We start from the raw sequence: 56,596 nt of genomic DNA on the forward strand, positions 1-56,596 counted from the left end.
GCCCCAACCAACCACAAACAAGCAGCCAGCCAGAACCCAATAGTCAGTACAACAGTCCAGAAAACCAGACCAGGCCCAACCCAACCCCACAACAAAAAGAGAGCCAGGCAAACCAAAACAAAACAAAACCCCAAAAACCACACACAACCAAAACCATGCGCAGCCCCCAGGGCCATGGCATAAAAAACATGACACACTATCGAGTTCTCAAACAACACACCCACCGAGAACTTGTCGTAAGGCATTTTGCCTTTCGCTTTGCTCTCAGAAGCACCTGAGAAACTTTAGCGAGCCGGATTTTCTGAGTCAAACGAATGGGCGGTGACCCTCGTCTCTCTTCGGCTCTCTTCAGTTCTCAGTCCCCGGCCGGTCTGAGGAAATTCATCCTCCCCGTTTCGGGCCGGAGAGAACATTACGCACCGACCACCAACCCGTCAAACTGATGAGCGGTGACGGTGCCCACAAGGCATCGTCACCGCTCAACAACCGTGTTCGCAAGGTAAGGATTTCCCTTGACGGTGGAGCCTAAACCGCACGTCCGACGGCCAGGTTCCGCCGTCCCTTGCGCACCAGCACCACTCCCCCGGCGAGCAGGTGCTCGGAACCGATGACCGCGGTCTCGTCGGCCACCTTGACGTTGTTGATGTAGGCCCCGCCTCCGGCAATGGTCTTGCGGGCCGCATTGCGCCCGCGCTCCAGCCCCGTACCCACGAGCAGGTCCACGATCGTGGTCTGTCCGACTGCCACGTCACCGGAGGCGAGATCAGCCGTGGCCGCCAGGATCGTCGCCTCATCGATGTCGGCGAGGTCGCCGCGGCCCCACAGTGCGGAGGTCGCCGCTTCGGCCTGGGCAGTCGCGTCGGCTCCGTGGACCCACGTGCAGACTTCGTGCGCCAGAACCCGCTGCGCCTCACGTGCCTTCGGGTTCTCGGCCGTCACCGCCTCCAGGCGCTCAATCTCCTCGCGTTCCAGGAAGGTGAAGACCTTGAGGAAGCGCACGACGTCGGCGTCGTCGACCTGGAGCCAGAACTGGTAGAAGGCGTAGGGGCTGAGCATCTCGGGGTTGAGCCAGATCGCCCCGCCCTCAGACTTACCGAACTTGGTGCCGTCGGCCTTGGTGATGAGGGGGTTGGTCATGACGTGGACCGAGGCGCCCTCGACCTTGTGGATGAGGTCCATCCCGCCCACGAGGTTGCCCCACTGGTCATTGCCGCCGACCTCCAGGGTGCAGCCGTAGCGTCGGTAGAGCTCGAGGTAGTCGTTGGCCTGGAGGACCTGGTAGCTGAACTCGGTGTAGGAGATGCCCTCCTCGCTGGCCAGGCGCCGGGCGACGATGTCCTTGGAGAGCATGGTGCCCATGCGGAAGTGCTTACCCAGGTCCCGCAGGAAGTCAATGGCGCTCATCGCCTGGGTCCAGTCCAGGTTGTTGACGATCTGCGCCGGGTTGTCCCCGCTGAAGTCGAGAAGGTTCTCGAGCTGTTCCTGCAGGCTGGCCGCCCAGCCGGCAACGACGTCCTTGGTGTTGAGGCTGCGCTCCCCCTTGGCGCGCGGGTCGCCGATGAGGCCGGTCGCCCCACCCACCAGCGCCAGCGGACGGTGCCCGGCCAACTGAAGATGGCGCATGACCTTGACGGCTACGAGGTGCCCGTGGTGAAGGCTCGGCGCCGTGGGGTCGAACCCGCAATAGAAGGTGACGGCCCCGTCGCTGAGCGCCGCTCGCAGCGCGTCAATGTCGGTGTGCTGGGCGATGAGCCCGCGCCACTGCAGTTCGTCCAGGATGTCCGTCACTGTCCAGTCGCCTTCCGTGGGTTGTCGTGCTTGCCGCACGCATGATCCCGGCGCGTCACGCTCGGGTCCGGCTGATACCTCCGGCGCAGATAGTCTGCCATGCTCCGGCTCGGCTTCCACGAAGAGGCCAGGCCACGGAGCCGTGAGCCGGATACGGGAAGCCTTCACGAGCCCTCAGTCGGGCGATCCCATATGAGGGTGTATCGGTAGTAGAAACGCCGTCGAGTCCTGGCCCCGGGAAGCAGCCGGACTGCCGCCCTACGAATCTCGGCCAGGGACTCTCGTGGAACACGAGTGACCACACCGATGTCTGAGCTCTCCCGTCGCAGGGCGCCGACCACGCGCAGAGGCAGGACGGCCAGTGCGGACAGCGTCCAGTCCCACAGGCTCTTGTTGGCGGCCAAGCCGATGACGATCAGACGCCCGCCGGGTGCCACCAGCTGACTCAGCCTCACCAGGGCGGGTTCCAGTGGGAGGTGGTGCAGCGTGGCCACGCAGGTGACCGTCTCAAAGGTGCCGATGCGCTGAGGAAGGTCCAGATCCATGACGCCGTCGAGCAGCACTTCGGCCTGCGGAGTCCGTTCGAGACGTCTGCGCGCTCGAGCAGCTGCCTGTCCGTCGGTTTCAAGTCCGACGGCGCGCCGGCACACCGCCGCCAGGCGTGCGAGCAGGAGCCCGTCACCGCATCCGACATCGAGCGCGCTTCCACCGCGCAGCGCCGCGTCCCGCACGATGCGCCGGTGAAAGGCGACGTTGTGGTTCCAGTAGTCACTGGCCACTGCGGGAGCCTGGTGGAGCAGCCGCCGTGGTCGGACCGGCTGTGTCGCTCGAGGTCTTGGGGCTCTCAGCCCGCTCGGTAGACGCAGCGGTCTCCTCGTTGGGCTGCGTCGCTGATCCGCGCGCTACGACGCCGGCTTCACGCAGCAGTGCCTCGCGCAGGTGGGGCACGGCAGCGAAGTACGCCTCATCGGCGTCCTCCACCAAACACGTTGCCCGGGCCCCGACATCTCTCCCTGCCGCTGTCATGGTCACGATCCGGGCACGGGCGTCCTTGGGATCCGGCTGCCGCGACACCAGACCGGCCCGCTCCAGCCGGCGCAGCACCTGGCTGGTGGTCTTCACGTCCATTCCCGCCTGGGTCGCGACCATCACCTGGCTGGCCCCGTCCCCGTGCTCCTCGAGCCACTGCGTGCAGGCCAGGAGGACGAACTGGGAGTGTGTCAGTCCAACTGGCTCCAGGGCGGCAGCGATGTCTCGCTGCCAGGCCAGCGCGGCCCTCCACATGAGGAAGCCGGGGCTCGCCTCAGGACCCTGGAACCTTGTCTTCACATATCGACCCTAGCAGCCTCAACGAGCGAGTCGATGGCCTGCGGAAAGTCCTCGGCGATTCCCGGACCGATCGTCGGGCCTACATCGTCGGCACCGGGGCCGTCGATGTCGAGGCGGGTGGTCACAACGCTCTTCCCTTGTGTCTGCGCGGGCATGAAGGAGTGGGTAAAGGTCAGCTCCACTCCCCCGTAGGAGACCCGGTCCGCCTGGACATGAGGGGGTTCCCAGCGGATCACCGTGATCTCGATACTGTCCTGCCCCTCCGGAGTCATCGTGATCGAGGCGCCGGGTCCCACGGGCTCGCGCGGCTCGTAGCGATCCCCCTGGGGGAGCTCGATCTCACCGGAGAGAACCTTGATCCAGGTCTCCCACAGGTCCTCCGCCGGGAGATCCACTGTCCGTTGGCACTCAGTCGACCACATGGCCGTCCCCTTCCTCGTCCTCCGCGCTCGGAGGTTCCGCACCACAAATAGTCTTTGCAGCGATAATCTGTGTACCCATTATTAGCGGACAGGAGTGGCATGGGCAAGTGGCGACCCATCGGAGTTGGGCTCGGCGAGGTTCAGCCCTGTGAGCGTCGCCTGGTGACGGCCGGCCGGTATGGCGAGACGGTGGGCTCTCCGTCCAGCCAGAAGCGCCACGGGAAGGCTTCTCCATCACCCCCGGGGCCGGCCACCCCGGTGCGTGGCCCACAGCGGATGCGTCCGGCATCCGGTGCCTGCTGCGGCAGCGTCAGGCTGATGCGTGATCCCGGCCCGCCCAGCAGCGCGCCGTCGTCGGAGCGGTCCAGTCCCAGTGCGGCGCACAGTCTGGCCGGGCCACGGGCCAGGTCGCGGTCAGTGCGGGCTGCGGGGCGGCGTCCCCTGGCCTGCTCGAGCCCTTCGACGACCTCTCCCCCGCGCAGCAGCACCGCGCGTGAGACCCCGGCGGGTCCGGTGACGATGTTGAGGCAGTGGTGCATGCCGTAAGTGAAGTAGACGTAGATGCACCCGCCGGCCTCGAACATGGAGGCGTTGCGCGCTGTGCGTCCCCGGAAGGCGTGGGAGCCCGGGTCCTTCTCGCCGCGGTAGGCCTCCACCTCGGTCAGGCGGATCGCGACGCGCCCGGCCGGGTCTGCAACGGTGATGACGGCACCCAGCAGCGCCGGGGCCGCCTCCAGACTGTCACATCTGAGCAGCGAGGCAGCTTCGGCGCTCAGCTCGATCGCCGTCTCCCTCAGGGAAGCGTCTGACATCGACCTGCCGCCCCGGCTCAGTCCTGGTCCTCCTCGCCCCATTCCTCATCGGTCTGACTGGGGTCGGGCCACTGGGGACCGGCGGGGCCGTCCAGCAAGGATCCCTCCCAGGCGAAGACTCGCAGCTCGGCGCTGCGGGCGATGGCGCGGGCGAGCTGCTCCACCACTCGCACCGGGGCGGTGCCGCCGTGCCCGGTGCGAGCGGCCACCGACCCCTCGGCTGAGAGGACCTCCCGCACCCCCGGGGTGAGCCGCTCATCAATGGCGGCGAAGTCGGCGTCGGTCAGGTCCCACAGCTCAATGCCGCGCTTCTCGCACTCGCGCACGCAGGCACCGGAGATCTCGTGGGCGCTGCGGAAGGGCACGCCGTTCTTGACCAGCCACTCCGCAATATCGGTGGCCAGGGAGAACCCCTGGGGGGCGAGCTCCGCCATGCGCTCGTAGTGGAGGGTCATCGTGCTCACCATGCCGCTGACGGCCGGCAGGAGGACGGCCAGGGTGTCGACGGCGTCGAAGACCGGTTCCTTGTCCTCCTGCAGGTCCCGGTTGTAGGCCAGGGGCAGGGCCTTGAGGGTGGCAAGCAGCCCGGTCAGGTCGCCGATGAGGCGCCCGGCCTTGCCGCGGGCGAGCTCGGCCACGTCCGGGTTCTTCTTCTGCGGCATGATGGACGAGCCCGTGGAGTAGGAGTCGTCCAAGGTGACGAAGTCGAACTCCTTGGTGTTCCAGACGATGATCTCCTCGCTCAGGCGCGAGACGTCGACGGCGGTCATCGTCAGCACGAAGCTGAGCTCGGCAACGACGTCGCGAGCGGCGGTGCCGTCAATGGAGTTCTCCACGGCGGCCTCGAACCCGAGGTCGGCGGCCACGGCATCGGGGTCCATGCCGAGAGTGTTGCCCGCCAGCGCACCGGAGCCGTAGGGGCTCACGGCGGCCCGGGAGTCCCAGTCCTCCAGGCGCTCGACATCGCGCATGAGCGGCCAGGCGTGGGCCAGCAGCTGGTGGGCGACGAGCACCGGCTGGGCGTGCTGCATGTGGGTGCGTCCGGGCATGATGGCGTCAGAGGCCTGGGCGGCCTGGTCGATGAGGGCGTCGACGACGTCGAGGACGAGTCCGGCCACGTGGCGGGCCTGGTCGCGCAGGTACATGCGGATGAGAGTGGCGATCTGGTCGTTGCGGCTGCGCCCGGCGCGCAGACGGCCCCCCAGGTCGGCACCGGCGCGCTCGATGAGGCCTCGCTCCAGGGCGGTGTGGACGTCCTCGTCGGTGGCCTCCGGGACGAAGATGCTGGCAACAACGTCGGCCTCGAGACGGTCCAGGGCCTCCAGCATGCCGGACAGCTGCTCCGCGTCCAGCAGACCGGCCTGCGCCAGGGCGCGGGCGTGGGCCCGGGAGCCGGCAATGTCATAGCGAGCCAGGCGCCAGTCGAAGTGGGTGCTCACCGACAGCGCGGCCAGCGCGTCAGCGGGTCCTCCTGAGAAGCGTCCGCCCCACAGGCTGACGCCGGCGGGGGCCGCGTCCTGCTGAGCTTCTGAGGCGACGGACTGGGCAGCGGATGGCTTTGCGGGCTGGCTGGAGAACTGGCTCATGCCCCCATCATGGCCCATCTGCCCGAGCAGGTTCCTCAACGATCAGTCTGGACAGGCCCTGTCGTGGCTCGCAGACAAAACGATCCCCACTTTCTTGAGGAAGACGCAGTAAGTGGAACCAGGACCGGAGATCCCGACCAACGGGAAGGAAGAAAGGCCTGTATCTCGGATGGCGGGCAATGCCATGATGAGCCAATGCCCGCCGAACAAGATGCACTTTTCCCAGGCAAGCAGTTCATCTCCACCGTGCTCGAGGCCCTCGAGACCAAGACCCGGATGACCGGGGTGATCGCCCACCGCTATCTCATGCGCGCGGCGATGGCCGGCATGATCGTGGCGGCCTTCTATGTCGTGAACTACGCCATCGTCGGTGTCTTCGATGGCCTGCGCCTCGGGGACACCTCGCTCGCGGGGATCGGGAAGATGCTCGGGGCTCTGTCCTTCGGACCCGCTCTCGTCTTCATCTACTACACGAAGTCCGAGCTGCTCACCAGCAACATGATGGTGGTGGCCATCGGCCACTACTACAAGCGGATCTCGACGTGGCGGGCTCTGAGGGTGCTGGTCATGTGCCTGGCCGGCAACTTCGCCGGAGGGCTGGTCTTCGCGGCCATGTACCGCTTCTCCACCCTCGTAGAGGCGGCAACCGGTGAACAGGCCACCCACTCAGTGGCCGCCAAGCTCCTCTACCTGTCGTCGGCCTCGGGGATCGGCGACCTCTTCGTGCGGGCGGTCCTGTGCAACTTCATGATCAACCTGGCGATGCTCCTCATCTACAACGGCTTCATCCGCGAGGACTGGTCCAAGATCTTCGCGATGCTCATCTCCGTGTTCGTCTTCGCCTTCCTCGGCCTTGAGCACTCCGTGGCCAACACGGTCCTGTTCACGGTCGTCGGTCTGACGCATGGGATCGATGTCTTGACGGCGCTGGGGAATGTGGCTGTGGCACTGCTGGGCAACTTCGTGGGCGGCGGGCTGCTGATCGGCGGCTACTACGCCTACGCCAACGACGACTCCCGCTGGCTGCGCCGACAGCCCCAGAAGAACGGGGCACAAGCGGCTGAGTCGACTGGGTGATCGGGACGGCCGGCTCCCTGCCGTGAGCCGGCCGTCCCCGTCGGCGAGGCGCAGCCAGCATGACGAACCGGTTGTCTCCGCTTTTCTGCCTGCGGAGGCAACCGGTTCGTCACGGTCAGTCGGTTTCGGGCATCCCCGCACCGTAGAACCTGAGACGGTTTATGTCCCGGTCAGAACCCCTGACCGTTGCCAGCGCGCACGTCGCGGGCGGCGGCGAGCTTGGACTGCATCCCGTAGATCTCGATGAAGCCCCGCGAGGAGGACTGGTCGAAGGTGTCTCCGCTCTCGTAGGTGGCCAGGTTGAAGTCGTACAGGCCCGTCTCGGAGCGACGCCCGTTGACGGTCGCCCGGCCGCCGTGCAGGACCATTCGGATGTCACCGTTGACATAGCGCTGCGTGTCCTCGATGAAGGCGTCCATGGAGCGCTTGAGCGGGGAGTACCACTGGGCCTCGTATACGAGCTCGGCCCAGGTCTGCTCCATGCTCCGCTTGTAGCGGCGCTGCATGCGCTCCAGGGTGACGGCCTCGAGCGCTCGGTGGGCCTCGATCAGGGCCACGGCACCGGGGGCCTCGTAGATCTCGCGGGACTTGATCCCCACGAGCCGGTCCTCGACCATGTCGATGCGCCCCACGCCCTGGGCGCCTGCCCTACGGTTGAGCTCCTGAATCGCTTCCAGGGGGCTGACGTCGCGGCCGTCGATGGCCACAGGGATTCCTTCCTTGAAGGTGAGGGTCACTTCGTCGGGCAGGGGCGGGTAGGCGGGGTCATCGGTATAGACGTAGACATCCTTGGTGGGAGCGTTCCACAGGTCCTCGAGGTACCCGGTCTCAATGGCACGGCCCCAAACATTCTGGTCGATGGAGAAGGGGTTGTGCTTGGTGGTCTCGATCGGCAGGTTGTGCTTCTCGGCGTAGTCGATGGCCACGTCACGGGTCAGCGCCAGGTCGCGTACCGGGGAGATGCAGTCCATGTCGGGGGCCATGGAGGTGATGGAGACCTCGAAGCGGACCTGGTCGTTGCCCTTGCCGGTGCAGCCGTGGGCCACGGTGTGCGCGCCGAACTCGCGGGCGGCCTTGACCAGGTGGCGGGCGATGACCGGGCGGGACAGGGCCGACACGAGCGGATAGGTCCCCTCGTAGAGGGCGTTGGCCTTGAGCGCCGGCATGCAGTAGTCGTTGGCGAACTCGTCTCGGGCGTCGGCGACATAGGCCTCGACGGCTCCGCAGTCGAGGGCTCGCTGACGGATCACCTCAAGGTCCTCGCCGCCCTGGCCGACGTCAACGGCGACGGCCACAACCTCTCGACCAGTGGCCTCGCCGATCCAGCCAATGGCGACGGACGTGTCCAGGCCTCCGGAGTAGGCCAGGACGACACGGTCCTTGTGGATGCTCAATGGGATCACTCTTCTCTTCGTGATGACGCCGACGCAGCGGCGCTCAGGTGACTGGGGATGTCAAGGGTGGTGGGGAGAGGTCAGGCTCGGGCTGAGGGGTCAGCCAGAGCGAGCAGGTGCCTGGCCACATCGGCTGCGACCTGAGCGCCGCGGGTGATGACCAGGACGGTGTCGTCGCCGGCGATGCACCCCATGACGCCAGGCATCATGGCGTCGTCAACGGCCCCGGCGAGCAGCTGGGCGGCGCCGGCGGGCGTTCGCAGGACCACCTGGGGGCCGGCCCACTCGGCAGTAACGAGTAGCTCTGCGCACCACCGGGACAGACGGGGGGTGGTGTGGGCACGCAAAGAGTCCTCGGTCTCCTCCGGCTCGGAAAGGGCACCGGTATGGACCTGGCCGGGGGCACCGGCCTCGGGCATGGAGTAGATGAGTTCTCCGCCCGGGGCGCGGATCTTCGTGGCCCGCAGCTCCACCAGATCCCGTGAAAGCGTGGCCTGGGTAGTACTGATGCCGCGCTGTGCCAGGGCCTTGCGCAGCTGGGCCTGGGAGCTGATACGTTCCCGCGACAGGATCTGGACGATGCTGGCGTGCCGGGCGGTCTTGGTCCCGGGTACCAGGGGGGCCGTTGCCTCCAGGTCGCGCTGAGAGGCCTCGATGGTGGCGCTCATGAACCGGCTTTCTCTGACAGTGCCCGGTCAAGGACCTCGGACAGCGTGGTGGTGAAGGCCCTGGCGTCATCGTCGGAGAGGATGAAGGGCGGAGCCAGGCGGATCGTGTCGGGGCGCGGCGCATTGACAATGAAACCGCGAGCCGCCAGGGCAGCAGCGATCTCAGCAGCGGGCGGGAGCCCGTCGTCCAGCCCGACGCCGAGCAGCAGGCCCCGGCCGCGCACCTGGTTGACTCCGTCCACGACCGCCAGCTCCCGGGACCAGGCCGAGCCGAGCTGCTGAACCCTCTCCAGCAGGGACTGGCTACGGATAGTCCCGATGACGGCGAGCGCTGCTGCGCAGGCCACCGGGTTGCCGCCGAAGGTGGTGCCGTGCTGCCCCGGCTCGAGAAGAGCGGCGGCCTGCCCACTGGCGACGACTGCGCCGATGGGGACGCCTCCGCCCAGTCCCTTGGCCAGGGTGACGACGTCGGGGACGATGCCCGGTGCCAGCAGATGGTGCGCCATCCAGGCGCCGGTGCGTCCCATTCCGGTCTGAACCTCATCGATGATGAGCAGCGCGCCAGCGGCCTCAGTCAGCTCGCGGGCCGCCTCCAGGTACCCGGCAGGCAGCTCACGCACCCCGGCCTCGCCCTGTATGGGTTCGACGACGAGTGCCGCCACATCCGGCCCCAGCGCGGTGCGCAGTGCTTCGACGTCACCGGCGGGGATGAACTCGACCCCACCGGGCAGCGGCTCGAAGGGCTCCCGGTAGGCGGCCTTGTAGGTCAGGGCCAGGGCACCCATGGTCCTGCCGTGGAAGGCGTCCTGGAGGGCCAGGACCCGGGGGCGTCGGCTACCGCCGTGACGGCGGGCGATCTTGAAAGCGGCCTCATTGGCCTCGGTACCGGAGTTGGCCAGGAAGACGCGGGAGTCGTGAGCGGGGCGACCGGGGATAGTGAGCCGGACGAGCTCCTCGGCGAGGCCGACCTGGGCGGGGGTGGTGAAGAAGTTCGACACGTGCCCCAGCTCGGAGAGCTGCTCGGTGACGGCCCGGATGATCGCGGGGTGCGCATGGCCCAGGCAGTTGACGGCGATGCCTGCCAGCAGGTCGATGTACTCCTGACCGTCGGCGTCCCAGACGTGGGCACCCCTCCCCCGGACCAGGACCCGGCCGGGGGTGCCGAAGGTGTTCATGACGGCGTCGGTGTAGCGCGCCAGCCAGCCGGCGTTGCCGGTGCCGGGTCCCTTCGCCTCTGCGGTGGGTGCCGGTGCTTGCGAGGAGTGGGTCATAGGCTCTTGCCTCCGTTCAGTGGTGGGACCGGAGCGTCTCCGGGGTGGATGACGGTGCCGACTCCCTGGTCGGTGACGATCTCGAGCAGCATGCTGTGGGCCTGGCGTCCGTCGACGACGTGCGCCTGCGCGACTCCCCCGTAGACGGCCCGCAGGCAGGCCTCCATCTTGGGGATCATCCCGGCCTCGAGCGTGGGCAGGAGCTCCTCCAGCGCGGAGGCGCTGATGAAGGGCACCAGCGTGCTGCGGTCGGGCCAGGCGGAGTAGAGCCCCTCGACGTCGGTGAGCATGAGCAGGGTGCGGGCCTTGAGGGCCACGGCGATCGCGGCAGCGGCCGTGTCGGCGTTGACGTTGAGGACGGTCTCGGAGTCCGTCGTCAACGGGGCGACCGAGGAGATGACCGGGATGCGGCCCTGGTCGAGCAGGTCGATGATGGGCTGCGGGCTGACGTCGACGACGTCACCGACCAGGCCGACATTAACCTTGTGCCCGTCCACCGTGGCCAAGCGCTGCCGAGCCCGCAGGAGCCCGCCGTCCTCACCGCTGATGCCGACGGCGGCAGAGCCGTCGGTGTTGAGCAGGGAGACGAGCTCGCGCTGCACGGAGCCGGTGAGCACCATGCGGACCACGTCCATGACCTCGGGGGTGGTGACGCGCAGTCCTCCGCGGAACTCCGAGGTGATGCCCAGCCGCTTGAGCATCGCGTTGATCTGGGGCCCGCCACCGTGAACGACGACGGGGCGCACCCCGACCTGGTGCAGGAAGAGGATGTCCTGGGCGAAGGCGCGCTTGAGCTCATCGTTGACCATGGCGTTGCCGCCGTACTTGATGACCATGGTGGCGCCCTTGTAGGTGCGCAGCCACGGCACGGCCTCCAGCAGGACGGAGGCCTTGGTCTGTGGGTCGAGAGGGGTACGTTTCATGTCGTGTAGTCCGCGTTGATGGTGACGTATCCGTGAGTGAGGTCGTTGGTCCACACGGTGGCCTGGGCCGGGCCCGCCGACAGCTCGATGTCGATGCGGGTCTCGCGTGGGCTCATGTCCACGGCGTCCCGGTTGGGTTGGGGGGCGCCGTGGCTGAAGATCGTGATGCCGTTGATGGCGACGTCGACCTCGTCGGGGTTGAAGGGGCAGACGTCCTCGGGCACGGTTCCCAGCTGGGAGAGGATGCGCCCCCAGTTGGGGTCGGCCCCGGCGACGGCGCACTTGAGAAGGTTGGAGGAGCTGACGGTGCGGGCTGCGGCCTCGGCGGCCTCCTCGCTGACAGCGCCGGAGACGGTGATGGCGATGTCGTGGGTGGCACCCTCGGCATCGGCCACGAGGCGCCGGCCGAGCCGGCTCATCACCTCGGTGAGCGCCTCGTCGAGCTCGGCCTGGGAGGGCGTGACGTCGGAGGCCCCGGAGGCCAACAGGAGAACCGTGTCATTGGTGGACATGCACCCGTCGGAGTTGATCCGGTTGACGGTTCGCGCTGTGGCGGAGGTCAGGGCGTCCTGGGCCTGCTGAGGGATGAGGACGGCGTCGGTGGTGATGACGGCGAGCATGGTGGCCATCCCGGGGGCCAGCATGCCCACCCCCTTAATCATGCCGCCGATGGTCCAGCTCTGATCGCCGGCACCGACCGTGAGGGTGTCCTCCTTGGAAACGGTGTCGGTCGTCATGATGGCGGTGGCGGCGTCGGTCCCGGCCTGGGCCGTGTCGGCCAGGGCGAGCGCGGCGACGTCGACTCCCTCCAGGAGGACGGGCATATCAATGCGCTGCCCGATGACGCCGGTGGAGCAGACCAGCACCTGGCCCGGTTCAGCTCCCAGCAGGCCGGCGGCGTGGGCGGCCGTGGCCTCGGTGTCCTCCAGGCCCTGAGCACCAGTGCAGGCGTTGGCGCTGCCGGAGTTGAGGACGACGGCGCGGGCATGGCCCGGCTGCCCGCCTTCCTGGCCGGCCAGGAGCCGGCGTGACCAGACCACGGGGGCCGCGACGACCCGGTTGGTGGTGAACACTCCCGCCGCGGTGTCCAGCGGTCCGTCATTGATGACGAGGGCGAGGTCGGGCTTGCCGGAGGCCTTGAGGCCGGCGCGCACGCCGGCAGCGCGGAATCCCTGGGCTGCGGTCACGCTCACGGTGCGACTCCTTGGGCGGTGATGGCGGTGGTCTCCTCCAGCCCGAGGGCGAGGTTGAGGGACTGAATGGCGGCACTGGCGGTGCCCTTGCCGAGGTTGTCGATGGCGCACGTGGCCACGACGGCGTCCGCGCCACGGTCGATGGCGACCTGAACGGTGGCGGTTCCGCTCCCCAGGACGGTGCCGGTGGTGGGCCAGGTCCCCTCGGGCAGCAGCTGGATGAGGCTCTCGCCACTACCGGTGGCCCCATAGGCGTCATCCCAGGCGGCTCGCAGGGCGGCTTCGGGGTCGGGGGCCTCGCGCAGAGCTGCAGTCATGGGGGCGGTGACGGTGGCCAGGATGCCGCGGCTCATGGGGACCAGGACCGGGGTGAAGGACAGGCGTGCTGCTCCGGCGGCGGCTCCGGCCACCTCCAGGTTCTGGACGATCTCGGGAATGTGCCGGTGGGTGCCTCCGACGGCGTAGGGCTGAGCCGATCCCAGCGCCTCGGCAGCGGTGAGATGGGGCTTGAGGGCCTTGCCTGCGCCGGAGTATCCGACGGCCAGCACCGCGGTCAGCCGGGAGGGGTCGAGAAGTCCGGCGGCGATGCCGGGCTGGACCGCCAGGGTGACGGCGGTGACGTTGCAGCCGGGGACGGCGATGCGCCTGGAGGCTGCCAGTTCCTCGCGCTGGGCGCGGGCTCGCGTCTCACCGTGGTGCAGGAGCTCGGGCATGCCGTAGGTCCAGGCGCCGGCGTAGTCCGAGCCGTAGAAGGCCTCCCACGCCTGCTGACTGGTCAGACGGTGGTCCGCGCCGCAGTCGATGAGTAGCGGTGCGTTGCTGCCGCCCGAGGCGAGCTCTTCAAGGGCCGCCGTGACGGTTCCGGAAGCCCCGTGCGGCAGGGCCAGGACGACGACGTCGTGCTCGGCGAGGATCTTCGCCTCGGTGGGCTGGACGATGCGGTCCGCCAGGGAAAGCAGGTGCGGGTGGTGCTCGCCGAGCCGACTGCCGGCGGACGAGGCCGCGGTGAGTGCGCCGACCTCCACCTCCGGGTGGGCCGTGAGCAGGCGCAGAACCTCGCCACCGGCGTACCCGGTGGCTCCAGCAACAGCAACTGACCAAGTCATGCAGCAACCATACATCCGCATGCATAGAAATGCATTCATCGCCTGTTGCTGTGACTCATCTCCCCTCCGCCCTCAGGGCCGGGGACGCCAGGGACGCCGGGAGCTAGGAGCGGTCGCGGCGACTGGTGAGTGTGTCGTCATAGAGGGAGGTGGCGATGGCGTCGGCCCACTCGCGCACCTCGTCCCAGTTGCGGTAGTCGCCCTCACTCGCTCCTCCGAGCTTGGCGATGGAGCGCTCGCGCAGGCTGAGCTTGGAGGGGTCGAAGCGGCCCGCGAAGGTCATGTGGTCCTCCGGGTCGATGGCCAGCAGCACCGGGCCGATGCGCATGGGGTCGGCGACCTTTCCCTTGGGCAGGCCGGAGAGCCCCACGGAGAAGGCCCACACGGGCCTGGCCCTGAGGACGTCACGGAAGCGCTCGGTGAAGTCAACGGCCTGCGGCGTCCACTTGGTCATGTAGACCGCGCTGCCCAGGATGAAGGCGTCGTACTCCTCGACGCTGTCGACATCCTCGGGGCGCTTGGTCTCCACATCGATCTGGGCGGCCTGGAGCCGCTCGGCAATCACCGCGGCCACCTCGTCGGTGGACCCGTGCTTGGAGGAAGAGGTCAGCAGGATCTTCATGCCGCCTAGTATTACCGAGACCACACCCGCTGTCCGGGATCCTCTGCTCGACAAAAGCACGGAAGGAGCACTGAAGGCCATGATGTGCATCACATCATGGCCTTCAGTGCTGCCGGGACAACTGGCGTGACCTGCGTGGATCAGCTGCGCAGCTCGGCTCCGAGGAGCTTGGCGGCGCGCTTGACCACGCGCTTGCGCACGCCGGCAGTCTCCTCGGCGGTCAACGTGCGGTCAGGGGCTCGCAGCACCAGGGAGAACGCCAGCGACTTCTTGCCCTCGCCGAGCTGGGGGCCGCGGAAGACGTCGAAGAGGCGGACCTCTTCGGCCAGGTCCCCGGCGGCCTGCCTGACCAGGGCCTCAACCTCAGCGGCGGTGGTGGTCTCGTCGACAACCAGGGCGATGTCCTCCTTGGCCGCAGGGAAGGTGGAGACGGCCTTGACCTGGAGCGCCCCGGCGTCGCGGGCGGTCTCCAGCAGCGGGCCGAGGTCGATCTCGACGGCGCAGGCCCGCTCGGGGAGTCCGAGCGCGCGGACGACCCGCGGGTGGAGCTCGCCGGCGTGGGCGACGAGCCTGCCGGGCTCGATCTCCTTGCCCCGACGTCGGCCAGGCAGGCGGATCTCCGCGGTGCGGCCGGGGTGCCAGGGGGCGTAGGGGTACTCGGGGGCGCGGACCTCGATCGTGACCCCGAGCGCGGCGGCCACGGTGCGGACCACCTCGACGGCGTCGGCCCAGTCCCAGGGCCGGCCGGCCCCGAGAACCCCGGAGCGCTCGTGCTCACCGGTCATGACGGCGCCGACGTGGGTGGGCTGGGCGGGAATGCCCGCCTCGAGGGCTGCCTCCTCGGACTGGCTGGGGCGCGCGGAGACTCCGGGGATCGGGGCGGGAACGGTACCGGCCGGGTGGGTGACGGAGCCGACCTCGAAGACGGCAACGTCAGTCAGGCCGCGCGAGACGTTGCGCCGGGCGACGTCGACCAGGGAGTCGAGCACGCTGGTGCGCAGGTAGGGGGCGTCCTCGGCCAGGGGGTTGGCCAGACGGACCGTCTGTCGGCGAGCATCGTCGGCGGGAATCTCGAGCAGGTCGTGGATGTCCCCGATGAAGGGGTAGGACAGGACCTGGGTGAGTCCGGCGTCGGCCAGGGCGCGCACGATGTCGCGGCGGGCCCTCTGGTCGGCGCTCAGCCCCGTGCCGGCGGGGGCCGTGGGCACGATGACCGGGATGGCATCGTATCCGTCGAGGCGGGCGATCTCCTCGGCCAGGTGGGCAGGCCCCACCAGGTCCGGGCGCCAGGTCGGCGGGGTGACGGTCAGCAGCGCGGTTCCGTCGTCGGCGGAGCCACCGCGCTCCACGGTGCAGCCGATGGTGGTGAGCAGCTCGGTGACGCGCTCGGTTCCGTAGGCGACGCCGGTGAGGCGCTCGGCGGCGTCGGCGCGCATGGTGATGGGCTCGGGGGCCCGGGTGCGGTTGATGTCGGTGGCCACGGGATCAGCGGTGCCGCCGCCGTACTCCACGAGCAGGTCAACGGCGCGCTGGGCGGCGATGGGGGCCAGCTCGGTGTCCACGCCACGTTCGTTGCGCTTGGAGGACTCGGTGGGCAGCTTGTGCCGTCGGGAGGAGCGGGCCACGCTGACCGGGTCGAAGTGGGCGGCCTCGATGAGGACGTCGCGGGTGTCGGTGTCGACCTCGCTGAGGGACCCCCCGAAGACGCCGGCCAGGACCAGGGCCCGGGAGCCCTCGCTCTCCGGGGAGTCGGAGATGACCAGGTCCTCGGGGTCGAGGCTGCGGGTGACCTCGTCGAGGAAGGTGAGGCGCTCCCCCTCTTGAGCGCGTCGCACGACGATGGGGGCGGTGAGCTTGCCGGCGTCGAAGGCGTGCAGCGGCTGGCCCAGGTCGAGCATGACGTAGTTGGTGACGTCCACGGCCAGGGAGATGGGCCGCATGCCTGCGGCGGTGAGGCGGTCCTGCATCCAGGTCGGCGAGGGGGCGCTCGGGTCGATACCGCGCACGAGGCGGGCGACGTAGCGGTCACATCCGGGGCGCCCGTGGATGGGGCGGGTGTCCTCGGGGATGACGACGTCGAAGCCGCCCTCCCCGGCGGGGGCCACGCCGTTGGGGTAGAGCCCCGCGTTGGTGGCGTCGGCGGGGTCGGTGAAGCGGGCGCCGGTGGAGTGGGAGTACTCGCGGGCCACGCCGCGCATGGAGAAGCAGTAGCCGCGGTCCGGGGTCACGTTGATCTCCAGGACCTCCTCCCCCAGGCCGAGGATGCCGATGGCGTCGGTCCCGGGGGCGGGCGGCTCCTCGCCCTCGTGGCCGTGCTCGGCCAGCCACTGCTGGAGCACGATGATGCCGGAGTGGTCCTCCCCGATGCCGAGCTCGCGGGCCGAGCAGATCATGCCGTCGGAGACGTGTCCGTAGGTCTTGCGCGCGGCGATGCGGAAGTCGCCGGGCAGGACGGCGCCGGGCAGGCAGACCACAACGTAGTCCCCGACGTCGAAGTTGTGGGCGCCGCAGACGATGCCGCGGCTGGGCAGGTCGGAGGGCTCCTTGCCGGTGCCGGGGGCGTCGTTGTGCTCGGGGCCGACGTCGACGCGGCAGTAGTTGATGACCTTGCCGTTGGACTGCTCCTTGGCCTCGCGGGTGAGGACCTTGCCGACGACGAGGGGGCCGGTGACGGCCGGGGGAACGATGCGCTCCTCCTCCAGGCCCACGCGCACGAGGTCGGCGGCGAGCTGCTCGGCGCTCAGGCCGGTGGGGACGTCGACGTGCTCGCGCAGCCATTCAATGGGGACGTAGGGCATGTCAGTTTCCCTTTCCGGTGGTGCCGAACTGCTGGGAGAAGCGGATGTCGCCCTCGACGATGTCATGCATGTCGGCGATTCCGTGGCGCAGCATGAGGGTGCGCTCCAGGCCCATGCCGAAGGCGAAGCCCGTGTAGACCTCGGGGTCGATGCCGCAGGCGGTGAGCACGTTGGGGTTGACCATGCCGCAGCCTCCCCACTCGATCCAGCCAGCGCCGCCCTTCTTCTGGGGGAACCACAGGTCCATCTCGGCGCTGGGCTCGGTGAAGGGGAAGAAGGAGGGGCGCAGGCGAGTGCGTGCCTCGGGGCCGAACATGGCCTTGGCGAAGTGGTCGAGGACGCCCTTGAGGTGCGCCATGGTCAGGCCCTTGTCCACGGCCAGGCCCTCGACCTGGTGGAAGACGGGGGTGTGGGTCTGATCGAGCTCGTCGGAGCGGAAGACCTTGCCGGGGCAGGCCACGTAGATCGGGGGCTGCTGATCGAGCATGACGCGGGCCTGGACCGGGGAGGTGTGGGTGCGCAGCACGAGGTTGGCAGCCTGCCCCACTCCGGCCCCGACGCTGGCGCCGTCGATGTAGAAGGTGTCCTGCATCTGGCGGGCGGGGTGGTCGGCGTCGAAGTTGAGGGCGTCGAAGTCGAACCACTCGTGCTCGACCTCCGGGCCCTCGGCGATGGACCAGCCCATGGCGACGAACAGGTCGGTGACCTCGTCGATGAGGACGTCGAGGGGGTGCCGGGCACCGGCCTGCGTGCGCGAGGTGGGGATGGTGACATCGACGGCCTCGGTGCGCAGCATCTCCTCCTCGGCGGCGGCTTCGAGGGTCTCCTGCCTGGCGGTCAGAGCCTTGGCGATGCGCCCGCGAGCGCCGCCCAGGAGCTTGCCGGCGGTGGGCTTGTCCGCCTTGTCCAGGGTGCCGATGAGCCGGTTGGCCAGGGTCAGGGGCGAGGCGTCGCCGGTGTGGGCCAGGCGGGCCTCCTTGAGCTCGGCGAGGGTGCCGGCTGCGGCGAAGGCGGCCAGGGCCTCCTCGACGGCGGCGTTGATGCCGTCCTCGTCCAGGGGCGAGAGCGCGCCGGGAGCGTCAGTCATATTGCGGTGCCTTCCACCAGGTGTCTCCGGGGTTGTCCGCCCTTAAGGGTAGTCCGCGCCGTCGCGTGGGTGTGAATCGTCCCGTCACCGGGGTGGCGCGGTGGCCGCTGCCCAACTCAGTCGTGGGTTGGGCATGGGTTGGTTCTGGGCTCCGACGAGGTTGCCGCCACGTGGGACTTGACGGTGACGTGACGTCACCTGCTGGGATGGATTCATGAACGTCAAGGAGCTCGCCCGGATCGCCGGTACCACGCCGAGGGCGGTGCGCTACTACCACCACCTGGGTCTGCTGGAGATTCCGCCCACGGTGCGGGGGCGGCGCGAGTACGGCGTCGAGCACGTGGCCCGTCTGCTGCGTATCCGGTGGCTGGCCGACGGCGGACTGTCGCTGACCCAGGTGGCGGAGATGCTCGCCTCGGACACGATCGGCACCGATCAGGACTCCCGCCGTGAGGCGGTGCTGCGCGATCTGCGCGCCACGCGAGGCACGATCGAGGCCCAGCAGCGCAGCCTGGCCGAGCAGGCGTCCCGGGTCGATGAGCTCATCGCCCGGGTGGAGCGCGGTGAGGGCCTGTCCCCCGCTCCCAGTGCCCTGAGCCGTTTCTACGACGACATCGAGGCTCGGATCGTCCGGCTGGGCGGCAGTGTGCGCGGCCTGCGGGCTGAGCGCCAGATGATGGTGGTGCTCGCCTCTCTGGGCATGGTACCCGACAGTGCGATCCCCTTCATCGAGGCGCTCGATGAGGACGATCGCGAGCTGTCCGCCCAGCAGGTCGCGGACTTCGCCCGCCTGGCCACGCTGAGCGAGGCCGAGGGGCGCGCTGAGGCGCACCGGCTCGCGCACAACAGCTGGACACTGGCGTGCCGCCACAAGAAGCACGCCCTGGCAGTCCTGAACGATCTTCCCTCGGGAGCCCTGGGGCGCGCTATGTGGCGACTGACCCATGTGCTGACCACTTGCAGCTACCCCCATCCTGCTCAGCAGGCCTTCGTGGCTGAGCTCATCGAGCTCATGCTCACCGATCCGGACTTCGCCGCAACAATCCGCCGCTCGGCGGGAGAGGAACCAGTGCTGTGAGAGTCAAGAGCGCCAAGGCGCAGAAGGCAACGAGTATGTCAGCAGCGACGTCCCGCTCGGATAGGGATGAGCCCACCACGGACTCCTCTCCCACCGCGGTTCGTGACCTGGGCTCCGGCGGCGAGCCGCCGGTGCGCGTGTGCGGCTTGGTCAAGCACTTCGGGCGCTTCAGGGCGCTCGACGGCCTGGACCTGACGGTGGAGGCGGGCAGCGTCCACGGCTTCCTCGGCCCCAACGGGGCGGGGAAATCCACCACGATCCGTGTCCTGCTGGGGCTCTACCGGCCCGATGGTGGAAGCGTGAGCGTGCTGGGCAGCGAGCCGTGGCGGCAGGCCGCGCTCATCAACCGGCAGGTCTCCTATGTTCCCGGTGACGTGGCGCTGTGGCCGGCCCTGACCGGTGGCCAGGTGCTCGACGCCCTGGCCGGGCTGCGCGGCTCTCGCGACGCCGAGCGGGAGGCCGAGCTCATTGAGCGCTTTGACTTGGATCCGAGCAAACGGGTACGGACCTACTCCAAGGGGAACCGGCAGAAGGTGGCACTCGTGGCCGCCCTGGCCGCGCCCACGAGCCTGCTGGTGCTCGATGAGCCCACCAGCGGCCTGGATCCGCTCATGGAACGGGTCTTCACCAAGGAGGTTGCCAGAGCCGCTGCCGAGGGCCGCACGGTTCTGCTCTCCAGTCACATCCTGGCCGAGGTCCAGCGCCTGTGCAGTGCGGTGACGATCATCAAGGACGGCCGGGTCGTCGAGCAGGGCGACCTGGGGACCCTGCGGCGGCTGTCGCGCACCCGCATCGAGCTGGGGGCCGCAAGCGACAAGCTCGGCACCGTCAGGCAGGCGGTGGAGGCCCTGGGGCTCGACGTCGTCGAGGATGGTGGCCGCCTGAGCCTTGAGGTGGCGGCGGAGCAGGTGCCGGCGGTGCTGAGCCTGGCGGGCGAGCACCGGATCCAGGACGTCACCTGCGAGCCGGCCAGCTTGGAGGATCTCTTCCTGCGTCACTACGAGGAGGCCTGATGAGCGCCGTATTGAGCACAGCTGCGGGCGCGTCAGCACCAACTATCAGCTCTAACGCAACCAGCGCCCTTGCCGGCTGGGACGCCTACCTGCGGATTCTGCTCAGACGATTCCGGTTTCAGATCGTGGCCTGGCTGGTGCCCCTGTGGCTACTGGTCGGTGTCACCGCACCGAGCTACGAGAGCGTCTACCCCTCATTGGCGACCCGGACAGTGCTCATCGAGCAGATGCGCAAGTCTCCGGGGACTCGCCTGCTCTACGGCTATGTCCCCTTGCCCGGCCGGCTCGGCCAGCTCCTGCAGTGGGAGACGGGGACCTTCCTGCTCGTGTGCACCGCACTCATGGCGATTCTGCTGACCTGCCGGGTACTGCGGGCCGATGAGGATGAGGGGCTCGTCGAGGTTCTGCGCGCCACGGGCGCGGGCAGGTCGGTTCCTTTTCTCGTACCGGTGGCCCTGGTCTGGGCGGTGGTCGGCGCCCTGTCTGCGGGCGTCGGAGGCCTTCTGACCTGGCAGACCGGGAGCATCGAGGAGCTGACGGTGAGCGGGGCCTGGGCACTGGCCGGGACGATCTGCGTGACGGGCTGGGCGTTCTCGACTATCGCGGCAGTGGCCTGCCAGCTGGGTCGTCAAGTGGGCCAGGCCAGGGGCCTGTCCATGCTGGTGCTCGCACTCGCCTTCGCGATGCGGGTGAGCGCCGACCAAATCTCCGACAGCACCGACTCGGACTGGCTCCGGTGGCTGACTCCCCTGGGGTGGCGCGACCTCGTGCGCCCTTACACCGATGACCGGTTCGCGGTGCTCCTGGCTTGCTGCGCCATCGCCATCGCTGTGATGCTCAGCGCCGCAGTGCTCGCCGCGCGCCGTGAGTACCTGGACGGCTACCTGCCCGACCGCAGCTCGTCTCGGCGCCGGTGGCGGGTGCGGGGGCACATGGATCTGCTCGGGCGCCTGTCATGGCGGAGCCTCGTCGGCTGGGCCCTGGCCTCGACGGCTCTGGCACTCCTGTACGGCTCGGTGTCCGGCAGCATCAAGGATCTGCTGGCCCCCGGTTCTCCGACGGCCTCCTGGGTCGGCAAGATGGCCGTGGGGTCCCCGGTGGAGCAGTTCATGTCCCTCATGACGGTGGTCACGACGCTGCTTGTGGCCGTGGCGGCAGTGCGACGGGTGAACGGGTTGGCGGGCCTGGAGCGCGCGGGACTGGTGGAGGTCGAGCTGGCCGTCGGGGTGAGTCGTGGCCGAGTGCTCCTCTCCCAGGTTCTGTGCGCACTGATCGAGTCAATCGTCCTGCTGCTGGTCTCGGCGACGGTTCTGGCGGCGACGACGGCGACTCAGCTCACCGACGACCACGCCGTGGCGCGATCCTTCGTGTTCACCGTGAGCCAGCTGCCCGGCATGGTGGCAGCCATCGGGATCGCGACGGCCCTGGTGGGTCTGGCACCAAAACTGGCCGGCCTGTCCTGGGCGGCCGTCACCTGGAGCGCTTTCGCCCAGTTCTTCGGCGGACTCGTCGAGCTCAAGGACTGGGCCAAGGATCTCAGCGTGCTCGGCCACCATCTCGACGTCGTCGGAACCCCGGACTGGAAGCCCTTGGCCGTCCAGGCCCTGGTTGGCCTCATCGGCATCACGATCGGGCTGGTCGCCTACACCCGACGCGACCTGCCCGCCTGACAACAAGACGCATTCTCTACCTCGTCATCTTCTGTTGCTCTCAGAGCACACAGGCCGCAGTGACCAGGTGAAGAAGGGCCACGACAAGAGGGAACGCAACCATTCCCGGCACGCGGTGCACGACACCGATAGCGACGTCTCCTAGCTGGGCGACCGCCGCTGCGACCAGGACAAGCAAGGTCAGCGGCCGAGCAGGATCCAGCCAGACAACAACAGCGACCAGCAATCCGAGCGGGATGCCTCGAGCCGCGTACATGGCCGGATAGAAACGCCCCTCTCGCCCGCCATAGCCAGACGGCGCAAGTGCCTGCGGACGGATCACCGCACCGACACCGAACCCTGCACAGACGATTCCCAACGCCGAGTTCAGCAACGCAAGCCACCACGGCATGAGGACCACCCCTTATCGTTCACTTCTGAATCGTTCTGTATTGTACCGTTGTTCTCATGACCGGAGAAGATGGCCACACAATCCTGTCCTCAACATGCTTCCAGCTCGGCGTCACGGGCAGCCAGATCACCCAGTCCTTCTCGAGACATATCGAGCACATCGGCCTGTCCCACAAACAAGTGGGACTGCTTGCCGTCGTCGACGCCGGAGTGGCGACCTCTCAACGCGAGATCGCCACACAACTTCATGTCGCCCCAAGCCTGGTGGTCACACTGGTCGACCAGCTCACCAGCGCCGGTGCCGTGCGCAGGACACGCAGTCGGAGCGATCGTCGAGTGCAGACCATCGAGATCACCGACGAAGGGCGCAGACTATTGAAGGCTGCCACCGACGTCGCCAGCAGACTCGACGCCGACCTGCGCACACACCTCACCCCCGACGATCAACAAGCCTTGGATAGGTTCCTGCCTTCCCTCCTTCACGCCGCTACGGCAACAGGTCAAGACGAGGCCTAGCCCAGGTACACTCACCGGCCCCGACGCGAGGAACGAACCTTGGTCCGCCCACGCCACGGTCGACCTCATCGGCATCATGACCGGCCTGGTCGCCTACACCCGACGCGACCTGCCCACCTGACGACGGAAGGCGGTGCTACAGTTGCTACGGGGTGATGTACATGCAGACGATCATGCACCGGGAACTGCGCAACAACAGCGCCGCGATCCTCCACCGAGTTCAGGCTGGTGAAACGTTTGAGATCACCAACAATGGTGAACCTGTTGCGATACTCTCGCCTATTTCCCGGGACCGGCTCTCCATCCTCAAGTGGCAAGGAGCGGTCCGTGAAGCGACGCATGTCGACTTCAGGGCCCTGAAACGCACAGCAGACGTGAGTTCCCAAGACGTACTGGACGATCTTCGCGGGGAACAATGAGCGTCTACTACCTCGATACCTCCGCGGCCTTGAAGCTCCTCATTGAGGAGAAGGAGTCTGAGCCACTGGCTGCCTGGCTCACATCGCATACAACCGACGGAGACTCACTATGTTCCTCTTTCCTCCTGCACACTGAGCTCCACTGCGCCGCTCGACGACGTAGTGAACTCGATCAGGAGACGGTCGCATCTCTCCTTTCAGGGATCAACCTCATCGACATATCAAGGTCGAAGCTCATTGACGCAGCTAGAACATCGTTGGGATTGAGGGCAGCAGACGCCATCCACCTGACAGTGGCACTGGATATTCAAGCAGACGCCATCATCACCTATGACATCGAGATGCAAAATGCCGCACGTCACTGCAACCTCTCGCCAGTGGCACCCTCCTAAGAGATGACTCCTCCCGCTGAGGGTGAGGCAAAAGGTCGCCCCGCCCTCAGCGGGTACGCGACTCGATGTAGCGGGCCAGCGCCCCCAGGGACCAGTTCACGATGATGTAGAGCACGGCGATGATGACGTAGGTCTGGAAGAAGACCGACAAATGGGCATCGATCTTCGCCTGGCCGATCATGGTGGAACCGCGATACATGAGCTCGGGGTAGGCGAGCACGTATGCCAGCGTCGTCCCCTTGATGATGGTCACCATCTGCGTGATAAGGGTTGGGAGCATGAGGCGCAGGGCCTGCGGCGCCAGGATGAGGCGCATCGTGAGCGATGGACTCATCCCCAGTGCCCAAGCGGCCTCCGTCTGGCCACGGTCCAGCGCCCGAACACCGGAGCGGAAGACCTCCGCCGTCGTCGCCGAGGTGCACATGACGATGGGCAGTGCCAGCTTCCAGAAGTCCGAGATCGTGGCGAAGCGGGGAACCACCAAGAGGAAGAAGTAGACGAGCAGCAGCATCGGCACCGCCCGCATGGCATCGATCCACAGGCCTATCAGCCACTTGATGGGGCGGTTGTCCAGCAAGCGGAGCCAGCCCAAGGCGATTCCCAGAGGGAAGGTGAGCACCGCGGCAACGCCTCCCAGGGTCAACGTGGTCCTGGCCGCCTCCAGGAGCTGGCTGACCACCGACTGCCCCAGGAAGTAGCGCCACTTGGGATAGTCGAGCTGTCCCGCGAGGTCCAGCCGGTAGAGGACCGCGGCCGCCAGCGCCGCGATTCCAATGACGGCGACGACTGATCCGATGGCGATCAGGATGCGCCCCCGCGGCCCGGGCTCATCGAAGAGCAGTGCCGCATCCGCCACCCCGGAGCTCTGACTCCGCTGACGGCGTGGACGGGGCTCTGTCATCGGCATGATGTCTGAGCTCATGCTCGCCCCCTCCCCATGAACTCGAGGCGCCTCTCAAGGAGCCCGCCGACCTTCGTGGCGGCGAAGGCGATGGCCAGGTAGGTAAGGCCGGAGGTGAGGAAGGTGATGACTCCCGCGGCTCGTTCCTGGTTGATTCTCTGCGTCACGGCCGTCAGCTCGACGACGCCGATCGCCGCGGCGAGCGAGGAGCCGATGAGGCAGGCGATGAAGATGTTGACCAGTGGCTGGATCGTGCGGGCCAGCGCCTGAGGCAGGACGATGCCGCGAATGATGAGCCCGAAGGGCATGCCCAGTGCACGGGCGGCCTCAATCTGCCCCTTGGGCACCGAGTTGATCCCGCTGCGGACCGTCTCACACACGAATCCCGATGAGGAGAAGACCAGCGCCACGATCACCGACCAGAACAGCGGGATGGTGATACCAACATGAGGCAGCGCCAGGCCGACAAGCACCATGAGGCACAGATTGGGGATATTGCAGGCCACCGTCACCCACGCCGCACCCAGCGCACGCAGCGGAGGAATGGGACCGACCCGGAAGATGGCCATAAGCGACCCCAGGAGCAGCCCACCCAGGTAGGACAGGACGGAGATCACCAGCGTGACCAGCAGCCCCCAACCGATAGCGGGGAGATTGTCGGTAATGGCACTCACAGTCGCCTCCTTGAACGATGCAGGTCGTCACCATGACGGGAATGCTATCGGCTGCCGCGCCGTCGGCCCTGCGGCGAGTCCGCTCAGGCCGACGACGCAGCGAGCCTGACAGGCAATGAGGACGTTCAGGAGCTCTGCGCGGTCGCGTCGCCGCCGGCCGAGGACCCGGGCACCGAGCCGAGGGCCGGGGGCTGAGGAGCGTCACCACCGAGGGACTTGCCGATCGTCGCCTCCCAGATCCTCTTCCAGGTGCCGTCATCCTCGATCGTCTTGAGGAAGGTGTTGACGAAGGCCTGTGCCCCGGAGTCCTTGGGAAGTCCGATGCCGTAGGGGTCCTCGGCGAAGGTCTCACCGACGATCTTGACCTTGTCATTGGACAGGACCTCGCTCTTGAGCAGGGACTGGTCCACGACGTAGGCCTTGACCTGCCCGCTCTCGACGGCGGCGACGCACTTGGCCTGGGTGTCGAAGGGCTTGGCGGTGGCCTTGGGGGCGTACTTCTTCAGGGCGGCGGCCGACGAGGAGTTGGACTGGACCGCGACGTCCCCGGTGAGGGTGTCGACGCCGGTGATGTCCTTGTTATCGGCCTTGACCAGGATGGCCTGGCTGGAGGCGTAGTAGGGGCCTGCGAAGTCGATCTTCTTGGCCCGCTCCGGGGTGATCGTGTAGGTGGCGATGACGGCCTTGACCGTACCGTTGGTCAGGACGGTCTCGCGCGTCTCGGAGGTGACCTGCTGGACCTCGAGGAGGGAGCGGGCGTCGTCTCCGCCGATGATGTAGCGGGCCAGCGCCTGGGCGATGGCCGCATCGAAGCCGGAGATCTTCTTCGTCTTGGAGTCCTCCCAGGAGAAGACCTCGGAGGTTTTGGTCCCACCGGTGACGAGCTTTTTCGCCTGCTTCACGGAGGCGGCCCAGGGGGAGGCGGCCACGACGTCGGCGGCGGCCACCGGACCGGAGTTGATGGCCTTGTCGTAGTCGGCGTCGGAAGCCGACGACGAGGCGACGGCCTTGCCATCGGCGCCCGTGTCTGCGCAGGCGGCCAGGACGCCTGCCAGGGAGAGGGCGCCGGTCGTGGCCAGGAGTCCGCGGCGGGAGAGGGTGGTCATGGTGTTCCTTTCGTTCGGACGGGGAGGGGCCGTCCCAGGCGCTGGGCCTGCGGTGGTCGCCGCACTCGGGAGAGGATGCGGTTCGGGGCTCAGTGGCTGAGCACCTTGGAGAGGAAGTCGCGGGCGCGCTCGGTGCGCGGGGAGGAGAAGAACTCGGCGGGCCGGCCGGACTCAACGATCTGGCCGCCGTCCATGAAGACGACCCGGTCGGCGACCGAGCGGGCGAAGCCCATCTCGTGGGTGACGACGAGCATGGTCATACCCGAGGCCGCCAGGTCCTTGATGACGTCGAGGACCTCGTTAATCATCTCCGGGTCCAGGGCGCTGGTGGGCTCATCGAAGAGCATGAGCTTGGGGTCCATCGCCAGCGCGCGGGCGATGGCGACGCGCTGCTGCTGACCTCCGGAGAGCTGAGAAGGACGCTTGTCGGCCTGGTCCTCCAGGCCGACTCGGGCCAGCAGCTCACGGGCACGTTCCTCAGCCCGCCCCCGGGGGATGCCGCGCACCTTGATGGGCGCCAGGGTGATGTTGTCCAGGACCGTGCGGTGCGGGAAGAGGTTGAAGGACTGGAAGACCATTCCCACCTCGGCGCGCAGCTGAGCCAGGGCCCGGCCCTCCTGAGGCAGCGGGATTCCGTCGATCTCGATCTGCCCTTCCTGGATCGGCTCGAGGCGGTTGACGGTACGGCATAGGGTCGACTTGCCCGATCCGGAGGCGCCGATGACGGCGACAACCTCACCACGGTGGATGTCGAGGGAGACGTCGTCGAGAGCCTTGAAACGGCCGTAGTACTTGGTGACGTTGCTGATCCGCACCAGGACGTCATCGTCCCGGTCTGCGGCGGTCTGGTCAGGAGAGGGTGCGGATGCGGTCACGAGTACCTCGTCTCAACATGGGTATGGGAGCGTCATCTGTCTCATCGACAGCAACAGCAACACATCCGCATGCGCACTGCATTCCTCCTTGGCTTGTGTCGGCCTACACATATCAGAGAGTTCCAACCTCTCGTCAGGAAGAGTAGCACCGTCTCCAACCGGAGCGTCAACCGTCTCACAACTCCCCCGAACCTGGGACGATGCTCACACGCCATACAGAGCGCCTAACCGCGTACGCCGACCACGCGGTCGTAGTCTCATCTGCATGAGCCCCGCGAATACCACCGATCCGCGCCGCCGACTCCAGCCCGAGCAGCGTCGGGAGGAGCTGGTGAGAGTCGGCGTCGAGCTGTTCGCGGAGGGGACGCTCGACCGCACTCACGTCAACGAGATCATCAAGCGGGCCGGTGTCTCACGCACGCTCTTCTATCACTACTTCCCCTCCAAGATGGCCTTCGCCCGCGCCATCGTGGAGTACGAGATCCTTCACCTTCACGGCCTGGTCGAGCAGCAGACGGCACTGACCCTGGAAGGGGCGATCTCCACGTTCGCGGGCTACGTGAAGGCCAGGCCAGACAGCCTTCGAGCGCTTCACACCGGAGGTCTTGACCAGGACCCTGAGATCGCGGCCGCGCTGGCCACCAGCTTCGAGCGTTACGAACGCCTCGTCCTCATGCTCATGGGCATCCCCGAGCCCGACGCGCGCGCCATGTTCGCCGCCCACGTGTGGATCAGCACCATGATCTCCCTGTGCCTGGCCTGGCTGGATCACCCCGAGATCAGCCAGGAGACCATCACGAACATGTCCGCCCAGACACTGCGGAGCCTGGTGTCCCAGGCTCGCCAGGGCGCCGAGCACACCCCCGAGCCGGTGAGCGACCGCTGAGGGCGAGCACTAAGGGCGAACCGAGCCGCATCGAGACTCAGACCTTCCCCGGGGCCGCTCACACTTTCTTCCAGTATTTCGAACCCATCGTAAAAAAGGCGTTCGCGTAGGCGCGAACGTGCTACTCTCTCCCCCGGTTGTACAAGACGTACAATAGAACAACGATGAGGGCTCACCCGCACTGTGGCACCCCTCGCTCTCAGAAGGAGAGCCGATCATGCCTCAAGGCACCACTGGAGATGTGGTAGCTGTACGCCGCAGGACGTCGCGCGTCCTCTTCGCTCCGGAGACATTCAACTTCGCCGAGGTGACCCGTGCGATCGAGGTGGCCCGCCGGATGCCTTCGCACGTCGAGTGCGTCTTCGCCGGCTTCTCGCCACGTAACACTGAGTACATCAGGGCCGCGGGCTTCGAGTTCCGCCTGCTGACCCCCTACCTCAGTGAGGAGGAGGGAAGGCTGGCGCTGGACTTCGACCAGGGCCGCAGTCTGCGTCACCCGTTCACGGAGAAGATGCTCGCCCAGCGGGTGACGAGTGAGCGCGTCCTGCTGCGTTCCTTGCGTCCGGACGCCGTTGTCATCGGAGTAACTCCCAGCCAGTTTATTTCTGCGCGGGCGGAGTGCGTGCCGCTGGTTTTCGTACGGCCCTTCGCCTACTCCCTGGCGCACCTGGAAGCAGCGCGCGCCGCCGGGGCCACCGGATTCCTGCCCCGTACCTCCCCGGAGGAGTGCCTGGTCGACAACGTGGCCGCTCACGCGCTCCATGCGCTCGGGACGCGGCTCCCCCTGCCTCGTTCCTTCCATTCTGTGGCCAGGGCCAATGGCGTCTCGCTGCCCCAGGGGGTGCTCAACGGGCTCACTGCCGATCTCAATCTCATCGCTACTGCCCCGCACCTGCTGCCCGAGTGGCTGAGGATGCCTCAGGGGCACCGGGTGGTGGGGCCGGTCTACGCCCAGCTGCCCGGGGAGCTCCCCGAGTTCCTGGCCGACCTGGCCGCCGGCCCCCAGCCCCTGGTGTACTTCGCCATGGGCTCATCGGGGAACCGTGACCTCGTCCTTCACGTGCTGGCAGGCCTGGGCCGGGCGGACTGCCAGGTACTGGCTCCGGTACGTTCACACCTTCGCCAGGAGGACCTGGAGACTCTTCCACACAATATCCACGTCACTGACTGGCTTCCGGCCCACCAGCTGGGCGACGCTGTCGACCTGGCCATCACTCACGGCGGGGAGGGAACGGTACAGACCAGCTGTGTCCAGGGGTGGCCCTTCATCGGGATTCCGTTGCAGTTCGAGCAGCGTTTCAACGTGCAGCGTTGTGCGGCCTTCGGCTCGGCCAGGCTCGTGTCGCAACGGGAGACTCGCAGGACCGACTGGGCGGAGCTGGTGCGCCAGGCCCTGGCCGACGACGGCATGCGTTCACGCGCCAGGCGGATGGCCGGGCTCATGGAGGGACTCGACGGACCGGGCCGGGCCGCTGAGGCGATCTGCGAGCTGCTGTGAGTCAGCTGCGGCCAGAGTTCTGGGCCTGTGCCCGGGCGCTGGCGTAGAGGCAGACGGCTGCGGCCGCGGCGACGTTGAGGGACTCCGCCTTGCCGTAGATGGGGATGGAGACGACGGCGTCGGCTCGGCTCAGCGCCTCTGATGGCAGTCCGTGGGCCTCGTTGCCGAGCAGCCAGGCGCTGGGGGCCTCCAGGAGGGACTCGGCCTCGAAGAGGTCGAAGTCCCCGCGTCCGTCGGCGGCGAGGACGGTGAGTCCGGCGTTGTGGAGAGCGGTGACGGCGTCGTCGAGGGCAACGCCGGTGACCACGGGCAGGTGGAAGAGGCTTCCGGCGGTGGAGCGCACGACCTTCGGTGCGGTGGGGTCCACGCTGCCGCGCACGAGGACGACGGCGTCGGCGCCGGCGGCGTCGGCGGCCCGGATGATGGTGCCTGCGTTCCCGGGGTCCTGGGCCTGGGTGAGGACGGCGACGAGCCTGGCCCCCTCCAGGGCGGCGGCCAGCGCCTCGGAGCCGGTGGCCTCCTCGGTGGCCACGACGGCGAGGAGGCCCTGGGCGTCGGGGCTCATGGCGTCCATGACCTGCTGGGTGGTGACGTGCACGTAGAGCCCGGCGGCCACGGCCTCGTCCCAGATATCGCTGTGGCGCTCGAGGGCCGCCTCGGTGAGGTAGACGTCGAGCACGCGGCCGGGGGCGTGCCGGACGGCCTCGCGCACGCCCTGGGGTCCTTCGACGAGGAAGCGCCGATGCTTGGTCCGCGAGTTGCGGCGGGACAGGCCCGCCACCCGGGAGGTTCGGGCCGAGGTCGGATTGCTCAGCACCTCGTGGCCGGCGGCCGGGCCCTCACTGACGGTGCGCCGCCGCGGCCCGCGGGCATGCGGACGCTCGGCGGAGTCATCTAGAAGTTCGTCAGGGTCCTCAGATACCGCAAATTTCATAGCGACATCCTACGGGAGAGCAAGACGAAGGGCAGAACATCAACAGTATGTCGCCCCAGACCCAACAACCTTTCATCACCTCACATCGCATCAGGTGGTGACTCTACACACACCCATCACCTACCATGGCACTAGACCTCAGCTGTGATCGGCTTCCAAGTTCTTCAACTGCGCCACACCCCACTCACACCACTCCATACCAGAATGATTGACAGAGGCTCCAAACCACCACTCGACAACACGCGCTAACGCTGTCAATCAACACCTAGAATACACAGCAAACTTCAAGCCAAACGCAACATTTCGAGAATAGCAACAGGAAACACAATGTCATCGCTTGTCCCAGAAACATATTTAAATATAACGCAATACGGAGACACCAGGTGGCCTTGGAAGCTGCGCAGAACTCACCGCAAGGCAATAAAAGTTGCTGCCATACCAATCGACAACCTAAACGAGAGCAACATAAATAAAGCGAGAGAGATATCCGCCAAACTCACTACCTTCCTTAATGACGTCCGCTCAGAAAGCTGGGGAGACCTGGCTGAAATATATCAGCTTCAGCAATACCTCGACCTGCTTGGAGAGTTCCCAAAGCGAGACAGATTTGAAACACTATGCAGTGTCCTGCCCATCATGTGCGGACGATTTTTCAACGACGATCACTATAAAAAAATCCACAAAGACTCTATTCTTTCAAACTGCTTTCAAATTGTGGGGATGGAGTACCTTAAAGCCGGAGAATTCGATAACGCATTCGATGCCTTCGGATACGCTTGGGCCACAGCCAAACAAAGATTACTGGTACAGCGACTCACTCAACTCTCCGCCGCGTGCGCATACCTTTCCAAAAACCCAGAGCTTATCGAACTTGTAGACGACATGATCGAAGACGTCATACAGTACTCTGCGCACCTACAATCCTTATATCGATGCTTCCACGACCGCCTTGCCGAAAAAACATCTCCACAAGATCTTCTCGGTGATATATGCCTGCTCGGTCAAAACGATCCCCTACTTGCATTGCTAGCCGCTGAAAGAGTCATTGAAACCCTCCTAAAGCAACACCACACAGAAACTGCGGAACAGGTAGTTTCAGCACTACGAAAGCTATTTGCATCATGCGAACCCTGGGTTGAATCACTCATACTCCAGTTTGAAGCACAGATTTCTTTCGCAAAGAACGACTTTGCGTCGGCTCGCGACAACGCAAACTATGCACTCAAGCTAAGTGAATACCTGCTTTTACAGCCCTGCCTGCCGACATCCAGGAAATCGGTGTTTGAACGATACGATAAGTCTAGGACAATAGCACTTAAGAGCTATTTGGAACTGAATGACGCGAGAGGAATGGCGCAGTTTATAGAAGACCACCGTTTGAAAGTGACCGTCGATGCCAGCATTGAAGAGGTTGAGGAAGAGCCGCTAGCCGCCCCCAGAGAACCTAATTCGGATGCCGGAAACACCACTCAGAACGACGATCTTTTCGCTCCAAGCTTGATTCTGGATGTATGGCATGAAATTACTACCTGCTACTCCATGACTTCGATAAATCAAAGCGCTCATGACACCGATGAGTTGCTCGGTTTGCCATTATCATTGTCCTACGCCAGGGTAAAGTCATCTATATTCTGGGCAGCAGCATCGAACGGAATTCCTCTGGGTTGTGGCGAACTCAGCCTAACTCAAAATCGCGATCTTAGTGAAATAATCAATACCTTCGAACAATACTTCACTAAGTTACACTCCGACACAGATCAGTTTCCCGAAATCGATTTATTCCACTACCTGAGGGAATGGGGAACTCCGGAAGAGACCTGGATTACCGAAACACTAGGGACTCTTATTCCAGATTGCGTCAAGAATGTAATCTTTGGTTCTGAGACTAGAACTACGCTAACTATATCGACAGATTTCCAGATCCCCCCTTTGCCGTGGCCTATTTTTCGCATAGCTCACACAGGCGTCAGTTCGTCTTTAATTGAATCAACCGACATTCATCACTGGCTTTCAGCGAGACTTAGCTCGGCAAGCCGTAAGCACTTGCATTCTGAGTCCATACCTTTGCTTTTGGTTATAGACAATCCGGATGGTCGGTTGACGACTCAGCCTCCCCCGGAGTTTAGCGTTTCTCAGGAAATTTTTAGTGGTCCCATCTTACAGCATGGCAATAGTGTCTGGGAGTATGCAGTAAATAGTTTCGTCAACCATCCCGCTGGAGTGCTGTACTATCGAGGTCATTTAGAATCAAGAAGAAGCCCTGCTGACGCATATTTTAAGTTCCCCACACCAATAGGAACTTCCGAGAGTGACGAGTCTTCTTTCCTTGCTGTTGGTCAGTTATTCGGAAAATTCGAGGATGGCAAACCGTGGTTTCCGCTTCCGACAAGGGTCATTCTGTCGTGTTGTTCAAGCTCAGGAACGGGTCAACTTGCTGGCGAAGCAATCGGTCTAGCTGCGGCTTGCATTGAGGGAGGTGGGGCCTCTGAAGTGATTGCAACGTCAATTGACATTCTTGACGATCCATTCACATCTCGCTTCGATGGAATGCTTACGCAGGTCAGTGTAGATAGCCCCCCTCTATACAAAGGCCTCTCAATGCTACAGAATAGAGTATACTTGGACTGGAGAAACTATTCCCTCAGAGGTGGTGAACCAGAGTCGACTAGAACAGCTTGGCCCCACCCACTCATTTGGGCGATGTATCAGGCATACTAAAGCAGGAAGGATTCTCGTCGTGATTAATATTTCCATTCCCGAATCTCTCGCCGATTCCCTTATTGAACAGGGATACGCTAGACGTTCTGGAATGCAACGGGGAACATTTTCGGAGTGGCTTATTGTCGGCGCAAATGAGGCTTCGGTGTGGGTTACGCTACTCCAAACTCCTGCAGTACTTGAATACTATGCCGGACTATTGATTGGCCGCTCGAAGAAAGAAGGGGGCAGAATTGAAGTATCAGTGGATTCTCCTTCGATGTCCAAACATTTGACCTTTGAAGTAAATTCAGACGTGAAAATTGACAAACTAGTAGACGCTCTTGAAAAGCTTCTCGCGGATTAAAATACCGCCTCGAAAGCAAGTTTTTTCATTTCATTATGTGCAGTCTTGGGCAATTTTAGAACTGCGGGTTTTATTCACGTCTGTGCGGATTCTGCTCCTGGATTCAACCCTTCATTCATGATACGTGCGTGCTGTAGAGATCTGCGCGGTTTCGGTTGATACAGACTCTGTATCGAGACTTACTCTGCAAACTCTAACGTTGTGTCCGTCCCACGGTCACTTGAACACACGTGCGCCTGAAGCCACCCAACACAACATACGTGACATTTAGAGGACGTCAACAGCGGTGGCGCCACCCGATCAGGTAGCGCCACCGCTGTTGAAAGGTATCGATCAGTAGACCATCTGTCTACTGGCCAATATCAGGCCTTGGGGGCGTTGACGTCCTCGGGAAGGGCCTTGCGGGCCACCTCCACAAGGGCCTTGAAGCCCGCGGGCTCGTTGACGGCCAGCTCTGCGAGCATACGGCGGTCGATCTCCACGCCGGCCAGGCCAAGACCCTGGATGAAGCGGTTGTAGGTCAGGCCCTCGGCGCGGGCGGCAGCGTTGATGCGCTGGATCCACAGGCGACGGAAGTCGCCCTTGCGGGCGCGACGGTCGCGGAACGCGTAGACGCCGGAGTGGGTGACCTGCTCCTTGGCCTTGCGGTAGAGGCGCGAGCGCTGGCCGCGGTAGCCCGAGGCCTTCTCGAGAACGGAACGACGCTTCTTCTGGGCGTTAACAGCCCGCTTCACACGTGCCATGGTGAGACTCCTTGGTGGGTTGGGCGGTCAGCGACCGAGCAGCTTCTTGACCTGGCGGACGTCGGCCGGGGCGACCGGCTGGTCCTGGGACAGCTTGCGCTTGCGGCGGGAGGACTTGACCTCCAGCAGGTGGCGCTTGTTGGCCTGCTCGCGCATGAGCTTGCCGCTGCCGGTGACCCGGAAGCGCTTCTTGGCACCGGAGTGCGTCTTGTTCTTCGGCATGGGTAATTTCCTCTTCTCGGTCCCTGGGAGACCAGTGGTCGCCGGGACTGCGGACCCCGCTCACGGTGGCGAGGGGGTGGGTCAGTGGTGTCAGGTGAGTGTCGAGTGCACCCTCAGGCGCTCTCAGGCGTTCTCGCCGGCAGGCGCCCCGTCCGAGGCCTTGGCGCCCTTGGGCGCCCGGCCCGCATGCTTCTCGGCACGGCGGGCGGCGCGGGCCTCCTCGCGGCGGCGGCGCTGGTCGGACTTGACCTCAGCCTTCTTGCGGACCGGGGCCAGGACCATGACCATGTTGCGGCCGTCCTGACGGGGGTGGGACTCGATAGTGCCCAGCTCGGCCATCTCCTCGGCCAGGCCCTGCAGGAGCCTGATACCGAGCTCGGGCCGAGACTGCTCACGGCCGCGGAAGCGGACGATGCACTTGACCTTGTCCCCGCCCTTGAGGAATCGCTCGACGTGGCCGCGCTTGGTGGCGTAGTCGTGCTCATCGATCTTGGGGCGGAACTGGATCTCCTTGAGCTGGGTGTTTGCCTGGTTGCGTCGCGCGTCGCGCGCCTTCATGGCCGACTCGTACTTGAACTTGCCGTAGTCCATGAGCTTGCACACCGGAGGGCGGGCGTCGGGTGCCACCTCGACCAGGTCGAGATCGGCCTCCTCAGCCAGACGCAGGGCGTCCTCCACGCGGACAACGCCGACCTGCTCGCCGCTGGGGCCGACGAGACGCACTTCGGGAACGCGGATCCGTTCGTTGATACGGGGCTCGCTGATGTCGGTTCCTCACTCTGAGTCGCGGATGGTTGCGGAACGAGGAAAGGCCCCCGTTCCTGCCGCGCAGGTCGGAGGCCTCGTGATGAGCGCGATCACCGCACGGCCGTGGCCGAGCAGAGACCGCGAAGGGCTGGTCACCCTCGCATGAACCCGATTCCCGAAAGGAACCCAGGTGGGATCGCTCCGCTTGCGCACCGGGGCGAACCCCGGGTGGTCAGTGAGGGATACTACCAGGACACGGGCTCGCTCTCCCACCGTGTCCTCGCCCCTCTTGACGTGAGTCCTCCCACGTGTGAGGCCTGCGTCGAGGCGAGGCAGGTCGTCAGGAGGCCCGGCGGTTCGTGCGGACTCCCCACATGACGACGACGGCACCGGCTGCGGCCTGGATCCCGAGGAGCATCGTCGTCGGCACCGCCATACCGCTGGCGACCAGCGCCACGGTCAGTGCTCCGACGACGACGGCGTCGGGCCCTTGAGTCAGCATTTGCAGCACTCCCGGCGGCAGGGACCCCATGGGAGAGGCGACGAGCCCGGCGGCGAAGTCGGGCATCTCCCGGTACCCGGAGCGCAGCGCCGCCCCGGCCCAGGCCCAGCCGCTCACCAGGGCCAGGGCAACCACGATGGCCAGCCCATTCCAGGCGGCCGCAGCCCCAAGGGCCGCCATGGCGGGAGCCAGGCTCAGCAGGGACCAGGCGCTCATGAGGACGGCCGGCACGAGCAGGTGGCCTGCTCGCACCACCCACGGCGCCACCGGCCAGGAGGCATCAGGACCGCCGTCGAACCAGGCCTGGCGCGCCGGCTCGGCAACGGCCAGGGTCGCGATCCAGCCTCCGATGAGGTACCCGACGGCGCGCAGCGGGGCGCCGACCGCCCCGGACAGGAGCGGCAGCATCGCAATGGCCAGCCCGACCCCCATCTGCAGCAGGCGCCGGCGCTGGCGGCACAGCAGGATCCAGTCCGCCTGAGCCACTGCTATCAGCACCCCCAGCGGTCGGGGCAGTCGACTCCCGATCCGCGCCGCCCGCAGCGGTGAAGGATCGGCGGGCCGGGTGGGATCCGGGGAGAGCAGCCGCCCCAGGGCCCTGGTGTCCAACGACAGCAGCGAGACGTGCGCGCCGAAGGACCGCGCGACGACGGCCAGGAGCGCAGCATCATGCACCTGTCCCAGGCTGCCTCTGGCCCGCCGCCATCCCAGCACAGCCAGGAAGGCCAGCACGCCGGCCAGCAGGGCGACCGCCGTGTTGCCGAGCAAGGAGCGTGGGAAGGCAAGCACCACACCGGCCAGGCATGCTGCAGCCCCCGCCACGATGAGACGGCGCCGCAGCGGCTCGACATAGCGGTCAAGAATCTGGGCCTTGATGAGTTCGGTGAGGACCAGGCAGGTCCCGGCCGAAAGCAGGGCAGGCCACGCGATGGCGGCGAGCCAGCCGCCTCCGGCCGCCACCGCCGGGAGCACGCCCGCCGTGGCTCCTACGGTGGCCGCGATGAGGTACTCAACGCGGGCCACCGGCACCAGGAGACTGCCCCGGTCTCCAGGCATGGGCAGCCACCAGGCCGCCTCGTGGGGGCGCAGGAACAGTGGGCCGAGCCGGCCGAGTGAACCGACACCGACCGCCACCAGCAGCATGAGCAGCGCCAGGAGCCCCCACCCGGGGTCGAGGCCCACCGCGGCGAAGCCGCCGAGCGCACCGGCCCCAACCGCTGAACCAGGCGGGGTCACAACCATCCGACGCAGATACGGGGCCAGGATCGTCACGACGACGATGAGTGTCAGGAGTACGGAGTAGACGTCCCCCACGAGCGCCCAGACACCGTGGAGGTGCCGCCGAGTACGGCGCCGCACCCACCTGCGCAACGCGGCCCCATCGGGAAAGGTCATCGTTTCCAGCTCGGTGGAGAGGACCGGCGCCATCCGGTCACCCAGCGGCGTCATCTCAGCCCCTCCTCAATGGCGCGCACGCCGTCGTCCACGCTGAGCATCCGGGTGTCGCGTCCGACGAGGAGCACGTCGGTGGCCGCCTCCTCGACGATCTCCGGGTCGTGGGAGACCATGAGCACTCCCCCGCCGGCCTCGCGCTCCTCAACGAGGATGTCGGCCAGGAGCAGGCGGGTCACCCGGTCCAGGCGCTGCTCGGGCTCGTCGAGGACCAGCAGCCTGCGGGGCCGGACCAGGACTGACGCCAGTGCCAGTCGGCGCCGTTGCCCCGAGGAGAGCTCCTCGGGAAGGTGTCCCGCGAGTCGTCGCAGCTCCAGGTCCTCCAGCAGGTCACTGACCCGCTCGTCGGCCTCGACGACGCCGTGCCCGAAGCAGACCATTCGCAGGTGCTCGGCGACGGTCAGGGTGGGGAAGAAGGACTCCTGCCCCAGATCCGTGGCGAGGGCGGTGCGCTGGGCGCCTGAGCGGGGATCCGGGAGGTGTCCGAGTACGTGAACCTGCCCCGCCAGCGGGTGCAGTAGCCCGCAGCAGGTGCGCAGGATCGTCGACTTGCCGGCCCCGTTGACCCCGACAAGGGCCAGCACCTGGCCGGGAAGCAGATCGAAGGTCGCCGGGGCGCAGACCGGCTGGTCACCGTATCCGACACTGAGGTCGCGGGCGCTCACCAGCGGCTCACGACTCCCCGTCGGGGGCTGGGGACCGCCATTGACATCATGCCGGAAACCGGGTGTTGACGCCGGGTCTGGATGAGATGGGGCTGAGGCGGTCGACTTCGTGCTCATCGGTACTATTCCAACACACGTTATTTTCGGTGGCCTGGTCGAATCGGATGCCTTACGCTCCGCAGTCATGGATTGGAACAGCGTGAGGACCACGGACCCGAATGGCGCGTCCGACGACGATTCCGCCCTCTCCCGTGAGGCCGGGACCGACTGGAGCACCACGAGGGACCCGGGCCCCGGTCGGGTGATGGTCTCGACCCGGGATCTCGCCCAGATCCGTGGGATCGCTGAGGCCTGTGCCAGGATCGCTCAGAGAGACGAACGTCCCCAGGACGGCCAGGTTCTGCGCGATGTCGTTGCGCGCTTCGATCAGGTGGCCGGGCCGATGGAGGACCACTACGGACAGGTCGAGCAGTGGGAGGCCCTCATCCTGGGCCGCTCCTGAGATCGGGTTCCAGCCGCTCGGATCAGGCGGGAAGCGGGCACAGCTCCACAGTGTCGACGAGGTCGCCCCAGGCCGGGTTGACCATGACGTGCTGGCAGCCCTCCAGGCTGCGGGCCACGCCGGCGCGACCGCCTGCGGCGTCGATGCGGATGAAGACCCGCAGCTCGGCGCTCTCACCGGGGCCGAAGGCCACACCGGTGACTCCGTCGACCTCCTGGAGCTGGGCGCGTACCTCGGCCTGAACCGGTTCGTTGCGCCATGAGGGCACCCACTCCTCTCCCCCGGCCAGGGCCACGACGGCGGGACGCGGCAGTCGCAGGTCCCGGCTTCCGGGGTCGAGCACCCACAGCTGGTCGGTGGACAGGCAGGCGACCTGGGCCGCTCGTTGGGGCGAGACGGGCACGGGGCGCACGTCGCTGCGCCACTGGTTCATGGCCTCAGCGCTGGTGAACACCGGTAGGGCGATGTGCCCGTCGGGCAGGTTCACCGCCAGGGTCGCCGCATCCTGACAGGCGTCAGCAGTGTGCACCTCATGAGCCGGGAACTGCGGCGCACCATCGCCCGACGGGCCATGCGGCAGGCCCGCGGACTGCGCCAGACTCCCCTCCAGGCGTCCGGGAAGGGCGTGAGCGGCCACGGGAACGATCAGCCGGCCGCCGACGAGGGCCGCCCACAGCTCATCGAGGTACTGATGACGCGGCAGGTCCACGGCCTCCAGCGCCTTGCGCACCTCCGGACTGATGGAGCCGTCGTCGTCGGCGAAGGGGGCCGGTGCAGCCAGAAGACGCTCCAGCTTGGCCCGTGCGGCCACGGCCGCCGCCACCTGGGGGTCCTGCGGGGGCTCGGCTGTCGAGTCGCCGACCGGCGCATGCGCTGGTGCGGGAACTGCTTGCTGATTCTGCGCTGACTGGCTCACGGCCCTCACGGTAGCGCCTTTGACGTCCCCCTGTCCCTGACGCCGGTGAGCATGCCGGCGATGCGGGAACCGGGGCGCCAGAGGCCCGGAGTAGTCAGGAACGAGCCTTTGAGGGCTGCCTCTTGTCCTCGTCACCGGCAACGGCCAGGGCCTCCTGGAGGGTGAAGTTGCCGTTGTAGAGTGCCTTGCCGACGATCGCGCCCTCCAGTCCCAGTGGCACCAGGCGACGCAGCGCGACCAGGTCGTCGAGGTGGGCGATACCTCCGGAGGCGACCACCGGGGCGGGGCTGCGCTGGCAGACCTCGGTGAGGAGCTCCGTGTTGGGGCCGCTCAGCGTGCCGTCCCGCGTGACGTCAGTGACGACGTAGCGCGCGCATCCTGCGGCGTTGAGCCGCTCGAGGGTCTCCCACAGGTCTCCGCCCTCCTTGGTCCAGCCGCGGGCCGCCAGGGTGGAGCCGCGCACGTCGAGGCCGACCGCGATCTTCTCCCCGTGCTCGGCGATGACCCGTTCGGTCCACTCGGGGTCCTCCAGCGCCGCCGTGCCCAGGTTGACCCGGGCGGCGCCGGCTGCCAGGGCCCGGGCCAGTGAGGCGTCATCACGGATGCCCCCGGACAGCTCCACCTTGATGCCGACCTCGCCGACGATGCGCGCGAGCAGCTCATGGTTGGAGCCGCGCCCGAAGGCGGCGTCGAGGTCCACCAGGTGGATCCATTCGGCCCCGGCGCGCACCCAGTCCCGGGCGGCGTCGACGGGGCTGCCGTAGTCCGTCTCTGAGCCGACCTCTCCCTGAAGGAGGCGGACGGCCTTGCCATCGGCGACGTCGACGGCGGGAAGTAGAGTGAGCATGTGTTTCTCCTGCAGTGGTCGTGGGATGGCTCGGGTGGGGCTCAGAGGGTCGTCAACCAGTTGCGCAGCAGCTGGGCCCCTGCGTCACCGGACTTCTCGGGGTGGAACTGCGTGGCGCTCAGGGAACCGTTCTCTACGGCGGCGATGAAGTCGTGGCCGTGAGTGGCCCACGTGACCTGCGGCGGGCGGGTGGGACCGGGGCCGAGCAGCTCGGCGGGGTCCTGGGTGGCCGCATAGGAGTGGACGAAATAGAAGCGCTCCTCGGCGACGCCGTCGAACAGGACGGAGCCCGAGGGAGGGCGGACCAGACTCCACCCCATATGCGGAACGACGTCGGCTCTCAAGTGGGACACGGTGCCGGGCCACTGCCCCAGCCCCTCCTCCGCGGTCCCGTGCTCGTCGGAGCGCTCGAACATGACCTGCATGCCCACGCAGATTCCCAGGACCGGCCGCCCACCGGCCAGGCGCCGCTCGATGAGACGGGGGGCATCGACCTTCCGCAGCTGCCTCATGACCGCGCCGAAGGCACCCACCCCGGGGACCACGAGCCCATCGGCCTCGGTGACATCGTCCGGTTCGCAGGAGAAGGTCACCTGCGCTCCGACGCGTTCCAGAGCACGCATCGCTGAGCGGACATTGCCGGATCCGTAGGACAGGAGGGTGACGCGCGGCGCTTGCATGTGACACACCCTACCGTCCCGGTAGATCGTTCTGAGTATCCTCCACACTCTGAAACGCCCTGTGACGTGCGCAGAACCAGCACCGGCTGCACAGCCGCAACAACCTGGAGCGGCGGTTCGGGACGCGTCGCGCTGATCGTGGCCTCGCGCGGGGACAGTGAGAAGGCCGGGGCAAATGTGCGATCCCGAATCCGGGTCGTCGGCTTCCTTTCACGAATCACCCAAGATGGGCGAGTATTCATCCGTGAGCATGCAGTTCCCCTCCGGCCAGGCCTCTGCGCCGCCTTGGCCGGCACCCCCGTCCCCACCGCATTCGCAGGCAGCCTCGCCCCACTCCCCCGCAGCGGCCGAGGCAGGTTCGGGCGGCTCCAGCGGATCGCGCAGCGCTGCGCCGTTCTCCATTCCCGGAGTGCGGATCACCTCAGTGCTGGGGCGCGGTGGCTTCGCGACGGTCTATGCCGGGGTTCAGGACTCCCTGGAGCGTCCGGTCGCCGTCAAGGTGGACTCCCGCCCCTTGGATGATCCCCGCAATGAGCGGCGGTTCATGCGTGAGGTGCAGGCAGCCTCGAGGATCTCGGGGCATCCTCACGTGGTCTCGCTGGTCGACACCGGCAAGCTGCCCGATCTGCGCCCCTACCTGGTCATGGAGCTGTGCGCGGGCGGCAGCCTCTATGACCTCGTCTCGCGCGGGCCGACCCCCGCCTCCGACGCCGTGGCCCTCGTGGAGGCCGCTGCCTCGGCCCTGGGGGCCGCCCATGCGGCCGGCGTCATGCACCGGGACGTCAAGCCCGCCAACATCCTTCTGGACTCCTACGGCTCTCCCCGGCTGTCGGACTTCGGTATCGCCGCTGTCCAACGCGAGGGTCAGGACCCCACCGTGACCCTGGAGTGCCTCACCCCCGACTTCGCCGCGCCGGAGGCCTTCATGCTGGCCAGCCCCGGCCCCGAGGGGGACGTGTGGTCCATGGGTGCGGTGCTCTTCGCCCTGCTGACGGGCCGAGGCCCCCGGCGCGGTCCCGACGGCGTGCAGCGCAGCCTGCCGGAGATCGTCCGTTCCCTCGACAACCCCCTCAACCTCACCGACCCGAACGTCCCTGAGCTCCTGCTGCCGATCCTGAGCAAGGCGATGGATCCGGATCCCACGCACCGCTTCCGCAACGGTACGGAGCTCACGGAGGCCCTGGGGCAGATCCGTGAGGCTCTGGGGACGGGAAACCTGGCCGTCCGCGGGCCGGTGACCTCGTTGCGGCTGGTTGAGGCCGGGCTGGCACCGCCTCCGCGCAGTGAAGAGGCGGGCTCACCCAGTTCCTACGCTCCCAGCAGTGCATCGCAGTGGGCGCCATCGGACTCCGTCTTCCCGGTCCGCCCGACCGGCTCCTCGGGGTCCGCCGCCTCGGCGCCCTCCATCGTCTCAGGCGGGCTGGATCGCTCCGACAAGGCGCTGCTGAACGCGCCCGTGTCAGCACAGCGGAGTCAGTCGCTGCGACTCTCCGGCCGAGAACGTCGGCGGATCACGCTGCGCTCCGCAGCGGTCGGCGCGGTTGCCGGCCTGGTCGTCGGTCTGGGCGCAGGGTGGGTGGCGGGTGCCCGTCTGGCTCCTGCGGCCAGTGCCACCGGCCCGTCAGGAGCCGTGTCTCAGCCCTCGTCGTCGGGTCAGGACAACGCCTCGACCCCACCGTACCCGGTGGGTACCTGCCTGGCGGGCACCACCTCGATCTCGGGCCAGACCACGGCCAGGAAGGTCAGCTGCAACGAGCCCCATTCCTGGGAGGTCTACCAGGTGGGGACCCTGGCGGAAAGCACCTCGGGTTCCAGTGATGACGACCTGGCGGCCGATCCCAACGTGCAGGCCACCTGTACCGCGCAGGCCGCCCAGCAGTACGGGGCCGCCGATCCGAGCACATCGGTACTGGGGCCGGGGGAGGCCGGCTGGAACGCCGGGAAGCGGGGCTTCTCCTGCATCGCCTCCGACAAGGACGGGCAGCGGACGAGCTCCTACGCCGGCTAGGAGCCGCCCGCCCCTGGTCGGCGGCGGGCGGCGCGTGCCGGTGTGGTCACTGCGGGGGACGGCGCAGGCCGCGTCCGAACCAGCGCATCGCCCGGGGCGCCTGGATCTCGGAGGACTTCACCGCTCCGGGGACGTCGTCGGCGTCGATGACTCCCAGGAGGACGTCCTCGACGACCTGGTCCATGGAGGCCAGCAGGAGCCCCGCCGAGGCCTCCTCGCCGGGCTGGCCGTTGGTGAAGTGGCGGGCGGTGATCGTCCCGGACAGGCCGGACTCGATACCGACGTCGGTGGCCAGGTCAGCGGTCATGAGGACGGCGCCGGCCCGGGACAGGCGGGAGAGCTGGGCGGCCAGCTCCGCGGCCTCGGCCGGCTCGGAGTCGGAGCCACCGAGCAGCTCGGCCACGTCCCAGTCCGAATGGGCGGAGACGAACTGCTTGACCGCGAAGGCCCCGCTGGAGGAGGGCACCACGGTGCAGTCAAGGTCCAGCAGGGAGCACATTCCGGCCAGGCCGTCGGCCCGGTTCAGCGGAGTCATGACGACGGCGACCTTGACCGCCCGGGGAGGCTGGTCCTCGGACTGATCGGGCACGTAGGAGCTCAGGGATTCGGCCGCGGCGGCGATCTGCGCCTCCTGGGCATCGGTGAGCCGGGAGCGGTCGGAGTCCTCCGTTGTCTCGTCTCCCCCGTTCAGGGGACGGTAGGTGTTGTGGGGGACGTCGTCGGGCCTGACATCTGCCGGTCCGCTCTCCCCCGCGGAGCCGGTCGATACGGAGCCGCCCTCCACCGGGGTCTGCCGGCCCGGCTCACTGCCGGCCTCCTGAACAGCCCCCAGGTCCTCGGCTGAGAGGTCGTCGGGGATCTCTACGTCGCCCATGAGGGCGGCGAACTCGGCGTCCAGATCGCGCTGGTGGTCCTGGTGGTCGTCGCGGCTCTCGTCGGGTCGGGGGGTCTGGTCCATCACAGGCTTCCCTTCGTCGATGGGATGGTCTCGACACGGGGATCGTCCTCCACGGCTGCGCGCAGGGCACGGGCCAGGGCCTTGAACTCGGCCTCGGCGATGTGGTGGGGATCGCGCCCGGACAGGACCCGCACGTGCAGGCAGATGCCGGCATGGTAGGCGATGGCCTCCAGCACGTGGCGCACCATGGAACCGGTGAAGTGACCCCCGATGAGGTGGTGGACGAAGGCCTCCGACTCCCCCTCGTGCACCAGGTAGGGGCGTCCGGAGATGTCGACGACGGCATGAGCCAGAGCCTCATCCAGGGGAACGCTGGCCTCGCCGAAACGGCGGATGCCGCGCTTGTCCCCCAGGGCGACGCGCAGGGCCTCACCGATGCAGATGGCGGTGTCCTCCACGGTGTGGTGCACGTCGATCTCGGTGTCACCGGTGGCGCGCACCGTCAGATCGATGAGTGAGTGGCGCCCCAGCGCGGTGAGCATGTGGTCGTAGAAGGGAACGGTGGTGGAGATGTCGGTCTGGCCCGTGCCATCGAGGTTGATCTCGACGACGACGCTCGACTCGCTCGTGGCTCGCTCAATGCGCGCGGTACGGCTCATAGGTGCTTCCTCAGCATCGGGTGTCGTGCTTTTCCTGCACAGTGGTTGACAGGTATCTCAATCGATAGCAACCCTACCGGTCCCAGGCGCCGATCGCTGCCGGCATCCCTCTCACCTGCCGATGGCTGAGGTCAGGGCGGCGCGCAGGCGTGCCATCTCCTCCGGCGTTCCGATGCTGGCCCGCAGGAAGCCCTCGGGGCCGACGACACGGATGAGGACCCCGGCGTCGAGCAGGGCCTGCCAGACAGCCTCCCGGTCGGGGAAGGGTCCGAACAGGACGAAGTTGGCGTCCGATTCGTGCGCGCTCAGGCCCTGGGTGCGCAGCCAGTCCACGAAGGCATCGCGCTCATCGCGCAGGGAGGCCACCTGAGCCATGAGCTCATCGCGGTGGGACAGGGCGGCCAGGGCGGCGGCCTGGGTGACGGCGGAGAGGTGGTAGGGCAGGCGCACCACGCGCAGGGCGTCTACCAGCGCGCGGTCGGCGGCCAGGTAGCCCAGGCGCAGGCCGGCCGCTCCGAAGGCCTTGGACATGGTGCGGGTGACGGCCAGGTGCGGGTTGTCCGGCCCCACCAGCTCCAGGGCGCTAGGTACGCCCGGGCGGCGGAACTCGGCGTAGGCCTCATCGATGACGACGACGCAGTCGCTGGCCCGGGCGGGCGAGCCGATCTCGGCTCCGAGCATGGGGCCGTGGCCGCGGGCGACCTCAAGGATCCGCTTGATGTCCTCCAGCGGCAGGGCAGTTCCGGTCGGGTTGTTGGGGCTGGCCAGGATGACGACGGCCGGCCGCAGCTCCTTGATCGCGTTCACTGCGCCATCCACGTCGAGGGCGAAGTCCTTGCGGCGCGGTCGGGTGGCGTAGTCGGTCAGTGTGTTGCGGGCGTACTCGGGGTACATCGAGTAGGTGGGGGTGAAGCTCAGGCAGGTGCGCCCGGGGCCGCCGAAGGCCTGGAGCACGTGGAGCATGACTTCGTTGGAGCCGTTGGCCGCCCAGATCTGCTCAGGCGCCAGGTGCGCGCCGGACTCGACCTCGAGATAGTCCGCGAGCGCGGCCCGCAGCCGGGGGAAGTCCCGCTCCGGGTAGCGGTTGAGTCCCTGGGCGGCCTGAGCCACGGCGGTGGCGATCGACTCGATGACCGCGGCCGAGGGCGGGTAGGGGTTCTCGTTGACGTTCAGTCTCACGGGGACGTCGATCTCGGGGGCCCCGTAGGGGGCCTCGCCCTCCAGGTCCGGTCTCAGGGGCAGGTTCGCGTTCACGCCTGGAGTCTACGGCTCGGTCCGCTCCAGCGGTTGGCCCGCCCATCCGGTGGTACTGCGGCGCCGAGGGCGGCGGTCGCAGTGTCCTGCTGGCGGCGTTGTCAGTGCGGATCGCTGGTGAGCATGATCTCCTGGTAGTCGAGGCGGTTCAGGGCGTGCTCCAGGGAGTCGGCCGAGTAGAGGCCTTCGTCGCCGGCGTCGAGAAGGGCCTCGCGCTGGGCTCGGATCATGTCCAGGGCGCGTTCTCGCATGGGGGCGAGCTCGTCGTGGCGCCAGGTGGGGTCGGCCCAGGCCTTGGCAACGGCTGCTGGCGAGACGATGACGTCTTTGCCCTGCCTGCGTACGAGGCCGTGCTGCTCAGTGGTGGGGCCGAGGCTCTCGTTGTTCTCTGGGTCGGGGGCGGTTTGTGAGACCTTGTCCAGGCCGGGAGCGCTCGTCGCCGTATGTGTGTCCGAGGCGTCGGGGTCTGCGGCGCCGGTGAGCACTGTGGGGGCGGCCTGTTGGGAGGCGCCGTGAGTGTCGATAGAGGCAACGTCGCGGGCGGCGTTGACCAGCAGCGAGATGACCGCGGCCTTCTCCTCCTCGTCGGCGGGCCCGGCCATGGCGGGTCTGGCGACGCAGACCAGGGCGGGCAGCGTGAGTCCTTGGATCGTCAGTGAGCCGGCGGCCACGAGCATGGCCACCAGGAGGAGGAAGGAGTAGTGCGGCGTTGTGACTGGCAGGGTCTGGGCGGCTGCCAGGGTGATGGCGCCGCGCATGCCCGCCCAGACGATGACGGCGCCTTCGCGTCTGCCCAGGGGCTCGGCTGCGAAGTAATCCAGGTCGGCGCCCCGGCGTCTGACTCGACTGGAGAGGCTGCGTGCACGCCGAGCGATGCTCTCGTGGTTGGTCGCCTGGCGGAGCTTGCGCTGGACCTGTGCGAAGGGGCGCCGGTCCCAGGGGACCGGGGGCATCTCGGACTCTCCGCGCACGATGGCCGAGCAGCGGTTCTGGAACTGGTGGATGGCCTCCTCGTTCTCCTGCCAGTGAATCGCCCAGCGCGCGGTCCGGTGGCTGAGGAGCTTGAGCATGGGTGCCACCACGAGCGCCCGGATGACGACCGTCAGCGCGCCGGCGACGACAGCGACCGCGATAGCCCGGACAATACCGAGAGCTGAGGCACCGACCTTCTCCACGACGCCGAAGAACTCCAGCCCCATGACCAGGAAGATGAGTCCTTCCAAGGTGAGTTCGACGGTGTGCCAGTTGGTGCGTGAGGCCACCCGGTGGGCCGGCGGCAGCATCCGGGGACCGCGGTGGCCGGTGATGAGCCCGGCGACGACGGCTGCCACGAGACCCGAGCCGTGCATGTGCTCGGCCGGGAGCGCCGCGAGGAAGGGGACGGTGAAGGACACCACCGTGTCCACGGTGGGGTCGGTGATGTGGGAGCGCACCCGCAGGCTCGCCTCGCCGACGAGCCACCCCACCCCCAGGGCCACGAGGACCGCCAGGGCGAAACCGCCCAGGACGCCTCCGACACTCACTCCGCCGGAGGTGGCCGCGGAGACGGCGGAGGACAGGACCACCAGGGCGGTGGCGTCGTTGAGCAGCCCCTCCCCCTCCAGGACGGTGATGATGCGTTGGGAGACTCCCAGCCGGCGGGCGATGGAGATGGCCACGGCGTCGGTGGGGCTGAGGATCGCCCCCATGGCGATGGCCCAGGCCAGGGAGAGCCCCGGAATCAGGAGGGTGAGGACCGCGCCGATCACCGCGGCGGACAGGGGCACCAGCAGGATGGCCAGCACCGCCACCGGGGCGAGCTCGCGGCGGAAATTGATGGTGGAGATGCTCACCGCGGTGGAGAACAGCAGCGGAGGGAGGATCCCCTCCAGGACCACCTGGGGGTCCAGCTCGATCGCCGGGATGAAGGGCAGGAAGCCCACCGCCGTGCCGCCCGCCAGGAGGATCAGCGCCGGGGCGACACCGATGCGGTCGCTGAGCTGAGAGGCCGCCGCGATGGCCAAAGTGCCCAGCACGGCGATGATGAGGAGGTCCATGGGCCAAGGGTATCCAAGTGCATCGGCGATGATGCTGGGGCTTCAGCAGTCGTGGTCGGTGAAGCCGGGGAAGTCCATGCCTGCCCCAGGGGTGCGCCGTGCACGACCGGCTCTGAACCTACGGTCCCCACGCTCGGGATAGTCCTCTCCAAGAAGAGCGTCGCCGCCTTGACGGGGACGTCCCCCGCGGCGCGGCCCACCGTGGCCCGCCCGCCTACGTCGCCTGCCACAGTCCGCTGATGGGTCGACGTCGTCGACCTCCGGGCCGAAGGCGGGGCCGTAACCCGGAGCGAATGCGGGACCGGGGCCGAAGGGGCTGAAGGGGCCGAAACCGTGCTCGCGCATGCGCATCATGGCCTCGAAGCGCTCCTCGCCCATGCGACGACGGGCGCCGGCGAAGCGCGGCCCGCGCTCACCGTCCTCATCCGGCCCGAGCTGAGTCTCCAGGGAGTCGATGATCTTGTCGAGAAGCCGAGCCAAGGTGGAGACCTCCTCATCGGTCAGAGACTCGAGGTAGTCGGCTCTGGGCCCGCTCAGTGGCGTACTGCGACCGGCCTCGGTGAGGTGGACGACCATGACCCGACGATCCTCCTGACTGGGCCTGCGCTCGATGAGGCCATCGGTCTGGAGCTTCTTGAGAAGCTCGTTGAGGGACTGCTGGCGGATATCGAGGAGAAAGGCCAGGTCTCGGGTGGGGATCGGGCTCTGCATGCGCAGGGCGGCCAGAACCCGGCCGCGGCCGCGCGTGATGTCGGCGAAGGGGCCGTCGCGATGCGCCGTCATGCGGTTGCGGCGCATGAGGTGCTGCAAGCGCCGGAATCGTTCGTGAAGGGAGGCCCGCTGCGGGTGCTGCGACAAGGCTGCACCGTCAGCGGCCTTGGAAACATGGGGGTGGGAGCTGTTCGTCATATCGGTCTCCGTCTCAGCGCCTTGATAGGCGCCGTGTTGAGTGTCGTGTGAGGTGGTGCTCGGCTCGGTGTTCCTGATGCTCTTGGGATTCATGAGCTTCTCCTGACTCGTGAAGGCACCCGTGCGGATCTGCTGGCGTTCCCGTCGACACCGGTTCGCGCGGCCGTCACGGACAGTGCGGCACCGCACTTCAGAAGGTGCCTGTTGTATCTTGACGACACCAAAACTACAGGCACCTTTCGATTTTGATCAAGGAGTTGTGGCAGGTACCTGTATGTTGTGAGTCACTCTTCAAACGGTGTCTGGCCGCACCGGTCCCGGAACCTGTGTCGACAGCCGCAGCCGCGCAGACACGTCGATGGACGTCAGTGGAATCCGGTAGTCGGCAGTGGAAGTCAGCGGCCGGCGTTAGCGTTGCAGCATGTCTCAGACGACCATGACATCGGGATCCCCAGGGACGGGCGGCCCTGTTCGCGAGCGCGCCGAGGCCGTCCTGCGCGAGCTCGTGGGCCGCAGCGACGCGCGCCTGCGTGAGGACCAGTGGCGGGCGATCGAGGCGCTGGTCATCGCACGCCGCCGAGCCCTGGTGGTCCAGCGCACCGGGTGGGGGAAATCAGCGGTGTACTTCGTGGCGACGGTGCTGCTGCGAGAGGGCTGGGGAGGCTGGAGCCCGGGCACCCCACCGCCATCCCCCGGTGCGCGCTCCGGCACCGGGGCAAGCGTCATCATCTCGCCGCTGCTGGCCCTCATGCGCGACCAAGTGGCCGCCGCCGAGCGCGCCGGAATCCGGGCCGTGACCATGAACTCGGCCAATGTCACGCAGTGGGATGAGATTCAGGCCCAGGTGGCCGGTGGTGAGGTCGATGTCCTGCTGGTCTCCCCGGAGCGCCTCAACAACCCGGTCTTCCGTGATGAGGTCCTCCCCCACCTGGCTGCGGGCGCCGCACTGGTGGTCATCGACGAGGCCCACTGCATCTCGGACTGGGGCCACGACTTCCGCCCTGACTACCGGCGCATCGCCACCCTGCTGGCCGGTCTGCCGCCGCGCACCCCGGTCCTGGCCACGACGGCGACCGCGAACCGACGGGTCAGTGCCGACATCGCTGAGCAGCTGGGGGCGTCTGTGGAGGCAGGCGGGGCGGACGGCGAGCAGGTCCTGGTGCTGCGGGGGACCCTGGAGCGCGGCTCCCTCCACCTGGGAGTCAGGATGCTGCCGGATGCCGCCTCACGCCTGGCCTGGCTGACCGCCTATGTCCGCTACGCTCACGGCAGCGGCATCATCTACTGCCTGACGGTCTCGGCGGCGCAGGAGGTCGCCGAGCACCTGCGTGCGGCGGGCGTGGAGGTGGCCGCCTACACGGGGCAGACCGAGGCCGCCGAGCGCGAGCGCCTGGAGGAGGATCTCAAGGCCAACCGGGTCAGGGCACTGGTGGCCACCTCCGCTCTGGGCATGGGCTTCGACAAGCCGGACCTGGCCTTCGTGGTGCACCTGGGGGCTCCTTCCTCGCCGGTGAGCTACTACCAGCAGGTGGGGCGGGCCGGCCGCGGAGTGGAGCGGGCCGAGGTGGTCCTGCTGCCCGGCCAGGAGGACCGGGCCATCTGGGAGTGGTTCGGCTCGCAGGGTTTCCCGCCCGAGGAGCAGGTTCGCGTGGTCCTCGATGCTCTGGAGGAGCGCAGGGCCGCGGGCGGCGGGGCGATGTCGACGGCGGTGCTGGAGACGGCGACCTCGTTGCGGCGCAGCCGGCTGGAGTCCATGCTCAAGGTCCTCGATGTCGACGGCGCCGTGCGCCGGGTTCGTGGCGGCTGGGAGTCCACCGGCCGGCCCTGGCGCTATGACGCGCAGCGTTATGCGCGAGTCGAGGCCGCGCGCCGGGCCGAGCAGGAGGCGATGGTCGCCTATGAGCGCCTCGGGACCGATACTGGCCCTGGGCGGACAACCGTGTCGTGCCGGATGGCCTTTCTGAGGTCGGTGCTCGATGATCCCTTGCTTGAGCCGGGATGGCGCTGCGGAGCCTGCGACCTGTGCGGGGGCCTGGACCTGCCTGACGCCCCTGACCAGGAGCAGGTCGGTGCCGCCCGAGCGGCGCTCGGACGGGTGGGGGTCGAGCTGCAGGCACGTCGCCAGTGGCCCTCCGGGATGGATCGGCTGGGCCTGGGCCGTTTCAAGGGTCGTATCGGGGCCGACCGTCAGGCGGCGACCGGGCTGGCGGTGGGCAGGCTGGATGGGTTGGGGACCTCGGTGGTGCTGCGCGAGCTGGTGGCCTGCGCCTCCGACGGCGAGGTCCCGGTGGCGCTCAGGCCACAGGTGCTTCAGGCGGTGGACCGGCTCGCTGAGATCATCCGCGACGAGCAGGAGGCCGCCGGCTCCGACGGGCCGCCGGGCGGAGAGCCGGCCGTCGTCGTCGTGGACTCCCGCACCCGCCCCCGCATGGTCCGCCGGCTGGGGCACGCCGTGGTCGCACGGCTGGGCGCACGGGCCTTGGGCGTCGTGGGCCTGTCCGGTCAGGAACCACCGCAGCACGATGTGGGCTCTGCGTTTCGCCTGGCGCAGGTGGCCCGCAGCCTGACGCTCCAGGGCTGGTCGGCCCAGGCCCTTGACGAGCTGCGCGAGCGCACCGTGGTCCTCGTGGACGACTGGAGCGACTCCGGCTGGACGCTCACGACGGCCGCCTTCCTCCTGCGCGAGGCGGGGGCGGCGGCGGTCCACCCCTTCGTGCTGGCGCAGAGGTAGGTGCCGGTGGGCACTGCCTGAGCAGGCAGCGCCCACCGGCACCGGCGTCCTAGAAACCCGTGGAGACGGCGGCCAGTGCGGGAGCCACCTGGCCTCCGGGGGTTCCGACCTGATCCTCGAGGTAGTACCACCAGAAGGGGGCTCCCCAGGCGTCGGAGCGCCCCAGTGCCGCGCCGGTGACGTGCTCGGCGACGGCGGTGCGGGCCGCCACGGGGTCGGAGGCCGAGCCGAACCACCAGGGACCGGCGTTGAGGTCCGCTCCCCCGTACCCGAGCTCGGTCACGGCGATCCGGGAGGAGGAGAAGGCGGCCTCCAGGGTGCTGAGAACCCGGTCGGCGGCTGTTCCCAGCGGATGGAGCTGGGGGTAGACGGACAGTCCCACGACGTCGATCAGCTCCCTGATCGATGCGGGGAGCTCCCTGGCTGCATAGCTGAACAGGGAGTAGGTCGGGTCCGCCTGCCCGAGCTGGTAGTACAGGGTGAGCACCGTCGTGGCGCTGGTGCGCTCGCGCACGGCCTTGGCCGCTCGCTGGGCCTTGGCCACCGGCCCGGTGCCCAGCCAGTCCCCACCGATCTCGTTGCCGATCTCCCAGGCGTCGACGTTGGGAAGCGCCTTGATAAGGGTGTCGACCCGCGTGTCCCAGGCGGAGTCGGTCAGGGCGGCCAGGTCGTGGGAGTCGCAGATCTGGACCAGGGCCTGCCCGCCCTGCGCGTGCAGGGCCTCCACCGTGTTGCGCCAACCGGTCATTTCCTCGGCGTCATTGGGGTCTCCGATGACGAGGCGGGCTGAGACCTTCCGCTTGCCGCCTCCCGGTCCGCTGGGGGCCAGTGCTGCGGCGATCTCGACGGAGGTGGGCACCCGGGTGAAGGTCACCCCGATCACGGCGTCCTGCGGCGCCTGAGCGGACAGCGCCCGGTCCAGGGAGAGCTGGGCCCCGGCAGCCGACTCCAGGGCGGAGTTCGCCAGGCGGCCCCGCTCCGTCCATGACTGGGCCTTGGCACAGGCATCCAGGGACTGCTGGGCGGAGGCCCGCAGCTTTTCCGCCTCGTCAGCGCCCTTGAAGCCCTTCGCAGTGGCCTGCGCGAGGCGCTCGGCCTGCCGACCGTGGAGGGTTCGGGCCGCCAGCTCCAGGAGATCGTGCTCCCCGGAGGCCGGTAGATCCGCCATGAGTGCCGAGTACCCGTGGCTGGTCGGCCACGACAGGGTCAGCGTGCACTCACGCCCGGCAGGCACATCGATGCCAATGGCACCACCCTCATCCTGGTAGAGGGGGCCGACGGCGATGACCTCCAGGGTCTTGGCATCCAGCAGCGCGTCGTCATAGCCGACCTCGCCCTTGCCGTTGGACTGAATGCGTCGCAGCGCCTCGAGGTTGAGGGCACTGCCCTGCGCATCACTGACGTGAAGGCTCACATGGGTGGTCGCCCCGTCCCCCATGGCCGTCGGAGTCACGTTCGCGTGCCCACAGGAGGACACTGACGCTCCCAGAATCCCGGTGCCCAGGAGCGCCAGCACCCTTCTGCGGTTGGTCTCGATTGTCATGGAAGCAGTATCCCAGTCTTCTGAAAGAGATTTCGACCGAACGGCCCTATTTCCGTGGTTCGGAGACTGCTGAGTCTCACCGCCTGCGCCGCGGTCATCTCAGCTCCGAGGCCGGCACGAAGGTGTACCCCTCGGCCTTGATACCGGCGACGATCTTCTTCAGCTCGGCCAGCGGGTAGTAGGGGTGGAAGAAGAAGCTGGCGGTGGCGTGAGTGTTGACCAGGTTGAGCTTGGCCGCGTCAATGACCTCCTGAGCCAGGCGCGGCGGGTGCTGGTTGATCTCGTTGGGCTCGAAGTTGCCCAGGTTCTCGGGCAGGACGTGAGTCCCGTAGGGGTCGTTGACCGCGTAGGGGAAGAACTGCCCGTAGTAGTCGTGGGGACCGGCCTGGGTGTTGGTCAGGGTGCCGGCGTAGAGGAGCTCGCGCTCATAGCGCACCGGGTAGTGCTCGCCGATGCCGTAGTAGGCCTCACGGGTGGCCGAGTAGTGCGGGGTCTCGAAGATCTCCGGAGTCGGCAGGCCGACCTCGCCGAAGATCTGGCGCCCCTGCTCCACGCGCTCGGAAGCCCACTCCTGGGAGGTACCCGGCAGGGTGCCTCCGATCTGCACGAAGGACTTGTCCTGGCAGTCGATGGGTGGGGCCTTGGTGTCGTTGGTGGCCGAGCACCACGAGCGGATGAACTCGAAGTCGTCGGCGGAGACGGCGTTGTAAGGATTGTCCAGGGTCCCGAACTGGTGGGTGGTGCCGTGCTGAACGATCGTTCCGCCCTTGTTCACCGCGTCCTGCAGGACCTCCACCAGCTCCGGGGCGTCCTTCAGGGTGAGCTCCTTGGGCGTCCCGTTGTTCTCGGTGCCCTTGGGGTCGATGTACTTGGGCACCACCGCCATCTGGAAGGGCACGTTCTGACTGTGGAGGTAGTCGACGATCGCCTGCAGCTCCTCGGGGTCGCTGTCCGGGGTCACGTCCTCCAGGCGCACAGCGGCCTGACGGAACTGCTGGGCACCGGGCTGGAGGAAGTCCAGGAGGATGTCGGCGGCCGCGATGTAGCGGTCCTGCTCCCCCAGGTAGGTCAGGGGGATCTCACCGATGAAGGTCATTCCCGAGGAGCTGACCGCCCAGGGGAAGGAGGTGGTGCCGGACTGGGCGACGGAGGCGCAGGCGGTGGCCGCGCCGTCGGGCTTGGAGCACTCGGCGCGCCCCAGGACCTTGACGTCCTTGTCCCGGACGATGTGCGGAGCGATGATCCCACCGGAGTTGAGCTCATTGCGCTTCAGGGAGGCGCCGTTGTAGCTGATCTTGGTGACCCGGTCGGTGGAGTCGATGTAGGAGGTGGCCGCGTCCCAGCCGTAGCGCTGGGTGAAGGCGGCGCGGTCGGCGTCGGTCTTGGCCAGCTGCCAGATGTTGAAGCCGGACCACATGACGGGGACGTTGCCGGTCAGGGCGTCGTCGATGAAGGCCCGCGGCAGGGGCTCGTCGTAGGTGGAGCCGATGTAGACCACGTTGGTGAAGCGACCGGCCAGGCCGGCGACGTAGTCCTTGACCGGGAGGGTCGTCACGGTCCCGGAGTGGCTGGCCAGGGTACCCATGCTCAGGGCGTAGTACTCCCCCAGCTTGGCGTAGTCACCGGTGGTGTCGAACAGGACCAGGGTCGATGCCGGCCCCGCCTCCTGGTTGGAGAAGCTCACCGCTCCGACGGGAACCTCGGGCGCGTTCTGCTTCAGGTCGCGGATCTTGACCTGTCCTGCGGCGGGCGCGGGCTTGTTGAGATCCACGTCGGCCTGCTTGTCGCCCTTGAGAGGGAGCTCCTTCTTGGCCGCGGCGGCCGGCTCGGGCGGAGCCGGAAGCGGGTTCTTGGCCGGGTCGGCGTCATTGGCCTGGTCCCCACCTGCGGGCTTGGCCGCGGCGGCCTGGATCGCGGCCGGCACCTGCGCGCCGGCGGCGGGTGCGGCCTGAGCGGGGCCAACTGCGGCGATGGAGCTGCCCAGGCACACCGCGATGGCGGCCAGTGCGCAGCGGCGGCGTCGTGCGGTCATAAGGGTCGGGGGGATCATGAACGCTCCTTCGATGAGGTGGGAACCGGTTCAAACTCGGGAAGGGGGACACCGCGGCCGAACAGGGCTGCGGTGGCGGCCAGGATGCGCTTGCACGCGTGTCCGTCGCCATAGGGGTTAGCGGCCTGGGCCATGGCTGTGTAGGCCGCCTCGTCGGTCAGCAGGGTGGAGACTCTCTCGACGATGCGCTCCTCGTCGGTCCCGACCAGCTCGGCGACCCCGAAGGCGACCGCCTCGGGACGCTCGGTGTTGTCCCGCATGACCAGGACGGGCTTGGACAGCGCGGGCGCCTCCTCCTGGACGCCGCCGGAGTCGGTGAGCACGACGTCGCAGCGGTCGATGAGTGCACAGAAGGCGCCGTACTCCAGCGGGTCGCACCAGATGACGTTGGCGTGGCCCTCGATCTGGGGCAGGAGGTCCTCGCGAACCTTGGGGTTGCGGTGGACCGGCAGCACGAAGAGCACCTCGGGGTGCTTGTCGGCCAGGCGCGCGACGGCGCGGCCAATGGCCCGCATCGGCTCGCCCCAGGACTCACGGCGGTGGGCGGTGACGAGCACGACTCGCCGGGAGGCGTCCTTCAGGGCTGCGGCCAGCTCCTCGTCCGGTGGCGGGACCCGGCGGTCGACGGCGACCAGGAGCGCGTCGATGACCGTGTTGCCCGTGACGCTGACGGTCTGCGGGTCGGTGTTCTCGCGCAGCAGGTTGTCCCGGCTGGTGGTGGTGGGGCACAGGTGCAGGGCGGTCACCTGGCTGATGAGCCGCCGGTTGGCCTCCTCGGGGAAGGGTGAGGAGATGTCCCCGGTGCGCAGGCCTGCCTCGACGTGGAGGACTGGGACCTCGTGGTAGAAGGCCGCCAGCGCGGCGGCGAAGGCGGAGGTGGTGTCCCCCTGGACGACGACGGCGTCGGGCCGGTGGGCCTCAATGGCCTGCCCCACCCCTTGCAGGCAGCGGTTGGTGATCTGGGTGAGGGTCTGCCCCGGCGAGTGGATGTCGAGGTCGTCGTCGGGCACGATTCCGAAGAACTCGTGCACCTGGTCGAGCATCTCTCGGTGCTGTCCGGTGACGACGACGATCGGGTTGAAACGCTCGTCGTCGTGCATGGCGGCCACCAGAGGCGCGAGCTTGATCGCCTCTGGGCGGGTGCCGTAGACGAGCATGACCCTCAGGGGGCCGCCCGTTTGCGTGGGGTCGGTGGTCATGGGGTTCTCCTGGTCGTGTGTCGGGAGTGGGATGAGCTGGGCCTCAGTGGTGGTCGAGTCCGGCGTCGTCGAGGCGGGCATGCCTTACTGGTCCTCGATGATCGGGGTGAAGGTGACGTCGGAGTCCTCGCAGTAGGCCGCCACCTTGCCGGAGCGGTAGGGGGACTGCTTGTCGGTGACGGTTCCGAGCTCCTGCCCGTCCACGGTGATGGTGAAGGTCGCCTCTGAGGGCTTGGTCGTATCAATGGTGACGGTGACGTCGTGGCTCTTCCCGGGTGGGTAGACGGGCGTGTTGCCCGATGACAGGAATCGCTGGTACCCGGGATATGCGGTGTCCTGCTTGGAGACCTCCCAGCCGTTGGGCTTGAGGGCCAGGGCGTAGAAGTGGTTGTTGTCGGTGTAGTTCCACAGGAGCCAGGCGACCTCCCAGGCGTTGGGATCACCGTCCTCACGCAGCTGCCTGACAGTGGTCATCGTGGTGTGGATGGTCTGGACGCCTCCCGCCTCGATCTCAACCGAGGTGGAGGTGGCCAGACCGGCG

General features: G+C 67.4%; 53 protein-coding genes (1 of these 53 cut by a window edge). 14 read left to right on the forward strand and 39 right to left on the reverse strand.

The genetic code is table 11. From position 1 onward, the window contains the following. The 7 genes from FK267_RS13480 to argH form a co-directional block, all read right to left on the reverse strand. Positions 1–245 (reverse strand): hypothetical protein (locus FK267_RS13480; protein ID WP_211342755.1); only part of this gene is annotated, 245 nt, incomplete at its 3' end. A 280-nt stretch (positions 246–525) separates the two neighbouring features. Further along, positions 526–1,788 (reverse strand): tyrosine--tRNA ligase, encoded by a 1,263-nt coding sequence (gene tyrS, locus FK267_RS02980; protein WP_075378270.1) that lies wholly within the window; start codon positions 1,786–1,788, stop codon positions 526–528. A gap of 164 nt (positions 1,789–1,952) precedes the next feature. Beyond that, positions 1,953–2,567, reverse strand: coding sequence for a class I SAM-dependent methyltransferase (locus FK267_RS02985; protein WP_141406277.1), 615 nt, complete (start codon positions 2,565–2,567; stop codon positions 1,953–1,955). After that, positions 2,557–3,117 (reverse strand): MarR family winged helix-turn-helix transcriptional regulator, encoded by a 561-nt coding sequence (locus tag FK267_RS02990; protein ID WP_141406278.1) that lies wholly within the window; start codon positions 3,115–3,117, stop codon positions 2,557–2,559. The genes FK267_RS02985 and FK267_RS02990 overlap by 11 nt, the downstream gene beginning before the upstream one ends. Continuing rightward, entirely contained in the window at positions 3,114–3,539 is a 426-nt protein-coding gene (locus FK267_RS02995) for an SRPBCC family protein (protein ID WP_141406279.1), read from the reverse strand. Before FK267_RS02995 ends, FK267_RS02990 begins: the two co-directional genes overlap by 4 nt. 140 nt (positions 3,540–3,679) lie before the next feature. Continuing rightward, positions 3,680–4,351, reverse strand: a complete 672-nt coding sequence (locus tag FK267_RS03000; RefSeq protein WP_141406280.1) for a DNA-3-methyladenine glycosylase — start codon at positions 4,349–4,351, stop codon at positions 3,680–3,682. Between the two features lie 17 nt (positions 4,352–4,368). Continuing rightward, a complete protein-coding gene (gene argH / locus FK267_RS03005) occupies positions 4,369–5,955 on the reverse strand; it encodes an argininosuccinate lyase (RefSeq protein ID WP_198498167.1) in 1,587 nt (528 codons plus the stop codon). Positions 5,956–6,132: 177 nt separating this feature from the next. Between argH and FK267_RS03010 the strand changes: the two genes are divergently transcribed. Further along, positions 6,133–7,014, forward strand: a complete 882-nt coding sequence (locus FK267_RS03010) for a formate/nitrite transporter family protein (RefSeq protein ID WP_141406281.1) — start codon at positions 6,133–6,135, stop codon at positions 7,012–7,014. Positions 7,015–7,184: 170 nt separating this feature from the next. Here FK267_RS03010 and FK267_RS03015 read toward each other — a convergent pair whose 3' ends face one another. The 9 genes from FK267_RS03015 to pheS form a co-directional block, all read right to left on the reverse strand. Then, positions 7,185–8,408, reverse strand: a complete 1,224-nt coding sequence (locus FK267_RS03015) for an argininosuccinate synthase (RefSeq protein ID WP_075378276.1) — start codon at positions 8,406–8,408, stop codon at positions 7,185–7,187. 80 nt (positions 8,409–8,488) lie between these two features. Beyond that, positions 8,489–9,076 (reverse strand): arginine repressor, encoded by a 588-nt coding sequence (locus tag FK267_RS03020; RefSeq protein ID WP_010613732.1) that lies wholly within the window; start codon positions 9,074–9,076, stop codon positions 8,489–8,491. Beyond that, positions 9,073–10,347 carry an acetylornithine transaminase gene (locus tag FK267_RS03025; RefSeq protein WP_141406282.1) on the reverse strand — a complete coding sequence of 425 codons (1,275 nt, stop codon included), beginning with the start codon at positions 10,345–10,347 and terminating at the stop codon, positions 9,073–9,075. The genes FK267_RS03020 and FK267_RS03025 overlap by 4 nt, the downstream gene beginning before the upstream one ends. Beyond that, complete coding sequence (argB, locus tag FK267_RS03030; RefSeq protein WP_141406283.1) at positions 10,344–11,270, reverse strand: acetylglutamate kinase; 927 nt, start codon at positions 11,268–11,270, stop codon at positions 10,344–10,346. Before argB ends, FK267_RS03025 begins: the two co-directional genes overlap by 4 nt. Next, complete coding sequence (gene argJ, locus FK267_RS03035; RefSeq protein ID WP_075378279.1) at positions 11,267–12,463, reverse strand: bifunctional glutamate N-acetyltransferase/amino-acid acetyltransferase ArgJ; 1,197 nt, start codon at positions 12,461–12,463, stop codon at positions 11,267–11,269. Before argJ ends, argB begins: the two co-directional genes overlap by 4 nt. Next, entirely contained in the window at positions 12,460–13,569 is a 1,110-nt protein-coding gene (argC, locus tag FK267_RS03040; protein WP_141406284.1) for an N-acetyl-gamma-glutamyl-phosphate reductase, read from the reverse strand. Before argC ends, argJ begins: the two co-directional genes overlap by 4 nt. Before the next feature lie 103 nt (positions 13,570–13,672). Next, positions 13,673–14,191, reverse strand: a complete 519-nt coding sequence (locus tag FK267_RS03045) for a flavodoxin domain-containing protein (protein ID WP_141406285.1) — start codon at positions 14,189–14,191, stop codon at positions 13,673–13,675. Between the two features lie 140 nt (positions 14,192–14,331). After that, positions 14,332–16,989 carry a phenylalanine--tRNA ligase subunit beta gene (gene pheT, locus FK267_RS03050; protein WP_141406286.1) on the reverse strand — a complete coding sequence of 886 codons (2,658 nt, stop codon included), beginning with the start codon at positions 16,987–16,989 and terminating at the stop codon, positions 14,332–14,334. Position 16,990: 1 nt separating this feature from the next. Next, a complete protein-coding gene (pheS, locus tag FK267_RS03055) occupies positions 16,991–18,076 on the reverse strand; it encodes a phenylalanine--tRNA ligase subunit alpha (RefSeq protein ID WP_075378284.1) in 1,086 nt (361 codons plus the stop codon). Between the two features lie 214 nt (positions 18,077–18,290). Between pheS and FK267_RS03060 the strand changes: the two genes are divergently transcribed. Genes FK267_RS03060 through FK267_RS03070 form a run of 3 tightly spaced genes read left to right on the forward strand, consistent with a single transcriptional unit; the run spans position 18,291 to position 21,837 of the window. Beyond that, positions 18,291–19,154, forward strand: coding sequence for a MerR family transcriptional regulator (locus FK267_RS03060; RefSeq protein ID WP_141406287.1), 864 nt, complete (start codon positions 18,291–18,293; stop codon positions 19,152–19,154). Beyond that, positions 19,151–20,167, forward strand: a complete 1,017-nt coding sequence (locus tag FK267_RS03065) for an ABC transporter ATP-binding protein (protein ID WP_141406288.1) — start codon at positions 19,151–19,153, stop codon at positions 20,165–20,167. Before FK267_RS03060 ends, FK267_RS03065 begins: the two co-directional genes overlap by 4 nt. Then, a complete protein-coding gene (locus FK267_RS03070; RefSeq protein WP_141406289.1) occupies positions 20,167–21,837 on the forward strand; it encodes an ABC transporter permease in 1,671 nt (556 codons plus the stop codon). The genes FK267_RS03065 and FK267_RS03070 overlap by 1 nt, the downstream gene beginning before the upstream one ends. 40 nt (positions 21,838–21,877) lie before the next feature. On the opposite strand, the gene FK267_RS03075 is transcribed toward FK267_RS03070, so the two are convergent. Further along, the gene (locus FK267_RS03075; RefSeq protein WP_081379328.1) at positions 21,878–22,237 is read right to left on the reverse strand and encodes a hypothetical protein; all 360 of its coding nucleotides are present in this window, start codon (positions 22,235–22,237) and stop codon (positions 21,878–21,880) included. Positions 22,238–22,284: 47 nt separating this feature from the next. Here FK267_RS03075 and FK267_RS03080 point away from each other — a divergent pair, with 47 nt between their 5' ends. The 3 genes from FK267_RS03080 to FK267_RS03090 all read left to right on the forward strand — a co-directional run bounded on the left by FK267_RS03080 (position 22,285) and on the right by FK267_RS03090 (position 23,554). Beyond that, positions 22,285–22,743, forward strand: a complete 459-nt coding sequence (locus tag FK267_RS03080) for a MarR family winged helix-turn-helix transcriptional regulator (protein WP_141406290.1) — start codon at positions 22,285–22,287, stop codon at positions 22,741–22,743. 161 nt (positions 22,744–22,904) lie between these two features. Then, positions 22,905–23,162, forward strand: coding sequence for a type II toxin-antitoxin system Phd/YefM family antitoxin (locus tag FK267_RS03085; protein ID WP_198498145.1), 258 nt, complete (start codon positions 22,905–22,907; stop codon positions 23,160–23,162). Continuing rightward, positions 23,159–23,554 (forward strand): type II toxin-antitoxin system VapC family toxin, encoded by a 396-nt coding sequence (locus FK267_RS03090; RefSeq protein ID WP_141406291.1) that lies wholly within the window; start codon positions 23,159–23,161, stop codon positions 23,552–23,554. Before FK267_RS03085 ends, FK267_RS03090 begins: the two co-directional genes overlap by 4 nt. A 46-nt stretch (positions 23,555–23,600) precedes the next feature. Here FK267_RS03090 and FK267_RS03095 read toward each other — a convergent pair whose 3' ends face one another. The 4 genes from FK267_RS03095 to FK267_RS03110 all read right to left on the reverse strand — a co-directional run bounded on the left by FK267_RS03095 (position 23,601) and on the right by FK267_RS03110 (position 27,110). After that, complete coding sequence (locus tag FK267_RS03095) at positions 23,601–24,476, reverse strand: amino acid ABC transporter permease (RefSeq protein WP_075378291.1); 876 nt, start codon at positions 24,474–24,476, stop codon at positions 23,601–23,603. Continuing rightward, complete coding sequence (locus tag FK267_RS03100; protein ID WP_003786217.1) at positions 24,473–25,129, reverse strand: amino acid ABC transporter permease; 657 nt, start codon at positions 25,127–25,129, stop codon at positions 24,473–24,475. Before FK267_RS03100 ends, FK267_RS03095 begins: the two co-directional genes overlap by 4 nt. A 125-nt stretch (positions 25,130–25,254) precedes the next feature. Beyond that, a complete protein-coding gene (locus tag FK267_RS03105) occupies positions 25,255–26,235 on the reverse strand; it encodes a glutamate ABC transporter substrate-binding protein (RefSeq protein ID WP_075378293.1) in 981 nt (326 codons plus the stop codon). An 89-nt stretch (positions 26,236–26,324) separates the two neighbouring features. Further along, on the reverse strand, positions 26,325–27,110 hold the full coding sequence (locus tag FK267_RS03110; RefSeq protein WP_003786219.1) for an amino acid ABC transporter ATP-binding protein: 786 nt from the start codon (positions 27,108–27,110) through the stop codon (positions 26,325–26,327). Between the two features lie 265 nt (positions 27,111–27,375). Between FK267_RS03110 and FK267_RS03115 the strand changes: the two genes are divergently transcribed. Together FK267_RS03115 and FK267_RS03120 are read left to right on the forward strand one after the other, a co-directional pair. Further along, on the forward strand, positions 27,376–27,996 hold the full coding sequence (locus FK267_RS03115) for a TetR/AcrR family transcriptional regulator (protein ID WP_141406292.1): 621 nt from the start codon (positions 27,376–27,378) through the stop codon (positions 27,994–27,996). Between the two features lie 217 nt (positions 27,997–28,213). Next, positions 28,214–29,494, forward strand: a complete 1,281-nt coding sequence (locus FK267_RS03120) for a glycosyltransferase (protein WP_141406293.1) — start codon at positions 28,214–28,216, stop codon at positions 29,492–29,494. 1 nt (position 29,495) lies between these two features. Here the strand turns inward: FK267_RS03120 and FK267_RS03125 are convergent, their stop codons facing one another. Next, entirely contained in the window at positions 29,496–30,428 is a 933-nt protein-coding gene (locus FK267_RS03125; protein ID WP_075374056.1) for a TrmH family RNA methyltransferase, read from the reverse strand. 327 nt (positions 30,429–30,755) lie between these two features. Between FK267_RS03125 and FK267_RS03130 the strand changes: the two genes are divergently transcribed. Further along, entirely contained in the window at positions 30,756–33,146 is a 2,391-nt protein-coding gene (locus FK267_RS03130; protein ID WP_141406294.1) for a CHAT domain-containing protein, read from the forward strand. 19 nt (positions 33,147–33,165) lie between these two features. After that, the gene (locus tag FK267_RS03135; protein WP_141406295.1) at positions 33,166–33,492 is read left to right on the forward strand and encodes a hypothetical protein; all 327 of its coding nucleotides are present in this window, start codon (positions 33,166–33,168) and stop codon (positions 33,490–33,492) included. Positions 33,493–33,854: 362 nt separating this feature from the next. Here the strand turns inward: FK267_RS03135 and rplT are convergent, their stop codons facing one another. From rplT to FK267_RS03160, 5 genes are all read right to left on the reverse strand, one after another. Further along, positions 33,855–34,235, reverse strand: coding sequence for a 50S ribosomal protein L20 (gene rplT / locus FK267_RS03140; RefSeq protein WP_003786223.1), 381 nt, complete (start codon positions 34,233–34,235; stop codon positions 33,855–33,857). Between the two features lie 27 nt (positions 34,236–34,262). Further along, positions 34,263–34,457 (reverse strand): 50S ribosomal protein L35, encoded by a 195-nt coding sequence (gene rpmI, locus FK267_RS03145; RefSeq protein ID WP_003780493.1) that lies wholly within the window; start codon positions 34,455–34,457, stop codon positions 34,263–34,265. 123 nt (positions 34,458–34,580) lie between these two features. Then, positions 34,581–35,180, reverse strand: a complete 600-nt coding sequence (gene infC / locus FK267_RS03150) for a translation initiation factor IF-3 (RefSeq protein WP_070511231.1) — start codon at positions 35,178–35,180, stop codon at positions 34,581–34,583. A 364-nt stretch (positions 35,181–35,544) separates the two neighbouring features. After that, the gene (locus FK267_RS03155; protein WP_141406296.1) at positions 35,545–37,155 is read right to left on the reverse strand and encodes a DUF6297 family protein; all 1,611 of its coding nucleotides are present in this window, start codon (positions 37,153–37,155) and stop codon (positions 35,545–35,547) included. Next, on the reverse strand, positions 37,152–37,940 hold the full coding sequence (locus FK267_RS03160; protein WP_198498144.1) for an ABC transporter ATP-binding protein: 789 nt from the start codon (positions 37,938–37,940) through the stop codon (positions 37,152–37,154). The genes FK267_RS03155 and FK267_RS03160 overlap by 4 nt, the downstream gene beginning before the upstream one ends. Before the next feature lie 82 nt (positions 37,941–38,022). Here FK267_RS03160 and FK267_RS03165 point away from each other — a divergent pair, with 82 nt between their 5' ends. Next, a complete protein-coding gene (locus FK267_RS03165) occupies positions 38,023–38,325 on the forward strand; it encodes a hypothetical protein (protein ID WP_232622563.1) in 303 nt (100 codons plus the stop codon). A gap of 22 nt (positions 38,326–38,347) precedes the next feature. On the opposite strand, the gene FK267_RS03170 is transcribed toward FK267_RS03165, so the two are convergent. The 3 genes from FK267_RS03170 to hisH form a co-directional block, all read right to left on the reverse strand. Then, on the reverse strand, positions 38,348–39,250 hold the full coding sequence (locus FK267_RS03170; RefSeq protein WP_198498143.1) for an SseB family protein: 903 nt from the start codon (positions 39,248–39,250) through the stop codon (positions 38,348–38,350). Between the two features lie 85 nt (positions 39,251–39,335). Continuing rightward, positions 39,336–40,088 (reverse strand): bifunctional 1-(5-phosphoribosyl)-5-((5-phosphoribosylamino)methylideneamino)imidazole-4-carboxamide isomerase/phosphoribosylanthranilate isomerase PriA, encoded by a 753-nt coding sequence (gene priA, locus FK267_RS03175; protein ID WP_009406038.1) that lies wholly within the window; start codon positions 40,086–40,088, stop codon positions 39,336–39,338. Between the two features lie 41 nt (positions 40,089–40,129). Further along, positions 40,130–40,768: an imidazole glycerol phosphate synthase subunit HisH gene (gene hisH, locus FK267_RS03180; RefSeq protein ID WP_075378302.1), complete on the reverse strand. Its 639-nt coding sequence runs from the start codon at positions 40,766–40,768 to the stop codon at positions 40,130–40,132. Between the two features lie 424 nt (positions 40,769–41,192). Here hisH and FK267_RS03185 point away from each other — a divergent pair, with 424 nt between their 5' ends. After that, entirely contained in the window at positions 41,193–42,776 is a 1,584-nt protein-coding gene (locus tag FK267_RS03185; protein ID WP_141406357.1) for a serine/threonine-protein kinase, read from the forward strand. A gap of 46 nt (positions 42,777–42,822) precedes the next feature. Here FK267_RS03185 and FK267_RS03190 read toward each other — a convergent pair whose 3' ends face one another. From FK267_RS03190 to FK267_RS03210, 5 genes are all read right to left on the reverse strand, one after another. Continuing rightward, on the reverse strand, positions 42,823–43,734 hold the full coding sequence (locus tag FK267_RS03190; RefSeq protein ID WP_198498142.1) for a hypothetical protein: 912 nt from the start codon (positions 43,732–43,734) through the stop codon (positions 42,823–42,825). Then, positions 43,734–44,333 (reverse strand): imidazoleglycerol-phosphate dehydratase HisB, encoded by a 600-nt coding sequence (gene hisB / locus FK267_RS03195; protein ID WP_003786233.1) that lies wholly within the window; start codon positions 44,331–44,333, stop codon positions 43,734–43,736. The genes FK267_RS03190 and hisB overlap by 1 nt, the downstream gene beginning before the upstream one ends. 111 nt (positions 44,334–44,444) lie before the next feature. Further along, a complete protein-coding gene (locus FK267_RS03200) occupies positions 44,445–45,587 on the reverse strand; it encodes a histidinol-phosphate transaminase (RefSeq protein ID WP_141406300.1) in 1,143 nt (380 codons plus the stop codon). Positions 45,588–45,688: 101 nt separating this feature from the next. After that, the gene (locus FK267_RS03205) at positions 45,689–47,623 is read right to left on the reverse strand and encodes a cation:proton antiporter (protein WP_141406301.1); all 1,935 of its coding nucleotides are present in this window, start codon (positions 47,621–47,623) and stop codon (positions 45,689–45,691) included. Positions 47,624–47,665: 42 nt separating this feature from the next. Then, positions 47,666–48,625 carry a MarR family winged helix-turn-helix transcriptional regulator gene (locus FK267_RS03210; RefSeq protein ID WP_075378305.1) on the reverse strand — a complete coding sequence of 320 codons (960 nt, stop codon included), beginning with the start codon at positions 48,623–48,625 and terminating at the stop codon, positions 47,666–47,668. 328 nt (positions 48,626–48,953) lie between these two features. On the opposite strand from FK267_RS03210, the gene FK267_RS03215 reads away from it, so the two are divergent. Next, positions 48,954–51,263 carry a RecQ family ATP-dependent DNA helicase gene (locus FK267_RS03215; protein WP_081379329.1) on the forward strand — a complete coding sequence of 770 codons (2,310 nt, stop codon included), beginning with the start codon at positions 48,954–48,956 and terminating at the stop codon, positions 51,261–51,263. Positions 51,264–51,312: 49 nt separating this feature from the next. On the opposite strand, the gene FK267_RS03220 is transcribed toward FK267_RS03215, so the two are convergent. The 4 genes from FK267_RS03220 to FK267_RS03235 form a co-directional block, all read right to left on the reverse strand. After that, entirely contained in the window at positions 51,313–52,806 is a 1,494-nt protein-coding gene (locus FK267_RS03220) for a Tat pathway signal sequence (protein ID WP_075378306.1), read from the reverse strand. Positions 52,807–52,900: 94 nt separating this feature from the next. Then, the gene (locus FK267_RS03225) at positions 52,901–54,856 is read right to left on the reverse strand and encodes a DUF2334 domain-containing protein (RefSeq protein WP_075378307.1); all 1,956 of its coding nucleotides are present in this window, start codon (positions 54,854–54,856) and stop codon (positions 52,901–52,903) included. Continuing rightward, positions 54,853–56,055, reverse strand: coding sequence for a non-hydrolyzing UDP-N-acetylglucosamine 2-epimerase (wecB, locus tag FK267_RS03230; RefSeq protein ID WP_075378431.1), 1,203 nt, complete (start codon positions 56,053–56,055; stop codon positions 54,853–54,855). The genes FK267_RS03225 and wecB overlap by 4 nt, the downstream gene beginning before the upstream one ends. Before the next feature lie 84 nt (positions 56,056–56,139). Further along, positions 56,140–56,596: the 3' portion of a hypothetical protein gene (locus FK267_RS03235; RefSeq protein ID WP_009406401.1), read on the reverse strand. It continues 257 nt past the right edge of the window; only the last 457 of its 714 coding nucleotides appear in the window; its start codon lies beyond the right edge, outside the window; it ends in the stop codon at positions 56,140–56,142.

The organism is Actinomyces oris (assembly GCF_006546825.1).
Lineage (GTDB): Bacteria > Actinomycetota > Actinomycetes > Actinomycetales > Actinomycetaceae > Actinomyces > Actinomyces oris.

What these genes read in the sequence shown, in the direction of transcription:
- FK267_RS02995 (WP_141406279.1), bottom strand. Translation starts at nt 3,539, where the DNA reads ATGTGGTCGACTGAGTGCCAACGGACAGTGGATCTCCCGGCGGAGGAC.
- FK267_RS03000 (WP_141406280.1), bottom strand. Translation starts at nt 4,351, where the DNA reads ATGTCAGACGCTTCCCTGAGGGAGACGGCGATCGAGCTGAGCGCCGAA.
- argH (WP_198498167.1), bottom strand. Translation starts at nt 5,955, where the DNA reads ATGGGCCATGATGGGGGCATGAGCCAGTTCTCCAGCCAGCCCGCAAAG.
- FK267_RS03010 (WP_141406281.1), top strand. Translation starts at nt 6,133, where the DNA reads ATGCCCGCCGAACAAGATGCACTTTTCCCAGGCAAGCAGTTCATCTCC.
- FK267_RS03020 (WP_010613732.1), bottom strand. Translation starts at nt 9,076, where the DNA reads ATGAGCGCCACCATCGAGGCCTCTCAGCGCGACCTGGAGGCAACGGCC.
- FK267_RS03025 (WP_141406282.1), bottom strand. Translation starts at nt 10,347, where the DNA reads ATGACCCACTCCTCGCAAGCACCGGCACCCACCGCAGAGGCGAAGGGA.
- argB (WP_141406283.1), bottom strand. Translation starts at nt 11,270, where the DNA reads ATGAAACGTACCCCTCTCGACCCACAGACCAAGGCCTCCGTCCTGCTG.
- argC (WP_141406284.1), bottom strand. Translation starts at nt 13,569, where the DNA reads ATGACTTGGTCAGTTGCTGTTGCTGGAGCCACCGGGTACGCCGGTGGC.
- FK267_RS03045 (WP_141406285.1), bottom strand. Translation starts at nt 14,191, where the DNA reads ATGAAGATCCTGCTGACCTCTTCCTCCAAGCACGGGTCCACCGACGAG.
- pheT (WP_141406286.1), bottom strand. Translation starts at nt 16,989, where the DNA reads ATGCCCTACGTCCCCATTGAATGGCTGCGCGAGCACGTCGACGTCCCC.
- pheS (WP_075378284.1), bottom strand. Translation starts at nt 18,076, where the DNA reads ATGACTGACGCTCCCGGCGCGCTCTCGCCCCTGGACGAGGACGGCATC.
- FK267_RS03060 (WP_141406287.1), top strand. Translation starts at nt 18,291, where the DNA reads ATGAACGTCAAGGAGCTCGCCCGGATCGCCGGTACCACGCCGAGGGCG.
- FK267_RS03070 (WP_141406289.1), top strand. Translation starts at nt 20,167, where the DNA reads ATGAGCGCCGTATTGAGCACAGCTGCGGGCGCGTCAGCACCAACTATC.
- FK267_RS03080 (WP_141406290.1), top strand. Translation starts at nt 22,285, where the DNA reads ATGACCGGAGAAGATGGCCACACAATCCTGTCCTCAACATGCTTCCAG.
- FK267_RS03085 (WP_198498145.1), top strand. Translation starts at nt 22,905, where the DNA reads ATGCAGACGATCATGCACCGGGAACTGCGCAACAACAGCGCCGCGATC.
- FK267_RS03090 (WP_141406291.1), top strand. Translation starts at nt 23,159, where the DNA reads ATGAGCGTCTACTACCTCGATACCTCCGCGGCCTTGAAGCTCCTCATT.
- FK267_RS03095 (WP_075378291.1), bottom strand. Translation starts at nt 24,476, where the DNA reads ATGAGCTCAGACATCATGCCGATGACAGAGCCCCGTCCACGCCGTCAG.
- FK267_RS03105 (WP_075378293.1), bottom strand. Translation starts at nt 26,235, where the DNA reads ATGACCACCCTCTCCCGCCGCGGACTCCTGGCCACGACCGGCGCCCTC.
- FK267_RS03115 (WP_141406292.1), top strand. Translation starts at nt 27,376, where the DNA reads ATGAGCCCCGCGAATACCACCGATCCGCGCCGCCGACTCCAGCCCGAG.
- FK267_RS03120 (WP_141406293.1), top strand. Translation starts at nt 28,214, where the DNA reads ATGCCTCAAGGCACCACTGGAGATGTGGTAGCTGTACGCCGCAGGACG.
- FK267_RS03125 (WP_075374056.1), bottom strand. Translation starts at nt 30,428, where the DNA reads ATGAAATTTGCGGTATCTGAGGACCCTGACGAACTTCTAGATGACTCC.
- FK267_RS03130 (WP_141406294.1), top strand. Translation starts at nt 30,756, where the DNA reads ATGTCATCGCTTGTCCCAGAAACATATTTAAATATAACGCAATACGGA.
- rplT (WP_003786223.1), bottom strand. Translation starts at nt 34,235, where the DNA reads ATGGCACGTGTGAAGCGGGCTGTTAACGCCCAGAAGAAGCGTCGTTCC.
- rpmI (WP_003780493.1), bottom strand. Translation starts at nt 34,457, where the DNA reads ATGCCGAAGAACAAGACGCACTCCGGTGCCAAGAAGCGCTTCCGGGTC.
- FK267_RS03155 (WP_141406296.1), bottom strand. Translation starts at nt 37,155, where the DNA reads ATGACGCCGCTGGGTGACCGGATGGCGCCGGTCCTCTCCACCGAGCTG.
- FK267_RS03160 (WP_198498144.1), bottom strand. Translation starts at nt 37,940, where the DNA reads ATGAGCACGAAGTCGACCGCCTCAGCCCCATCTCATCCAGACCCGGCG.
- priA (WP_009406038.1), bottom strand. Translation starts at nt 40,088, where the DNA reads ATGCTCACTCTACTTCCCGCCGTCGACGTCGCCGATGGCAAGGCCGTC.
- hisH (WP_075378302.1), bottom strand. Translation starts at nt 40,768, where the DNA reads ATGCAAGCGCCGCGCGTCACCCTCCTGTCCTACGGATCCGGCAATGTC.
- FK267_RS03190 (WP_198498142.1), bottom strand. Translation starts at nt 43,734, where the DNA reads ATGGACCAGACCCCCCGACCCGACGAGAGCCGCGACGACCACCAGGAC.
- hisB (WP_003786233.1), bottom strand. Translation starts at nt 44,333, where the DNA reads ATGAGCCGTACCGCGCGCATTGAGCGAGCCACGAGCGAGTCGAGCGTC.
- FK267_RS03205 (WP_141406301.1), bottom strand. Translation starts at nt 47,623, where the DNA reads ATGGACCTCCTCATCATCGCCGTGCTGGGCACTTTGGCCATCGCGGCG.
- FK267_RS03210 (WP_075378305.1), bottom strand. Translation starts at nt 48,625, where the DNA reads ATGAATCCCAAGAGCATCAGGAACACCGAGCCGAGCACCACCTCACAC.
- FK267_RS03215 (WP_081379329.1), top strand. Translation starts at nt 48,954, where the DNA reads ATGTCTCAGACGACCATGACATCGGGATCCCCAGGGACGGGCGGCCCT.
- FK267_RS03220 (WP_075378306.1), bottom strand. Translation starts at nt 52,806, where the DNA reads ATGACAATCGAGACCAACCGCAGAAGGGTGCTGGCGCTCCTGGGCACC.
- FK267_RS03225 (WP_075378307.1), bottom strand. Translation starts at nt 54,856, where the DNA reads ATGATCCCCCCGACCCTTATGACCGCACGACGCCGCCGCTGCGCACTG.
- wecB (WP_075378431.1), bottom strand. Translation starts at nt 56,055, where the DNA reads ATGACCACCGACCCCACGCAAACGGGCGGCCCCCTGAGGGTCATGCTC.